This is a genomic window from Paenibacillus sp. Y660 (assembly GCF_057221575.1).
Genome location: NZ_JBXBBJ010000007.1, coordinates 57672 through 114940 on the forward strand (window position 1 = coordinate 57672; position 57269 = coordinate 114940).

Annotated in this window: 65 protein-coding genes and 3 pseudogenes (2 of these 68 cut by a window edge); 54 read left to right on the forward strand and 14 right to left on the reverse strand. The window is 43.6% G+C overall.

The annotated features are described in order from the left end of the window. From AC2TDN_RS10640 to AC2TDN_RS10660, 5 genes and pseudogenes are all read left to right on the forward strand, one after another. Window positions 1-1039 carry the 3' portion of a glycosyltransferase family protein gene (locus AC2TDN_RS10640; protein WP_484687945.1) on the forward strand. Its footprint begins 116 nt before the window's first position, so only the last 1039 of its 1155 coding nucleotides appear in the window; its start codon lies off the left edge, out of view; it ends in the stop codon at window positions 1037-1039. A 24-nt stretch (window positions 1040-1063) separates the two neighbouring features. After that, the gene (locus tag AC2TDN_RS10645) at window positions 1064-2194 is read left to right on the forward strand and encodes a DegT/DnrJ/EryC1/StrS family aminotransferase (RefSeq protein WP_484687946.1); all 1131 of its coding nucleotides are present in this window, start codon (window positions 1064-1066) and stop codon (window positions 2192-2194) included. A 34-nt stretch (window positions 2195-2228) separates the two neighbouring features. After that, window positions 2229-2777 (forward strand): GNAT family N-acetyltransferase, encoded by a 549-nt coding sequence (locus tag AC2TDN_RS10650; protein WP_482068084.1) that lies wholly within the window; start codon window positions 2229-2231, stop codon window positions 2775-2777. Window positions 2778-2862: 85 nt separating this feature from the next. Then, window positions 2863-3492, forward strand: a complete 630-nt coding sequence (locus AC2TDN_RS10655) for a DUF1796 family putative cysteine peptidase (protein ID WP_484687947.1) — start codon at window positions 2863-2865, stop codon at window positions 3490-3492. Between the two features lie 84 nt (window positions 3493-3576). Next, window positions 3577-3888 (forward strand): annotated as a pseudogene (locus AC2TDN_RS10660) (IS1182 family transposase); the annotation flags it as partial. Window positions 3889-4071: 183 nt separating this feature from the next. Here the strand turns inward: AC2TDN_RS10660 and AC2TDN_RS10665 are convergent. From AC2TDN_RS10665 to AC2TDN_RS10675, 3 genes are read right to left on the reverse strand one after another with little or no spacing between them, the layout of a single operon-like run. Next, window positions 4072-4716: a class I SAM-dependent methyltransferase gene (locus tag AC2TDN_RS10665; RefSeq protein ID WP_482068086.1), complete on the reverse strand. Its 645-nt coding sequence runs from the start codon at window positions 4714-4716 to the stop codon at window positions 4072-4074. 18 nt (window positions 4717-4734) lie between these two features. Further along, complete coding sequence (locus AC2TDN_RS10670; RefSeq protein WP_484687948.1) at window positions 4735-5940, reverse strand: glycosyltransferase family 4 protein; 1206 nt, start codon at window positions 5938-5940, stop codon at window positions 4735-4737. Then, on the reverse strand, window positions 5937-7619 hold the full coding sequence (locus AC2TDN_RS10675) for a glycosyltransferase family 4 protein (RefSeq protein WP_484687949.1): 1683 nt from the start codon (window positions 7617-7619) through the stop codon (window positions 5937-5939). Before AC2TDN_RS10675 ends, AC2TDN_RS10670 begins: the two co-directional genes overlap by 4 nt. Window positions 7620-7969: 350 nt before the next feature. Here AC2TDN_RS10675 and AC2TDN_RS10680 point away from each other — a divergent pair, with 350 nt between their 5' ends. The 9 genes and pseudogenes from AC2TDN_RS10680 to AC2TDN_RS10720 all read left to right on the forward strand — a co-directional run bounded on the left by AC2TDN_RS10680 (window position 7970) and on the right by AC2TDN_RS10720 (window position 17376). Beyond that, the gene (locus AC2TDN_RS10680; protein ID WP_484687950.1) at window positions 7970-8728 is read left to right on the forward strand and encodes a glycosyltransferase family 2 protein; all 759 of its coding nucleotides are present in this window, start codon (window positions 7970-7972) and stop codon (window positions 8726-8728) included. A 73-nt stretch (window positions 8729-8801) separates the two neighbouring features. Then, window positions 8802-9842: a glycosyltransferase family 2 protein gene (locus AC2TDN_RS10685; RefSeq protein WP_484687951.1), complete on the forward strand. Its 1041-nt coding sequence runs from the start codon at window positions 8802-8804 to the stop codon at window positions 9840-9842. Further along, the gene (locus AC2TDN_RS10690) at window positions 9835-10563 is read left to right on the forward strand and encodes a glycosyltransferase family 2 protein (RefSeq protein ID WP_484687952.1); all 729 of its coding nucleotides are present in this window, start codon (window positions 9835-9837) and stop codon (window positions 10561-10563) included. Before AC2TDN_RS10685 ends, AC2TDN_RS10690 begins: the two co-directional genes overlap by 8 nt. A gap of 151 nt (window positions 10564-10714) precedes the next feature. Beyond that, complete coding sequence (locus AC2TDN_RS10695; protein WP_484687953.1) at window positions 10715-14527, forward strand: phospholipid carrier-dependent glycosyltransferase; 3813 nt, start codon at window positions 10715-10717, stop codon at window positions 14525-14527. 15 nt (window positions 14528-14542) lie between these two features. Next, window positions 14543-15544, forward strand: a complete 1002-nt coding sequence (locus AC2TDN_RS10700; RefSeq protein WP_484687954.1) for a glycosyltransferase family 2 protein — start codon at window positions 14543-14545, stop codon at window positions 15542-15544. Further along, window positions 15537-15971: a GtrA family protein gene (locus AC2TDN_RS10705; RefSeq protein ID WP_482068094.1), complete on the forward strand. Its 435-nt coding sequence runs from the start codon at window positions 15537-15539 to the stop codon at window positions 15969-15971. The genes AC2TDN_RS10700 and AC2TDN_RS10705 overlap by 8 nt, the downstream gene beginning before the upstream one ends. A gap of 15 nt (window positions 15972-15986) precedes the next feature. Beyond that, the gene (locus AC2TDN_RS10710) at window positions 15987-16643 is read left to right on the forward strand and encodes a class D sortase (RefSeq protein WP_484687955.1); all 657 of its coding nucleotides are present in this window, start codon (window positions 15987-15989) and stop codon (window positions 16641-16643) included. 124 nt (window positions 16644-16767) lie between these two features. Further along, window positions 16768-16920, forward strand: a pseudogene (locus AC2TDN_RS10715) (LuxR C-terminal-related transcriptional regulator); the annotation flags it as partial. A gap of 105 nt (window positions 16921-17025) precedes the next feature. Further along, window positions 17026-17376 (forward strand): hypothetical protein, encoded by a 351-nt coding sequence (locus tag AC2TDN_RS10720; protein ID WP_484687956.1) that lies wholly within the window; start codon window positions 17026-17028, stop codon window positions 17374-17376. Between the two features lie 47 nt (window positions 17377-17423). Here the strand turns inward: AC2TDN_RS10720 and AC2TDN_RS10725 are convergent, their stop codons facing one another. Both AC2TDN_RS10725 and AC2TDN_RS10730 read right to left on the reverse strand, forming a co-directional pair. Next, complete coding sequence (locus tag AC2TDN_RS10725; protein WP_484687957.1) at window positions 17424-18890, reverse strand: DNA/RNA helicase domain-containing protein; 1467 nt, start codon at window positions 18888-18890, stop codon at window positions 17424-17426. Window positions 18891-19599: 709 nt separating this feature from the next. Continuing rightward, window positions 19600-19773 (reverse strand): hypothetical protein, encoded by a 174-nt coding sequence (locus AC2TDN_RS10730; protein ID WP_484687958.1) that lies wholly within the window; start codon window positions 19771-19773, stop codon window positions 19600-19602. Window positions 19774-20748: 975 nt separating this feature from the next. On the opposite strand from AC2TDN_RS10730, the gene AC2TDN_RS10735 reads away from it, so the two are divergent. The 34 genes from AC2TDN_RS10735 (at window position 20749) to AC2TDN_RS10900 (ending at window position 47827) form a co-directional block, all read left to right on the forward strand. Next, a complete protein-coding gene (locus AC2TDN_RS10735) occupies window positions 20749-22047 on the forward strand; it encodes a site-specific DNA-methyltransferase (RefSeq protein WP_484687959.1) in 1299 nt (432 codons plus the stop codon). Window positions 22048-22180: 133 nt separating this feature from the next. Further along, the gene (locus AC2TDN_RS10740; protein ID WP_484687960.1) at window positions 22181-22396 is read left to right on the forward strand and encodes a hypothetical protein; all 216 of its coding nucleotides are present in this window, start codon (window positions 22181-22183) and stop codon (window positions 22394-22396) included. Between the two features lie 35 nt (window positions 22397-22431). Further along, window positions 22432-23289, forward strand: a complete 858-nt coding sequence (gene terS, locus AC2TDN_RS10745; protein ID WP_484687961.1) for a phage terminase small subunit — start codon at window positions 22432-22434, stop codon at window positions 23287-23289. Then, window positions 23276-24529, forward strand: a complete 1254-nt coding sequence (locus AC2TDN_RS10750; RefSeq protein ID WP_484687962.1) for a PBSX family phage terminase large subunit — start codon at window positions 23276-23278, stop codon at window positions 24527-24529. The genes terS and AC2TDN_RS10750 overlap by 14 nt, the downstream gene beginning before the upstream one ends. A gap of 15 nt (window positions 24530-24544) precedes the next feature. Beyond that, window positions 24545-25999, forward strand: a complete 1455-nt coding sequence (locus AC2TDN_RS10755) for a phage portal protein (protein WP_484687963.1) — start codon at window positions 24545-24547, stop codon at window positions 25997-25999. Further along, complete coding sequence (locus tag AC2TDN_RS10760; protein WP_484687964.1) at window positions 25999-27534, forward strand: minor capsid protein; 1536 nt, start codon at window positions 25999-26001, stop codon at window positions 27532-27534. Before AC2TDN_RS10755 ends, AC2TDN_RS10760 begins: the two co-directional genes overlap by 1 nt. A 3-nt stretch (window positions 27535-27537) precedes the next feature. Next, window positions 27538-27822 (forward strand): hypothetical protein, encoded by a 285-nt coding sequence (locus AC2TDN_RS10765; protein WP_484687965.1) that lies wholly within the window; start codon window positions 27538-27540, stop codon window positions 27820-27822. 142 nt (window positions 27823-27964) lie between these two features. Further along, entirely contained in the window at window positions 27965-28615 is a 651-nt protein-coding gene (locus AC2TDN_RS10770) for a phage scaffolding protein (RefSeq protein WP_484687966.1), read from the forward strand. A gap of 24 nt (window positions 28616-28639) precedes the next feature. Continuing rightward, window positions 28640-29596 carry a major capsid protein gene (locus tag AC2TDN_RS10775; RefSeq protein WP_484687967.1) on the forward strand — a complete coding sequence of 319 codons (957 nt, stop codon included), beginning with the start codon at window positions 28640-28642 and terminating at the stop codon, window positions 29594-29596. A gap of 12 nt (window positions 29597-29608) precedes the next feature. After that, entirely contained in the window at window positions 29609-30070 is a 462-nt protein-coding gene (locus tag AC2TDN_RS10780) for a hypothetical protein (RefSeq protein WP_484687968.1), read from the forward strand. A 13-nt stretch (window positions 30071-30083) separates the two neighbouring features. Continuing rightward, window positions 30084-30434: a hypothetical protein gene (locus AC2TDN_RS10785; RefSeq protein WP_484687969.1), complete on the forward strand. Its 351-nt coding sequence runs from the start codon at window positions 30084-30086 to the stop codon at window positions 30432-30434. Further along, the gene (locus AC2TDN_RS10790; protein WP_484687970.1) at window positions 30421-30807 is read left to right on the forward strand and encodes a DNA-packaging protein; all 387 of its coding nucleotides are present in this window, start codon (window positions 30421-30423) and stop codon (window positions 30805-30807) included. Before AC2TDN_RS10785 ends, AC2TDN_RS10790 begins: the two co-directional genes overlap by 14 nt. Then, on the forward strand, window positions 30804-31166 hold the full coding sequence (locus AC2TDN_RS10795) for a DUF6093 family protein (protein WP_484687971.1): 363 nt from the start codon (window positions 30804-30806) through the stop codon (window positions 31164-31166). Before AC2TDN_RS10790 ends, AC2TDN_RS10795 begins: the two co-directional genes overlap by 4 nt. After that, window positions 31166-31414 carry a hypothetical protein gene (locus AC2TDN_RS10800; protein ID WP_484687972.1) on the forward strand — a complete coding sequence of 83 codons (249 nt, stop codon included), beginning with the start codon at window positions 31166-31168 and terminating at the stop codon, window positions 31412-31414. The genes AC2TDN_RS10795 and AC2TDN_RS10800 overlap by 1 nt, the downstream gene beginning before the upstream one ends. A gap of 11 nt (window positions 31415-31425) precedes the next feature. Then, window positions 31426-31896, forward strand: a complete 471-nt coding sequence (locus AC2TDN_RS10805; RefSeq protein ID WP_484687973.1) for an HK97 gp10 family phage protein — start codon at window positions 31426-31428, stop codon at window positions 31894-31896. A gap of 4 nt (window positions 31897-31900) precedes the next feature. Continuing rightward, the gene (locus tag AC2TDN_RS10810; RefSeq protein ID WP_484687974.1) at window positions 31901-32359 is read left to right on the forward strand and encodes a phage tail terminator family protein; all 459 of its coding nucleotides are present in this window, start codon (window positions 31901-31903) and stop codon (window positions 32357-32359) included. Beyond that, window positions 32346-32549, forward strand: coding sequence for a hypothetical protein (locus AC2TDN_RS10815; protein ID WP_484687975.1), 204 nt, complete (start codon window positions 32346-32348; stop codon window positions 32547-32549). The genes AC2TDN_RS10810 and AC2TDN_RS10815 overlap by 14 nt, the downstream gene beginning before the upstream one ends. Continuing rightward, complete coding sequence (locus AC2TDN_RS10820) at window positions 32550-33881, forward strand: phage tail sheath family protein (RefSeq protein WP_484687976.1); 1332 nt, start codon at window positions 32550-32552, stop codon at window positions 33879-33881. It abuts the gene before it with no gap. Continuing rightward, window positions 33881-34345 (forward strand): phage tail tube protein, encoded by a 465-nt coding sequence (locus tag AC2TDN_RS10825; protein ID WP_484687977.1) that lies wholly within the window; start codon window positions 33881-33883, stop codon window positions 34343-34345. The genes AC2TDN_RS10820 and AC2TDN_RS10825 overlap by 1 nt, the downstream gene beginning before the upstream one ends. 18 nt (window positions 34346-34363) lie before the next feature. After that, entirely contained in the window at window positions 34364-34771 is a 408-nt protein-coding gene (locus AC2TDN_RS10830) for a phage tail assembly chaperone (RefSeq protein WP_484687978.1), read from the forward strand. A gap of 221 nt (window positions 34772-34992) precedes the next feature. Beyond that, window positions 34993-35445, forward strand: coding sequence for a hypothetical protein (locus AC2TDN_RS10835; RefSeq protein WP_484687979.1), 453 nt, complete (start codon window positions 34993-34995; stop codon window positions 35443-35445). A gap of 112 nt (window positions 35446-35557) precedes the next feature. Next, the gene (locus AC2TDN_RS10840; protein ID WP_484687980.1) at window positions 35558-37915 is read left to right on the forward strand and encodes a phage tail family protein; all 2358 of its coding nucleotides are present in this window, start codon (window positions 35558-35560) and stop codon (window positions 37913-37915) included. Next, the gene (locus AC2TDN_RS10845; protein ID WP_484687981.1) at window positions 37912-38640 is read left to right on the forward strand and encodes a LysM peptidoglycan-binding domain-containing protein; all 729 of its coding nucleotides are present in this window, start codon (window positions 37912-37914) and stop codon (window positions 38638-38640) included. The genes AC2TDN_RS10840 and AC2TDN_RS10845 overlap by 4 nt, the downstream gene beginning before the upstream one ends. Then, complete coding sequence (locus AC2TDN_RS10850; RefSeq protein WP_484687982.1) at window positions 38633-39595, forward strand: XkdQ/YqbQ family protein; 963 nt, start codon at window positions 38633-38635, stop codon at window positions 39593-39595. The genes AC2TDN_RS10845 and AC2TDN_RS10850 overlap by 8 nt, the downstream gene beginning before the upstream one ends. After that, on the forward strand, window positions 39596-39895 hold the full coding sequence (locus tag AC2TDN_RS10855) for a DUF2577 domain-containing protein (protein ID WP_484687983.1): 300 nt from the start codon (window positions 39596-39598) through the stop codon (window positions 39893-39895). Continuing rightward, window positions 39892-40290 carry a DUF2634 domain-containing protein gene (locus tag AC2TDN_RS10860; protein ID WP_484687984.1) on the forward strand — a complete coding sequence of 133 codons (399 nt, stop codon included), beginning with the start codon at window positions 39892-39894 and terminating at the stop codon, window positions 40288-40290. Before AC2TDN_RS10855 ends, AC2TDN_RS10860 begins: the two co-directional genes overlap by 4 nt. Continuing rightward, window positions 40291-41355: a baseplate J/gp47 family protein gene (locus tag AC2TDN_RS10865; protein ID WP_484687985.1), complete on the forward strand. Its 1065-nt coding sequence runs from the start codon at window positions 40291-40293 to the stop codon at window positions 41353-41355. It abuts the gene before it with no gap. Then, window positions 41348-42385 carry a putative phage tail protein gene (locus AC2TDN_RS10870; protein ID WP_484687986.1) on the forward strand — a complete coding sequence of 346 codons (1038 nt, stop codon included), beginning with the start codon at window positions 41348-41350 and terminating at the stop codon, window positions 42383-42385. The genes AC2TDN_RS10865 and AC2TDN_RS10870 overlap by 8 nt, the downstream gene beginning before the upstream one ends. After that, window positions 42386-44245: a right-handed parallel beta-helix repeat-containing protein gene (locus AC2TDN_RS10875; RefSeq protein WP_484687987.1), complete on the forward strand. Its 1860-nt coding sequence runs from the start codon at window positions 42386-42388 to the stop codon at window positions 44243-44245. It abuts the gene before it with no gap. Window positions 44246-44343: 98 nt separating this feature from the next. After that, window positions 44344-46203, forward strand: a complete 1860-nt coding sequence (locus AC2TDN_RS10880; protein ID WP_484687988.1) for a hypothetical protein — start codon at window positions 44344-44346, stop codon at window positions 46201-46203. 10 nt (window positions 46204-46213) lie between these two features. Beyond that, a complete protein-coding gene (locus AC2TDN_RS10885) occupies window positions 46214-46564 on the forward strand; it encodes a hypothetical protein (RefSeq protein WP_484687989.1) in 351 nt (116 codons plus the stop codon). After that, entirely contained in the window at window positions 46561-46707 is a 147-nt protein-coding gene (locus AC2TDN_RS10890; RefSeq protein WP_484687990.1) for an XkdX family protein, read from the forward strand. Before AC2TDN_RS10885 ends, AC2TDN_RS10890 begins: the two co-directional genes overlap by 4 nt. Before the next feature lie 30 nt (window positions 46708-46737). Continuing rightward, entirely contained in the window at window positions 46738-47199 is a 462-nt protein-coding gene (locus AC2TDN_RS10895) for a phage holin family protein (RefSeq protein WP_484687991.1), read from the forward strand. Beyond that, window positions 47192-47827 carry a M23 family metallopeptidase gene (locus tag AC2TDN_RS10900; protein WP_484687992.1) on the forward strand — a complete coding sequence of 212 codons (636 nt, stop codon included), beginning with the start codon at window positions 47192-47194 and terminating at the stop codon, window positions 47825-47827. The genes AC2TDN_RS10895 and AC2TDN_RS10900 overlap by 8 nt, the downstream gene beginning before the upstream one ends. A 126-nt stretch (window positions 47828-47953) precedes the next feature. Here AC2TDN_RS10900 and AC2TDN_RS10905 read toward each other — a convergent pair whose 3' ends face one another. The 5 genes and pseudogenes from AC2TDN_RS10905 to AC2TDN_RS10925 all read right to left on the reverse strand — a co-directional run. After that, window positions 47954-48202: a DUF3653 domain-containing protein gene (locus AC2TDN_RS10905; protein WP_484687993.1), complete on the reverse strand. Its 249-nt coding sequence runs from the start codon at window positions 48200-48202 to the stop codon at window positions 47954-47956. Then, the gene (locus AC2TDN_RS10910; protein WP_484687994.1) at window positions 48195-48869 is read right to left on the reverse strand and encodes a hypothetical protein; all 675 of its coding nucleotides are present in this window, start codon (window positions 48867-48869) and stop codon (window positions 48195-48197) included. The genes AC2TDN_RS10905 and AC2TDN_RS10910 overlap by 8 nt, the downstream gene beginning before the upstream one ends. Before the next feature lie 41 nt (window positions 48870-48910). Then, window positions 48911-49297, reverse strand: coding sequence for a hypothetical protein (locus AC2TDN_RS10915; RefSeq protein WP_484687995.1), 387 nt, complete (start codon window positions 49295-49297; stop codon window positions 48911-48913). A 1219-nt stretch (window positions 49298-50516) separates the two neighbouring features. Then, entirely contained in the window at window positions 50517-50816 is a 300-nt protein-coding gene (locus AC2TDN_RS10920) for an excalibur calcium-binding domain-containing protein (protein WP_484688087.1), read from the reverse strand. Next, window positions 50802-51182 (reverse strand): annotated as a pseudogene (locus AC2TDN_RS10925) (NucA/NucB deoxyribonuclease domain-containing protein); the annotation flags it as partial. The pseudogene AC2TDN_RS10925 and the gene AC2TDN_RS10920, both read right to left, overlap by 15 nt. 419 nt (window positions 51183-51601) lie before the next feature. On the opposite strand from AC2TDN_RS10925, the gene AC2TDN_RS10930 reads away from it, so the two are divergent. Further along, window positions 51602-52582 carry a hypothetical protein gene (locus AC2TDN_RS10930; protein ID WP_484687996.1) on the forward strand — a complete coding sequence of 327 codons (981 nt, stop codon included), beginning with the start codon at window positions 51602-51604 and terminating at the stop codon, window positions 52580-52582. A 100-nt stretch (window positions 52583-52682) separates the two neighbouring features. Here AC2TDN_RS10930 and AC2TDN_RS10935 read toward each other — a convergent pair whose 3' ends face one another. From AC2TDN_RS10935 to AC2TDN_RS10950, 4 genes are all read right to left on the reverse strand, one after another. Further along, window positions 52683-53351, reverse strand: coding sequence for a hypothetical protein (locus AC2TDN_RS10935; protein ID WP_484687997.1), 669 nt, complete (start codon window positions 53349-53351; stop codon window positions 52683-52685). Between the two features lie 66 nt (window positions 53352-53417). Further along, the gene (locus tag AC2TDN_RS10940; protein WP_484687998.1) at window positions 53418-54053 is read right to left on the reverse strand and encodes a hypothetical protein; all 636 of its coding nucleotides are present in this window, start codon (window positions 54051-54053) and stop codon (window positions 53418-53420) included. Between the two features lie 216 nt (window positions 54054-54269). Then, a complete protein-coding gene (locus tag AC2TDN_RS10945; RefSeq protein ID WP_484687999.1) occupies window positions 54270-54662 on the reverse strand; it encodes a hypothetical protein in 393 nt (130 codons plus the stop codon). Beyond that, a complete protein-coding gene (locus AC2TDN_RS10950; protein WP_484688000.1) occupies window positions 54659-55360 on the reverse strand; it encodes a helix-turn-helix domain-containing protein in 702 nt (233 codons plus the stop codon). The genes AC2TDN_RS10945 and AC2TDN_RS10950 overlap by 4 nt, the downstream gene beginning before the upstream one ends. A 225-nt stretch (window positions 55361-55585) precedes the next feature. Here AC2TDN_RS10950 and AC2TDN_RS10955 point away from each other — a divergent pair, with 225 nt between their 5' ends. The 5 genes from AC2TDN_RS10955 to AC2TDN_RS10975 form a co-directional block, all read left to right on the forward strand. Beyond that, the gene (locus tag AC2TDN_RS10955) at window positions 55586-55819 is read left to right on the forward strand and encodes a helix-turn-helix domain-containing protein (RefSeq protein WP_484688001.1); all 234 of its coding nucleotides are present in this window, start codon (window positions 55586-55588) and stop codon (window positions 55817-55819) included. A 21-nt stretch (window positions 55820-55840) separates the two neighbouring features. After that, a complete protein-coding gene (locus AC2TDN_RS10960; protein WP_484688002.1) occupies window positions 55841-56482 on the forward strand; it encodes a Rha family transcriptional regulator in 642 nt (213 codons plus the stop codon). A 196-nt stretch (window positions 56483-56678) separates the two neighbouring features. Continuing rightward, window positions 56679-56843, forward strand: a complete 165-nt coding sequence (locus tag AC2TDN_RS10965) for a hypothetical protein (protein ID WP_484688003.1) — start codon at window positions 56679-56681, stop codon at window positions 56841-56843. A 20-nt stretch (window positions 56844-56863) separates the two neighbouring features. Continuing rightward, complete coding sequence (locus AC2TDN_RS10970; protein ID WP_484688004.1) at window positions 56864-57184, forward strand: hypothetical protein; 321 nt, start codon at window positions 56864-56866, stop codon at window positions 57182-57184. Beyond that, window positions 57181-57269, forward strand: the 5' portion of a protein-coding gene (locus tag AC2TDN_RS10975) for a hypothetical protein (protein ID WP_484688005.1). The gene runs 76 nt beyond the window's last position; 89 of the gene's 165 nt are visible here — the first part of the coding sequence; it begins with the start codon at window positions 57181-57183; its stop codon lies off the right edge, out of view. The genes AC2TDN_RS10970 and AC2TDN_RS10975 overlap by 4 nt, the downstream gene beginning before the upstream one ends.

Here is a 57269-nt window from a genome sequence, read left to right on the forward strand (position 1 = left end):
TATTGCCGGCAAACAGAACGCATTATGGCCAATTGCCCTTATTATCGCGCAAGTAAAGTCATTTCCGTCGCTTGAAATTATTTTGCTCCAGCCTTTTCGGTTAATGAAGCAGCTTGGCATTTATAACTTTCGGGTTGTAACAGAAGAAGAAGCAACGAGAGAGCATATCGCGGAGGCTGCAATCGTTGTGTTTATCCGCAACGTCGAGCCGAGAGCGTATAACTTGCTTGAAATGGCTCATGAAATGGGCAAGCCAACCGTCTATGTCATCGATGATAATTTTCTTGAGATCCCTTCAGTCGGCGCGATCTCAGACTATTATAAAGATCCTATTCGCCGGGAAACTTTCATTCGTTTCCTTACTTTCTCAAAGCTTATACAGGTCATTTCACCTTACTTTGCCGATTATATAAGGCTTCATTTCAATCCTCGTGTCGTTTGCTTCTCCGCAAGCGTCGATTTTAGATGGCTTGATGAATATGGACCAAAGCCTGTTCGCAATGATGGCGTCATCGTATTCGGCTATGAAGGGACGGTCAAGGAGGAGGACTTCAAGCCGGTCGTTCCTGCGATCATAAGAATATTGCAGGAGTATGGAGCAAGGGTGAGAATCGAATTTATGGGATTTATTCCATCTGGACTGCAAGGCTTGCCGGGCGTTTCTTTTCTTCCTTATGACCATAATTATCGCCAATTCATGCAGTCACTGTATAGCACGACATGGGACTTCGGTTTGGCGCCATTATCTAATTCCTTGTTCAACTTATGCAAAACGAACAATAAATTCCGAGAGTATGCAGGCTGTTTAATTCCTGGCATCTATACGAATACACCCGCCTACTCGAATTGTATCACCCATGAGGCAACGGGGCTATTGGTCCCTCAGACGACGGAAGGCTGGTATCTCGGCATGAAGCGGATGATCGATGATCAAGCGCTGCGCAATATGATTAAGGAGCATGCAGGAGCGTACAGCCGCAGTCAATTTTCGCTTGAGCAATCAGTGGCGAATTGGCGCCAGCATATTTTGCATGTATAGCTCACTTTGAGAGGAGAATGATTTTTGGATAAGCACATTCCTGTGTTACAACCAAGCATTGGTCAAGAAGAGATTGATGCTGTAGTAGAAGTTATGCGTTCCGGCTGGCTGGGACTCGGGCCCAAAACCGAGCAATTTGAAAAGGAATTTGCTGCCTATGCGGGAACCCGCTTCATGGTTGCGATGAATTCTGGGACCGCTGCGCTGCATCTCGCGCTTGAGGTGTTGAATATTGGCGCAGGCGACGAGGTTATCGTCCCGCCAATGACCTTCATATCAACGGTACATGCAGTGAGCTATGTGGGCGCTACACCGGTATTTGCCGATGTCGAGCCCGATACGATGAATATTTCCGTAGAGGACATCGCACGTAAAATAACGGATAAAACAAAGGCAATCATCGTCGTTCATTTGGCAGGACATCCAGTCGATTTGGATGCGATTCAAGCGTTGGCCGATTCGAAGGGCATTAAAGTGATTGAAGACGCAGCTCATGCTTGCGGCGCGGAGTACAAAGGGAAGAAGATCGGAGCTTCAGGCAACTTGACCTGTTTCAGCTATCACGCCGTCAAAAATTTGACCTGCGGCGAAGGCGGAGGCATTACGAGCAATCAGGATTGGGTTGTACGCAAGCTGAAGGAGCTGCGCTGGGTCGGCATATCGAAGGATACGTGGATGCGTTCCTCTGCCGAACGCGTTTATGCTTGGCAGTATTTTGTCGATAAGGTTGGCTACAAATATCATATGAGCGATATGCAGGCGGCCATTGGCATCGTGCAGTTGAAAAAGCTCGATCAATTGAACGGCCGCCGCCGTGAGGTAGCAGAGTATTACAGCGAGCAGTTTAAGGATGTAGAATGGCTGGAGCTGCCTAAGGAGAAAGCCTATGCCCGCAGCTCCTGGCATCTGTATCAAGTAAAGCTGCCAAACGAGGAATCCCGTGATCGCCTAATTGGGCATATGAAGGATCATAACATTGCGCCGGGCGTCCATTACTACCCATGTCATCTGCAGCCTAGCTATATCCATCTTAAGGCAGAGGTACCCGTGTCGAATGAGGTGTGGAAACGGATTTTGACGCTGCCGATTCATCCCAACCTGACAGATGAGGATTTGGAGCGAATTGTGGCCTGCGTGAAGAGCTTTCAGCCTTAACAGGCAAGCCAATATACGACACGGAGGGGAAAGCATGCTGGAGGGACAACGAATCAGTCTTCGCGCGCTAGAGGCGGAGGATTTGCCGCTGGTCGCAGCTTGGCGCAATCAACAGGAAATACGAAGAGCTTTTTTCAATAAGTCGCTGCTAGCTGCCTCGGGACAGCGGAAATGGTACGATCGGCTGCTCGATGACCGCAGCAAACAATTTTTTGTGAGCATAGAACGTGATTCCGGCAAACCGGTCGGCATGATCAGCTTAGTGGATATCGATTACGTGAATCAGAAGGCAGAAATCGGCACAACCATTGTCGGCGACCGCTCCATGTGGGGAAAAGGAATCGCGTCTGAAATGATAGGCGTCGCACTTTGCTACGCGTTCGAGGATTTGGGATTAAATCGCGTATATGCTTACGCGATCGATACGAATACAGGCTCGATTCGCGCCAAAGAGAAAAGCGGCTTCCTGGTGGAAGGAACGCTTCGGGAGCATCACTACAGCAATGGTGCGTATCATGATGTTGTCGTATTCGGGATAACACGAGAACAATGGAAAATGATCAATGAAAGTAATCCTCAGTAAGCAACCTTGTATGGGAACTCTCGAATAGAGAGTTCCTTGCTTGAGAATAATCAGGTATACGATCTATATTTGGGAGGTGGACAAGATGTTATCATTAAATCAAATTAAGAGACCGTATAATGCTATTTTCAGTTTAGGAAGAAATTGTAATCCGAGCAGCTATTTAATTCAAAATAACTTGCGTCCGTTCAGCGGTGTTTTAGATTGGATGATTTCATATTCATTGCCTGATGTATGCAACTTACTAAACCATCGTTTTGCTGGATTTATGAAGAAGTCAAACATGACGTTCGAAGGATACTACGACGACGGAAAGAAGCTCCTAATAAAAGACAATAAATATAATATCTACTCTGCGCATGATTTTTTGGTTTCTGAGAATACGCCGGCTGACTGGTATAGTTATCCTCAATTTAGAAACAAGATGGATCGAAGAATTGCTAGATTTTTGGACTATACGGATCATGTTCACTGGATTCTCTTTATTAGAATAGGAGGAACTGTAGAGGAAGCAGCTGAGCTTGAGCAGACACTATCACGATTAGTAAAGCATCACTTTTATGTGCTTCTTGTTAATGACAATCCTCAGTTGGGAATTATGGAATGTTCTTGGCCATCAGAACGAATATGCTCTTTACAGGTTCCGTTGTACATTGATGAAACGATTAAATCGAATTATTGGCATGAGATTCTTAAAGGGGTTACGATCGTTTAAAAGTCAAAGGTTGGGGAGCTTACTTACAGCTCCCTCTCAGACTTCCGCACGATCAACCGGTTTCGTTCCGAGCGAATGAAAGCCTTAGAGAAAGTGAAAGCCGCACTTGGAAAGCTGCCGGGAAACATCATCGCAGATGCTGGATATGGCGGAGAAGAGAACTATGCTTACCTAGAGAATGAAGAGCTTGAGGCATTGGTCAAATACAGCACGTACCATAAGGAAAAATCGAAGAAGTGGCAGACGGACATTAGTAAGCTTGACAATTGGCATTACGATGAGGAAGAAGATAAATGGACATGCGCGAGTGGACAGAAAATGCGCTACAAGCAGCAGGTGCGAGAAAAGCTGCGCAGCGAGGAAGGTTATGTGCTGTCAGTGAGACGAATGATTGAACATTGCCCATAATCTCATGAAGCAAACAACGATAGACCAGATTAGAAAAATAGCGGTACAGGAATAGCTCCTTGTACCACTATTTTTTCATGTTTTCAAATATTTCAATTCAAAGCGAGCTATCTCTCCAACGAGCTTACTACTTTTTAGACAGCCCCTTAATCATCTAATCATCTTTATCCCCTATTTTATGTCTTGTTGACGTCTAATAGTAATATAAGGCGGTTCTTCTAAAGGGTTTAACCTAATCATATCAATTTCCTTTGAGGAGGTTGGTTGCTTTATGACAACCAAATGGTACATGATCTGATCAACTATATTTAGCCTGCTTTGTCTCAGTTCTTTTTTTTGATCATCGCTTAGTCCCACAAATTCAGGGAAATAAAAAAATTCAAGCCGGAGCAATCTAAAATCAATTTCTAATTTGCTGTTATCGCTCTCGCCTAACGGCCAATACGGAGAATTGGGAAAATAATAATCATTTGGTGACAGTGGGGTATATGAATCTTTTGTGAAAAAACGTGGAGTGTGCTCATTAAACATTTGCTTGTGGTAAGGATTCGCCATATTAAGTGAAGTATGCGCATACGGTGCTACAATGCATACGGTAGCAAAATGCTTGCAAACTCTATAGATTTCCTTCATGACTTTCATTAAATCATCTACATGCTCCAAGAAATGGGAGGACACAATGTAATCGACAGTATTATCTCCCAAGGGTATACCTTTGTTTATATCGCAAACAATATCAACCTGCGGCGTACGGATGGAATCGAGGCCTATGCAGCCAGGGAGTTTGTTATATCCACACCCTATATCAAGCTTCATTTTTTTTCCTGCCTTTCATTAATTGGATAAAGATCGCATAATGCCGTGTATTAATTGACTGTAAGAATATCTATTTCTAAGGAGGTAAGGAGTTAGTTGCTCTTCCTGTTCTTTTAAAGAATTCATTAAATTATTGAATTTATGAAGAGAAACTTTTCCATCAAAATGTTCTTTTGCTATTGAATGAGCCTGTATGCCGAGATTACGTGATTCTTCTCGATGAAGGATGAACCATTTCATTTTTTCAGCGAAACTAGCCGGCGATTCTGAGTCTGCAAACGTACCAAAACCACATTCTTCCAATGTTTGTAGATGACCAGGAATATTTGAGACTACTATTGGTCTTGCATAAGCCATTGCTTCGATTAAAGTCATGCCAAAAGATTCGATAAGAGATGCATTCACTAAAACATGAGTATGCTTGAATATTTCGTCTGTTTGATCCATTCTTGGTCTAAGAAAAACGTGATTTTGTAAGTTCTTTTGTTCAATTAATGATTGTAAGTGACCCTTAAGTGGGCCTTGTCCGTACAAATTTAATATAAAGGGTAGGCCTTGATCCATTAATATTTTAGCTGCAACAATTAAACAAGGAATACCTTTATGAGTCTCCCATGCATTTAAACAGGAAAATGTAGTAATCCCATCTGGATAAGCTAACGGTTGGTTGGGAACATGAGTGAAATTAGGAATGACTTTAATTTCTTTTCGAAGGTTTTGGTAGTGATCTTTGCTCCAGGTCGAACAGCAAACGACTTCAGTAGCATCCCTAACCAATAATTCGTCGCAAGCTGATTTAAAGTTTACTCCGCCGTTTGGAAGAAGCATATGGTCTAATATGCCATGAATCCAAGTGATACTAGGCAAGTTCAATTTGTAGGCTGTAAGAATTCCCGCTATAGAGGTAAGGGTGTTGATTAATACGAGTTGAATGCCCAGTATACGAAAAAGTGTAGTCATCTCATTCATACTATTAGTAGTTAGCCTGAAATAATCGGATAGTTGTACACTATTATCTTCAAATAGAAGGTAAAGGGGCAGTAAATGCTGTAATGGGTAGTATCTAACACCTGTTCCTAGTAATTTTGATGCCATTGGGCCGCTTCCATGGGCAATAACAGTTACTTCATGTCCATGCTTCTGATGAAGGCCTATAGCCAAGTTAGTCAACATGACTTCGGCACCACGTAAATGTGGTGAATGCGATACTAGAGCTATTTTCATCGTATTCTCCTATCCACTCTAGTTATTTGGCAAATAACTCGAAAGAAAGCGTCATAATTAACGGTTGTATCAAACTGACTGGTTATAAGTTTATAAGATCGGTCGTACATGTTCTTTCTTTTTACCGGATTATGAGCTAATTCAGCAATGGCATCATACCATAATTTCATATTTTCTTCTGGTGCTACTGGAATTAATAGACCGTGAACACCATGTTGTATGAGATCAGTATAAGGAGAAGCTTGAGAGTAAATCCCAACAGCGCCTGCAGCCGTAATTTCTAAAAACTTATTTGGACATTTACTTTGCGAAGTTATTGTGTTGTCTAGCGGCGCGATTAAGATGTCAGGACTATACGATGAAATGGTACGTGCGTATTGTAAATAATTGGAGAAAGGTAAAAGGAAGAGCCTTCCAGATCCTTGTAAATAAGCGAGCTGGTGAGGAATTTGCATGCCCATAATTATAATATCCCATTCACTGTTTTGATGAATAAACATTCGCATCGCTTCAAAAGCGACATCTGAATTATGACGATGAGAACCAACATAGCCAATAAGTTTTCGGGCTTTTGATTTATTCTTTGATTGATGAGGGGTGAACTGTTCTAGGGCAACGTTTTGATTTAGTCGAATTATTTTTTTTGCATAAGGTCTGATATAGTTTTCTAAAATAGGCGAATATACTACGGTTGCAGTGCAACGTTGGAGGCATTGTAAAAACACTTCAAATTCAGGTTTTCCTGGTGAAAACATACCTTCATAGATTGGCCAATCTTTTGCAACAGTGAACCAGTTATCGTCGATCATATATAGTGTTGGAATACCGAGTCTTTCACATGTAAGAAGAATATTCAGTACATTCGGATGTTTTCCTCTTGAAATGATGACTAGATCAGCATCATGTAAGTCTTCAAAAACGGCAGCTTCATCTAATAGTGGTTTCCAAGAAAAATCCTTTTGTCCCTTCAGTGTTTCAAAATAGTTATAAAAACATAATTGATTATGATGAGGCTCCCAGTAACCCCCCGTAACTACAACTTTTAATTTGTTATGATCAGAATATCGTCTCTCTCTCTTAGCAACTATTGCCCGATGAATGAAGTTAAATGAATAAGGAAATGTTCGTATAAAAGGGTAAGCATCCCATGTCCATTTGTTCTGTGCAATTTGATGGTTTGAATGAAGGATCCAATGGTATTTGGTTAGTCGTATAAACAAATCCCATTCAGGATAACGTTGAAATATACTTTCTGTGTCAAAACCTCCAATGCTTTTTATTGCTTTCTTTTTAATAATTGCCCCGCATAGTTTAATTAAGTTTAAATATTGCAGCAGCCCATAATTAATCCTCTGCTTGAAATGTAAATCCTGAGACCCATTTGACTCAGTGAAATAACCATCTAATTCTGAGAGATTCTCCATTGAACGGCTCAAGTTGAGGAGCTCATTAACATTCAGAATGACCCCGGGCCATGCAAATGTAATGTTGTTCCCCAAGGCTTGTTCTATGCCTAGATTAAATAATATCCCGGGATGCCCGGTTTCATCATCTGTTTCTAAAATTTTAATGCGAGGGTCAAGTTTTTTTACTTGTATATATGGCGTTGATCTCCATATAGGTCCGTCACAACATAGAATTACTTCCAAATCAGAAGGTATTGAATTGATGGATTCCATCGTACGAATAAGATCTAATTCGACGAACTTGTAATCTCCTATTGCGAGTACAATGATGGTGCACGTTTTATGAGTAGACCCCAATGAAAATATCAGTCCTTTCTATTAGAAGTTCTTTCTAGCTAAGCGAAGTTGGATTTTTTGGCTACAAAATCCACCTTAGTACATGATATGTGTGAATTGTTGTTTACGTTTGTACGTTTGTCGTTTTGGGTGAGATATTTGAATGTAACCTAACAACGGAATACGCCTTTTTTCTTCCCACTCAACTTAAGCCCTATCCACGCTCCTAATAGATGAATAGATTATATGATCAAGTAAATTTCAGAATAATCAGGAGTTGTTTACGTATGAAAAGAGTTTTTTCTTCTAACGACCCTTCTCCTAAAGTATCTATCATTATTCCTGTCATGAATGAGAGAAGAACATTGGCCCGCGTCATTCGCGAGGCTAATAGAGTCGATGCTCAATCGGAAGTAATTGTAGTCGTTAACGGATCTACCGACGGTTCTAAGCATATTGCGGAACGATCAGGAGCACGAGTTATTTATTATGAGCAGCCGCTTGGTCATGATGTTGGCCGGGCAATCGGAGCCAATCAGGCAAATGGGGATATTCTTCTGTTTTTAGATGCCGACATTATCATACCTGCGCATAAGCTGCGAACATTTGTAAGAGCCGTTAGTCAGGGGGTCGATATTGCGCTTAACAGCTACTTGGGACCGACTCTGAAGTCAGATGTTCATAGCGTTATCCTTGCTAAGCATGCGCTGAATGCAATGGCGAATAAGACAGAGCTGCGAGGCGTTTCCTTGACGACCATCCCTCATGCGATGAACAGAAAGGCGCTGGAGGTTATTGGTGCGGATTCCCTTGCTGTACCGCCTCTTGCACATTTAAAAGCATTATTTTATGGATTAAACGTAAAGCCGGTGCAATTTATTAACGTAGGATCCAATCCGATAAAGAGAAAACGAAGAGGCCGTCAGGATCCATTGAAGGACCTTATTGTCGGTGACCATTTAGAGGCGATTGGCTGGCTAACCGAGCATGCGAATGAAAGAGGGAATTTAACTGACTATATGAGGCAAAGGGAGAACGCGAGGTGACAAGGTGATCAAGCAGGATGGCAGAAAGAGATTACTACCAAGAGTCAAACCTAGTAATAAGCATAAAAGAAGAATGAACAAACGAGGAAAGCTGCGGGCATCCGCACCGCGTATACCGCGCGAGGCTGGGAGAATGGCAAGCTGGGGGAGAGAGGCCGGGCAGAAGGACGCAACTGCCAATCCATTAATTGGACAGGGCGATTCGAGCAAGCTCATCAATCGTTTGTGGGCAGCACGAATGCGCACACGAGCATGGAGTCCTATGGCATGGACGCGATATCATGCAGCAGCGAAAGGTTATTTGCAAGGCATCTGTCAGAAAAATGGACTTCCATATCTCAATAGAGTGCTTATGCCGACCGATAAATCCGTTGCTGTCATTATGACGGTCATGAATGAAGAGGATACGATTCCGATTCTGTTGATGGAGCTGAACCGGCTAGTTATTGACGAGCTGATCATTGTCGTAAACGGCTCGAAGGATCAGTCATTCATGAAGGCGCGGCAGCTCTCGAAGGCGACCATATTATATTATCCTGAGCCTTTAGGCCACGATGTAGGAAGAAGCATAGGAGCAAAGGTGGCGAAATCCGACATTCTTGTGTTTATTGACGGCGATATTCCGCTAAAGGCGGAGCAGCTGATCCCTTTTGTCTACGCGGTTGAAAAAGGCATGGATGTGGCGCTGAATAACGTAAATCCATATCTTCCGATATTCAGCAGGAGAGATGCGGTATCGCATGTGAAGGAATTTCTTAATCGCTCGCTAAGGCGGCCGGATTTGAAGGCCAATTCTTTAACAACGGTGCCTCATGCGCTTTCCAGACGGGCAGTAGATCGTATCGGTTATGCGCATTTAGCGGTTCCGCCTAAAGCACACGCAAGGGCTATATTGGAACAGCTTCAAGTGGGAGCGCCGTTTAGCGTAAATGTTATTGCAGCTAATCGTCGCCGCGCTCATAACGCCAGTATCAATAATCCAGTAGCAGAAATGATTATCGGCGATCACGTCGAAGCATTGCGTCTATCCATGTCTTTAAAAACCAAGCGGTTGTCTTTCCCGGACCCGTATCGCATGCGCAGCAGGCTGCAGGGGGGAAGAGGCTATGAGTAAGACCAGTATCATTATTCCCAACTATAATGGCAGCTCAGTCCTTAAGGAATGTGTGGCTTCCATTCGCAGACATACGACCTCGCCATACGAAATTATCGTCGTTGATAACGGCTCGCACGATGAATCTACGAGGCTTTGCATCGCCGAAAGGACTCGGTTAGTATCGCTGCCGCATAATACGGGTTTTCCAGCTGCATGTAATTGGGGGCTTAGCATGGCAACCGGCGATACATTAATGCTGCTGAATAATGATACGATCGTTACGGCAGGCTGGCTGGACAACATGCTTCGCTGCTTGAACTGCCGGGAGGATATCGGAATGGTAGGGCCGATGACCAACTATGCAAGCGGTCAACAGCAAATCGTAGAGCCATTTACCAATATTGACGACATGGCGCAGAGGATGAATATACCGGATTCGAGAAAATGGAAGGAAGTCAATCGATTAATCGGCTTCTGCTTATTATTTAAGCGAAAAATAGTTGATGAGGTCGGTATGCTGGATGAGCGTTTTTCACCGGGACATTTTGAAGATGATGACTATTGCTACCGAACGCGTCTAGCAGGCTATAAGCTGATGATTGCCGGCGATATATTTATATACCATCATGGGAGCGCAAGCTTCCAAAAAGAGGGGATGGAGCAGGTTAAGCAGCTGATTGCCGTGAATCGTCAGCAATTTATTGATAAGTGGGGAATAAGCCCGGAGCAGTTTATGTGAGAGGACGCATCGATTCTGTAGAGGACCATGACTTAGGCGTGGTCCTTTTCTATTTTATTATGATTGACCCTTGATCTATAATCCTTTAAAGTGATAGTGTATTTTGCTATAATTATGCATCTTTAATTGATATGAGGTGGAAATCGGAACGATGATGAACAAGTTTATTCGCGCTACTATAACCATCCTTCTCCTTACCCTTCTATGGCCTGCTGTTGTTGGTCATGCTGCGACTAATCTATTAAAAAATGCTAGCTTTGAAGATGCAGCGGACGGAGCTCCGGCAGACTGGAACCATGATGCTTATTTGAAAGAGGACCATATTACTACATATTCAATCTCTGGTACACAGGCGCATACAGGAACGTATTCCGCTGTGCTTGAGAATATGGAAGCCAATCATTCGCGCTGGACGCAAGTCATAAATGTCAAACCAAAAACGATTTACAAGCTGTCTGGCTATGTGAAGACAGAGCAAGTTGGCCCAGAAGCAATAGGCGCGCATTTTTTCGTTGACGGCGTTGCTGTTACATACCCGGAAGTAAAGGATACAAACGGAAAATGGGTGTATGTTCATTTTTACGCGAAGACAGGCAAGGATCAGAAGAGCATTACGTTTGCCGCGAGTCTTGGCGGTTATGGGGGCATCAATACAGGCAAAGCCTATTTCGATGATGTTAGTGTAGAGAAGGTATCGAAGGCTCCTGCCGGCGCGGAAGTATTCAGCCTGGTTCCGACGGAAACAAGCCAGAATACGGAAGCAACTGGTGCAGGCGCATCGATATTTCCTTTAATTTTGTTCGCTGCGTTGTTTACCTTGTTTTTCGCGCTCGTTTACAGGAAGCTGCTTCGCGAACGAAGCTGGCTGGATGAGAAGACGCATCTGCATCCTATTATTTTCGCATTTGTTCTTATTGTGGCGCTTGCTCTGCGACTCTGGATTGCCATTGCAAGCAAGGGCTATGCCAACGATATCGCCTTATTTATGGCTTGGGCCGATCATGCGGTAAAGCAGGGTCTCTCCGGTTTTTACCATACCGATATGTTTGTAGATTACCCTCCGGGCTATATTTATATTCTGTATGTGCTAGGCGCCATCAAAAATATGCTTGCGCTTGACGCATCCTCTAATGCCGCATTGCTGTTATTTAAATTGCCGGCGATTCTAGCTGATCTAGGAGCTGCTTATTTTATTTTTAAAGCAGCGCATAAGAAATCGGGCTATTCAGTGGCGCTTGCTCTTGCGCTGCTCTATGTATTCAATCCAGCAGTTATTGTGGATTCAGCCGCATGGGGGCAAGTGGATTCCATATTTGCGCTTGCGCTAGTGTTGACCATTTACGGAATCGCGGAAAATAAAATCGAACGCGCTTCCGTTTTGTTCGCCATAGCGGCGCTTATCAAGCCGCAAGCATTCATTTTTATGCCGGTGCTGCTCGTCTGGTTCGTTTATCGCAAAGCCTGGAGGAAAATCCCGGTTAGTGCTTTCTACGGCTTTACAACGTTTATATTGTTTGCTTTGCCATTCTTTTGGGGCAATGGCGGGCTGTCAGGTCTTATTAATCTATATCGGGGTACGTTAGCCTCTTACCCGTATGCGACTCTAAACGCTTTTAACCTTTATGCGCTAAGCAATGATAACTGGAAGCCGATTACCGATACATGGCTGCTGTTTTCGTTCCAAGCCTGGGGCGCGATCTTTATTTTGGCGGCAGTTGCGTTAGCGGTTTATTTCTCTTTCAAGAAGCAGGACGGCGAATCGTCGAAGCGAGCTTTTTTTGTCGGCATGGTGCTGATTGTCGTTGTGTTTATGGGCGTAACCAAAATGCATGAGCGTTATCTGTTTCCCGTTCTATTGCTTTCAATCTTTGCATTTATACAATCGCTCGACCGAAGAATGCTGCTGGCTTATTTAGGCTTTAGCCTCACAAGCTACATCAATATTGCTTATGTGCTTGATTACAGCAAAGTGACCACAAATGTACCGTTTAACGGCATCGTTTTAATGTGCTCGCTAGCAAATATAGGTCTTTTGCTATACTTGCTTTATATCGGATATGATAAATATGTACGCGGCAGAGTGAAGCTCGTAAATCCACTATTGGAGGAAGAGCTGAGGCAGGCGGACGACAACGCGTTATCGGCTTATAAGACGGAAGCCGCTTCGAGTGTGAAACAAGAAACAAACCGGCTGGAGCGCAAGGACTGGGTTTGGATGGGAGCGATTACGCTCATATACGCCATCGTCGCTCTCTGCCAGCTAGGCGAGATGAAGGGTCCGACAACTCCATGGCAGCCTGCGGAGACAGGCGAAAGCTTTATCGTTGATTTGGGCGGAGTGAAGCAGCTTGACCGCATCAACAGCTTTGGCGGTGTCGGAACCGGTAAATTCAAATACGAATTCAGTCAAAATGGGACGGACTTTGATAATGTGATGGAAATAGACAGCAGCCATGTCGCTGTCTTTACTTGGACGAGTCAGCCAGCAGCGCTGCAAGCGCGTTATATTCGGCTGACCTCTGTTCAAACCGGATTTTCCATGCATGAGATCGCGATCTATGAGCAAAGCAACAAAATACCTTTGACGATCGTTGGCATTAATGACGAGCAAGCGAAGAATGCCAAAAGAGGCAGCGTAGCGCAGCTGTTCGATGAGCAGCACCTTGCGAAGTTTGATGCGACCTTTATGAATGGATCGTATTTCGATGAGATTTATCACGCGCGCACAGCCTATGAGCATATGGAGCATATCGTCGCTTATGAGAACACGCATCCGCCGCTTGGCAAAATCATCATCGCCATTGGCATTAAGCTGTTTGGCCTTAATCCATTCGGCTGGCGCATAATGGGCGTGCTGTTCGGCATTGCGATGCTGCCTTTAATGTATGTGTTCGCAAGAAGGCTGTTTAAAAGCAGCGTTTACGCTGGACTCGCCGCAGCATTGTTTGCTGCCGATTTCATGCACTTTACGCAAACGAGAATTGCGACAATCGACGTCTATGGCGTGTTTTTCATTATGCTGATGTTTTATTTCATGCACAAATATAATTCGTTAAATTTTTATCGGGTCAAGCTTAGCGTCACGCTTCTTCCGCTATTTTTGGCAGGCCTGTTTTTTGGCATCGGCGTTGCTTCCAAGTGGATCGTGCTCTATGGCGGCGCCGGTCTCGCGATCATGTTAGCCATTTCCTTATTTGAGCGCTGCAAAGAATATGCGGCCGCAAAGCGCGTGCTGCGAAAAGGCGGCACTCCAACGGATTCAGCATTAAGCATAAACAAGCTGAAGCATATCGTGAACGTATTCCCGCGCTATACGATTATTACGCTCGCTGTATGTCTCGTCTTCTATATCGTTATTCCTCTTGCGATCTACGCTTTATCCTATATTCCGGTGCTGACCGTTATGGATGAAGGGTATACGGTGAAGAGTCTTATTGATTATCAGAAGCATATGTTTAGCTATCACAGCAATCTCGTTTCGACGCATCCATTCTCCTCCTCCTGGTGGGAATGGCCATTCATGAAGCGGCCGGTATGGTACTATTCAGGCGACAACATGGCTGCTGGCATGAAGTCAACGATCGCAGCGATGGGCAATCCACTCATTTGGTGGGCAGGTATTTTTGCGATGGCAGCGACGATCTGGCTCAGCATCAAACGCAGAGACCAAGCGATGTATACGATTTGGATCGCTTTCCTGGCGCAATACGTCCCGTGGATGCTCGTTCCGAGGCTTACGTTCCTCTATCACTATTTTGCAATGGTTCCGTTTATTATTCTGAGCATGGTGTATATGTTTAAAGTAATCGAAGAGAAGCAGCCGAGCTTCAAGTTGGTGCGGAACGTCTTCTTGGCTGCATCCATTTTATTATTTTTTGTTTTTTATCCCGCTCTTTCCGGTATGACCGTGCCAAGCTGGTATGTAGAGCATGTGCTGCGCTGGTTCCCAAGTTGGTTATTTTAAGAAAGGGGCATTCGGATGAACAAATCGGGTGTAAAATACAGCATTATCGTTCCTATGTTTAACGAAGAAGAGGTTATCGAGCATACGTATGAGCGGCTGAAGCTTGTGATGGATTCTGCAGACGAACCGTATGAGCTTATTTTCGTCAATGACGGCAGCAAAGATCGTACGGTTGAATTGGTTTCGATGATTGGCGACTTTGATCCAAATGTCCGTCTCATTAACTTCTCTCGCAACTTCGGGCATCAGATTGCCATTTCGGCAGGCATGGACTATGCGAAAGGAGATGCGATCGTCGTTATTGATGCGGATTTGCAGGACCCGCCAGAAGTTATTCTCGATATGATCGCAAAATGGAAGGAAGGCTTTGAGGTCGTTTACGGCAAACGACTTAAACGCAAGGGAGAGACTGTCTTCAAGAAGCTGACTGCGAAACTTTTTTACCGGACGCTGCGCAGTTTGACGAATGTCGATATTCCCGTTGATACGGGAGACTTTCGGTTGATTGACCGCCAAGTATGCGACGTGCTTCGTAGTTTGAAGGAAAAAAACCGGTTTGTACGGGGGCTGGTCAGCTGGATCGGCTTCCGGCAGACGATGGTCGAATATGAGCGGGAGGAACGGTATGCGGGTGAAACCAAGTATCCGCTTAAGAAAATGATCGCGTTTGCAATTGACGGCATTACCTCGTTCTCCTACAAGCCGCTGAAGATTGCTACCTATATTGGATTTACCTTATCGTTTACGAGTTTTCTGTATTTGCTGGTCGTTATTTTCCAGAGGCTGTTCACGGGCAGCACCATCGCGGGCTGGGCTTCTATCGTTGCAGTTAATCTATTATTTAACGGCATCATTCTTATGCTCCTTGGCATCATTGGCGAATATATCGGACGGATTTATGACGAATCCAAAAATCGGCCGCTCTATATCGTGCGTGAGGTCAAAGGCTTTGCGGATGAGGAAGAAAGCAAAGCTGCGGAAGCAAGGCAAACGGATCGGATGAAAGAGTATGTTTAACGAGGCACGAAAAAAGCTCATCATCCAATTTATAACCTTTAACATCGTTGGCTTGCTAAATACGGCTGTCGACTTCTTGATGTACACCGTCTTGGTTTGGTTTGGCACTTATTATTTGCTTGCTCAGGTTATCGCTTACGGCGCGGGGATGATTAACAGCTTTGTGCTTAACAGCCGATATACGTTTAATAAAGGCGGGAGCGCAGCGGGCGGGACGAAGAAGCTGAGCTTAAGCGTCAGATTTATCGTTTGGAATGGCATTTTACTTGGCATCACGCTGCTTCTTCTTGCAGCCTTAACGCAGTGGTGGGAATGGAATGAGCTTGCTGCAAAGGTAATCGTAACGGCGGTTACGATTATGCTTAATTTTTATGGAAGTAAAAAATGGGTTTTCACATCGAAGGGGACACAGGCCGAGAGCAGCTAGCGGAAGGTGGGGAAAATGAAAAAAATATGGTCCTATTCATTAATCATCGTTGGCATTCTCATACTACTCTATCCAAAAGCAAATGAATGGTATGACAATCGGCAGCAAAATAAGCTGATGGAGGAATGGGAAGAAGCAAGCTTCGATGTAATACCCCAGGAGCAGGCGCAGGAGCAGTATGCGCAACTGACGGATCTTTTTAACGAGGAATCGACAACTTCGACGGCCCAGCCTGCAAGCACACCCACAGAGGCACCTGCAGCGACTCCGACCGTACAGAAAATCGCATCCATCGCAACGCTCAAAATAGACAAAATTAAACTTAAGCTGCCTGTCGTAGAGGGAGCAACTCAGAAAAACTTGAAATCAGCCACTGCGCATTTGAAGGAAACGACAGCAATAGGCAAGGTCGGCAATGCGGCTATCGCCGGTCATCGGATGCGTTCAAAGGGCAGGTTGTTTAATCGACTTGGAGAGATTGAGGTCGGAGACAAAATTGTATTGGAGACGAAGGAACAAACCTATACCTATACGGTATATAAAGTATCGATCGTAGAGCCAACCGACGTGTCCGTTCTGAATTACAATAACAAAGATAAGCTGCTCACCTTAATCACCTGCGACCCTATCGTGAACCCCACTCACCGCTTAATCATTCACGCAAAATTGTAACGGCAGCAGAGCCCATTTTCGCTACGCAACAGCACCAATGGTATCGCCCCTTCATAGTATAAGTTGACTGTATCCCTTAACCTTGTTAAACCATAAAAACCCGCGCAAGGAGGGGTGACAAACATTGAAGGGTAGCGACCATAAGAGCAAGTTTTTATTGACGCATCGTGAACGCGAGGTATTCGAGCTGTTGGTACAGGACAAGACAACAAGAGATATTGCACAGCAACTATTCATCAGCGAGAAGACCGTCCGCAACCATATTTCTAATGTAATATAATTTGAAGCACACAAGGAAATGTTGTCGTGCTTCTTTTTTATTTGTTAGAAAATATGCTGTATTGTAGGGCTTTTTTGCCCTCTTACAGAAGGGCGGAGAAAAATGACCATGAACGAATTTAATTATGAGGAATTGCTGCTGATGACTAACAAGGAGTTTGCAGACGACATATGTGTTCGTCTTGATGACCAAAAGATGATTCGCGAGGTAATGATCTATCGTCAATATTCAGAAGACAACGGCGCGGTCGATCTGGAGACTATTGGGATGGATGAAGACGCGCCTAGATTTATTGTGGAGTACATGGCGGGGTGGAATGGTGTCCCGCATGCGATGTGGAGGCATGAATTCGAACCTTTAGACGGCAAGCGTTACAGTAGCGTGATAAACGCAGATCAAGTGGCGCGATATAACCAAATGGTGGAGTTGACAAAAAAGAGCAGCGAGGGTTAATTGAACTGCTCTTTTTTTAAAAAATCGATCAATTTTGAGCCTATTTTCTATCTAATCTGATGCATAAACTTCAAACATTCGTTCAGTACTTGCTCATTATTGATTATTACAAGACACAATTTCTTTCGAGTTCTTGTGACTATTTGAAAGAGCATCTTAGCGGCATGGTAGTATGTACCTCCGTTGTAAACAAGTTTTTTTTGATCATAACTAAAAAATTGATCAATAATTGCAATCACAAAATCAAACTCTTGTCCAATCACCTCATGAGCAGTATCTTCGTTTTGTATTAGATATTTGTCTAATGGTTCTTGATAAAATCGTGATGGGGTTAGGTTTATGGCTTTCCATCCTCGTTTAGTTTGAGAAATAATATAATCTTGTGCATCTTCATTTTTTAGAAAGTACTCAATATGTACATTTGTATATACCTGCGATGGGTTTCTTTTGGATAAGTCGAATAAATTCGTAATAAATGATGCAAGTTCCTTATTGGTTCTGATTTTATCAGTAAGCTTATGTATTTCTGTTGCTGAAGACAAAATCAACTTTGGAGCATCACTCATCTCTTCAGTACGATGTAGATATTGTTGAGGATCAAACGAAAAAATATAAGTCGCTTTACTTTGTGAATTCAATTGAATCAAATGATTCAGCTGAGGAATTCTGATTCTCTGGGCTTCATCAATAATAACAACATCGTAATCTTCAAGTTTTATATACTGTAAATTCTTTATTGGCCATATGTCCCATCCAATTTCCATTAGTTTACTGTGTCCATCGTTAAGAATTCCACAATGGATTAATAAAACATTATATGAGTCACTGACATATGATCTTGCAAGATCATATGTTAATAGAGTTTTTCCAGTTCCTGCGGACCCTTGGATTGAAACAATTCTTGGACGGGTAGAGTTTGATAAAATTCTACTTTTTATTTCTTCTTGATGATCTGTAAGAAAGTACTCTCCACTTAAAAAAGATTCAGTTGAATTAAAAGGAGACACTAAATAGTTTGTAGGGTCAAACAGATCATGTAAGTTATCGATTCTTACAACTGATTGTTTTCTTAAGATTGTACTTACCCAATTGCTACTGACCTCCTGAAGATCATCGTTTGAGTCAAGATATAGATACTTACCTTCAGAAGAGATGAAAGTAATATTAAATACTTCTTTTCCAAGAAAACTTAGATAGTATCTGTTCTGTATTAATTGTTTTTGAATCCTGTTCCCTGTATTTTGACGTTTCAGTTCAATATTAATAATATAGTTTTCACCAAACCTTAAGAGATCGAATTGCTTACTAATTTGATTAATTTTAAAACCAACAAAGATATCATTTAAGTATTCGATTCTTTCTGATACATTGAGGATACTCGTGGTTAGGGATTTAATATCCTCTAGCTCACCATCGTTTACTTCTATTGAATAGTTTTTAAGATATAGGTCAAAAACTTCACTCGACAAACTTTCATATGCGTCTACTAAAGATGATAAGTTAATTGGCTCCATTAGATACCTCCTGGTAATATTGTCTTAATTTTACACTATAGTCATATGAAAACGGAAGTAAAAATGAAACTTTAGAACTATATTTTTTGAATAACCTATTTTTTGTCATGCGTCCGCCACCAATAGATAAGAGAGCAAACAAGAGTATCACCCGACACACTCACATACCCATTCCGGCAGTAGGCAGGCTTCGAGCCATAAGGAATCCTAAAATCCGCAAGGGTACCGCAGCGGGCATGCTGCTCTATTTGTTTCTTAAGGTCCTACGTACATCAAATGTAGTTTGTGCAAATGTTGACGGAGGTGATCGGTTATCTCTTCACCTGACGCCCATAATTGCCACGAGAACAAATGTTTGGTGTTCTGCCTCGTAACAGGACACTAAAATACAAAGTCTCTTAAAATGGCATTGTGAGCGTCTGGTGATGTGCGTTCTTTTTCGCTATATCAACCAGCGTGGATTAAGCGACGACTCAGCCAGCTCCGCAGGATCGTTTGGCTGCCGAGATCATGACGAGGAGGATACCTTCGTCATGGTGACACAGCCTGCGGAGTGTTTTAGTAAATGATGCAAAAGAAAGTGCGAGGTTGTAGGTTCGAGTCCGGCAAGGAGTATATTTTTCTTAAGCAATCGAGCATATGGTTTTTGTTATATCATAAAAATACCGCTCGCAATATTTGGGATTGCGAGCGGTAGAGTATTGTTGTGTTAAAAGTTATTACTATAAATGGAATTGATCGCTTCATCCATGCTAGTCAAAACAGTATTGAAGCATTGTGCTATTTCTTCAGGTTTGGCCGCATTAATTCCGTCTTTAACACCTCTTGCTGTGATCCAAGCAATAACGATTTCAGTAGCGAGTTCTTCTTTGGATTTAGACATTTGTATCACCCTTTCGAATTATTTTTTTGATATTCTAATTTTACTAGGAAACATATTCCAACATCAAGTAATATAAACCGAGTTTAAACGACATTAAACGCCAGCGTTTGCACATTCGTTAATGCTCTTTGTATCGATTTTATTATGATTCGAGAATCAGAGGTTTTCAATCTCAATATAATGAGTTTGGATTAATCATTCCTGAAAAGGGTGATATCACAGAAGCACTTAAAGAGTTATTAGTTTCTGAATACTCATAATTCATTAAGCGCCTTCGGGCGCTTTTTCTTTGCGAAAAAAAGTACATCCGAGAGATTAAGAGAGTACGAACGTGTGTTAGGTGTTTTTCTTAAAGAAAACGACTATACTGGCGTTTGACTCCAAAATGTTCCATCGATATAATGACCTTGTTCTTCCTCTCAAGTTACAAAGTTCCTATGCTTTTAATATAATCGCCGTTCTACGGCGTACATTGCATTTAATGCGGAGCGAAGCGTGCCGCATTGATCTGTATCGCATGTTATAATTCAACCAAAGAGCGTTGAATGGAGGTTTGGTTGAATGATTGAATGGAAAGAGTACGACCCGAGTAATCCGCCGCCTAAAGGCGTATACCTCACATTGGACAGTATGAAACGAATAATCACAGCACGTCCTAATGGCACCTGGTGGGAACATGAACGTTTCGATTCTCCAATCCACCGCGTGACACATTACGCACAAATAAATTACCCTGATAGTAGTCGCCCTTAAATGGAGCGGCTTTTTTTATTAAGTAGGGCAGGTAATAGAAGAAAGTCAAAATCTTTAGAACAAGCTATATTACATACATGCTTATATTGGTAAATACTACAAGTCGTCTTTAATTGAGGTGGCTTTTTTTATTGTCATATAGGACCAACGAATATAGAAATTGCATTTGTATCAAAAATTTTGATGTTGTGAATACCAACTCAGCTCAACGAGGTGATAAGTTTGGAAATTAGAATAATACCTATCGATCAGATAAAAAAAGCAGCATACAATCCACGTGTTGATCTCAAATCGGGTGATTTGGAGTACGAAAAGCTTAAGCGATCCATTGATTCATTCGGTTACATTGACCCGATTATTTGGAATGAACGCACAGGCAATATGGTAGGTGGGCACCAACGATTTAAAATTATGGTCAATGAAAAAAATCATACTGAATTAGCTGTTTCAGTGGTGAATCTGGATGATCAACAGGAGAAGCTGCTGAATATTGCCCTGAACAAAGTGTCCGGTAGATGGGATGACGAGGCTCTGGCGCGGCTGATTGTCGAATTGAAAATTGATGAAGAAGATTTGTCGCTGTCGGGATTTGATATCGAGGAAATTGAACAACTCATAGAAAATTTCCAAAAGGATACGGAAATCGATGCACCAGTTACAGAAGACAATTTCGACGTACAGCGTGCACTAGATGATATTCAGGAACCGGAGACGAAGCGTGGTGATGTGTGGCAGCTTGGTCCGCATCTTTTAGTATGCGGAGATGCTACGGATGCAAAAGACGTAGCGTTGTTGATGGAAGGAAAACAAGCATGTTTGATCGTGACGGACCCGCCTTACAACGTGGCGGTGGAGAGTGATTCAGAGCGATTAGCTGCTGACGGACGTAGCTCTATAATGAATGATGACATGCCTGCAGAGGAATTTGCGGGCTTTCTTCATGCCGTTTTCGGGCGGTATGCTGCCATTATGTCTCCAACTGCTGCGATCTACGTCTTTCATCCTTCTTCCTACCAGCGGGAGTTTGAGGATGCCATGAACACGGCCGGCATCGTGGTCCGTTCGCAATGCGTATGGGTAAAGAATGCGGCATCGTTCGGCTGGTCACAGTATCGATGGAAGCATGAGCCAGTGTTCTATTGTCATCTGAAAGGCAAAGCTCCTGCTTGGTATGGGGATCGAAGGCAAACGACAGTATGGCGAGCTGGGCTGCCAGAAGAAATTCCAGAACCGTCTTCGGTTTGGGAAGTGTCCAGAGGAGACGTAACCAAGTACGTCCATCCAACGCAGAAGCCGCTGGAGTTGCTGGCTATCCCGATTGGGAACAGCAGCAAGCGAGGGGATGTGGTAGTCGATTTTTTCGGAGGATCCGGCAGTACTCTGATGACATGCGATCAGCTTGGCCGGACTTGTTACACTTTGGAGCTTGATCCTGTCTTCTGCGACGTCATCAAGCAACGGTATCATTCGGCCACTGGCAATGAGCCGGTACTTATCCGCCGTATAGACCCAACGGCATAATAAAAGGAGGACGCTGTAACGTCCTCCCCCTACAACCGGGTCCCCCCGGCTGAGATAGCGGAGACCACGCGCGTGGATTTCCGTAAACCGCTATCTCGTTTTCCATAATAAAGGAAAGCCGAGGGAATCCACAATGGGAACAAGCCACGAACGCGATGATTTATTGAAATATGAGCTTATGGTGATGGAAGGGATCATAGAATCAAAGTCTAAATATCGTAAGATCATCCAAGCTGGCATAGCTCGCTGGGTGAAAGACTTTCAAGATGGTTTGATTGAAATAAAGACAGTTGATGATCTGAAAAAGCTGATTGAAATTGATATAGAGTTACAAAAAGACGATCTCTAGTGGTTTGAATTCACATCGGGGGGTGGTGGTATGTAATGGCTAAAGAACGTAGCCCGAATCAAGATATTGCTAAGAAGATGTGGATTGATAGTGGTGGTGAGATGAAGCTAAAGGATATCGCCGCCACTTTAGGAATTGGCGACACTCAAATCCGAAAATGGAAATCACAGGGGAAATGGGCAGATGATCTGAATAGTAACGTTACCAATAAACCTAATAGTAACGTTACCAAACGACTAGGCGCTCCTAAAGGTAACAGAAACGCTGTCGGAAATAAAGGCGGAGCTCCAATAGGAAACAACCGAGCACTGGGTAACAAAGGCGGCCACGGCGGTCCACCAGGTAATAAGAAGGCTGTAACAACTGGTGAGCATGAGGCCATTTGGCTGGATACGCTAGAAGAAGATGAGCAGCGGTTGATAACATATGTGGACACCGACCCCGAGTTGCAAACTGATGAGGCTATCATGCTTCTATCGATTCGTGAAAGGCGGATGCTCAATCGCATTAAACTGCTTACAGATGGGCTATCTGAGAAGGAAAGGCGCGTCCTATATGAGTTGAAAACTATAAAAGATGCAAATACGGTCCACGATGAGAAAACGGGAATGACAAAAACTATTCCTTTTTCACGAATTGAAATGGTTGAAAGTCAAATAGAGGAGAAGGAATTCCGCAAACTGGACGACATCCTTGCTTTGGAAGAGGCGTTGACTCGTGTGCAGGATAAAAAACTAAAGGCTATTGATTTAAAACATAAAATATCTGGAGCTGAACAAAAACTTCGAGTAGAGAAGCTCAAAGCCGAAGTGAGAGCCCTTGGAGAGACCGGAGATATATCGCCAGTGCAAATCATTGATGACATCGGAGGCGAGGCTGATGCGCCAGATTAGGCTCTCTGATATCGTAACAGAGATGTTCAAAGACTTCTGGCGGGCTTCTAACTCGCAACGGTTCTTGAGGCATGTCTTAAAGGGTGGACGGGGCTCTGCGAAGTCGACGCACGTGGCGCTCAAAATCATCAAGGATATGATGAAATACAAGGTGACAGCGTTGTGCGTGCGTAAGGTAGCGAATACGCTCAGTGAGTCGGTGTTCGAGCAGCTTAAGGATGCCATAGAGATTCTTGGCGTGGAAGATAAGTGGCGCGTCAAGACGAGTCCGCTGCAGCTCATTTACCTGCCATGGGGGAATAAAATTATATTCCGGGGAGCTGACGATCCAAAGAAAATCAAATCGATCAAAGTCAGTAAGTTTCCGATAGCGATCCTCTGGATAGAAGAATTCGCTGAATTTAAAACAGAAGATGATGTTACGACCATTGAAAACTCTGTGCTACGCGCCGAGCTGAAGGATGGTCTTTTTTATGCCTTTTATTACACATACAATCCGCCAAAGCGTAAGCAAAATTGGACGAACAAGAAATACGACACGAAGGTGGATTTACCGGTCAATACGTTTGTGCATCATTCAACGTATCTTGGCAATCCCCACATATCCAAGAAATTTGCGGAAGAGGCGGAAGAGGTCAAGCGTAAGAATCTACCAAAGTACGAATGGGAGTATCTCGGCAAGGCGATCGGCAGTGGTATTGTTCCGTTCGATAACTTGACGTTTCGGAAAATTACGGATGATGAGATCAAATCGTTCGACAACATCCGGCAGGGCATTGACTGGGGATACGGTACGGACCCCTTATCATTCTTACGCATGCACTACGATAAGACACGCCGGCGTCTGTACATCTTTGACGAGATATATGGTGTCAAGCTCTCCAATCGTAAGGTAGCTGAAATGATCAAGGCCAAGGACTACCACAACGACATGACCATAGCTGATAGCGCTGAACCGAAATCAGTCGATGAGATGAAGGGTTACGGCCTCCGTATTAAGGGAGCGAAGAAAGGCCCGGGATCCGTCGAATATGGCGAGAAGTGGCTGGATGATTTGGAAGAGATCATAATCGACCCTTCACGATGCCCGCACACGGCAAAGGAATACGAGGATATTGACTATAAGGTCGATAAGGACGGCAATGCGCGAGCTGAGCTTGACGATTCAAATAATCACAGCATCGATGCAACGAGGTATGCCTGCGAAGGCGACATGAAGAAACCAGGCGTTTCATTCTAGGGAAGGAGGAAGCCTGTGAATAACGAGATCAAAGAAATAATCGAAGGCAATGCGCCAATGTCTCTCGATCAAATCATCAAGCTCGAGGTAGATGAGTGGATGACATCAGAAGCCAGGCGATGGATGCTGATCGGTGAACGTTACTATCGGGGGAGCACAGATATTTTATACCGCAAGCGTGAGTTTGTAGGGCCGGACGGAAAAAAATTCGTTGATGAAAATTTAGCGAATAACCGGAATGTCCACAACTTCAGTCGTAAACTTGCGGATCAGAAAGTCGGTTATCTGCTCGGCAAACCTTTGAGCGTCCAAGCTAAAAACAAATCCTATGAAAATGCACTGACCGATGTGTTTGATAAATCGATGCTAAGGACAATCAAGAACATTGGCAAAGAAGCAGTGAACAAAGGCATTGGCTGGCTGCATGTCTATTATGACGAGAGCGGCGCTCTGAGCATTAAAAAGATGCGGAGTGAAGAAATACTTCCGATCTGGATGGACGAGGCTCATACCAAGCTACAGGCTGTCATACGCCGGTATGAAGTGATCGTCTACGAGGCGACAACCAAAAAGACAGTCGTGCGTGTTGAGTGGTGGGACATAAACGGCGTGAAGCGATACACCTATGATGGCGGTCTACTGCCCGATCACGAGTCGGGGGCTGAGGGTTCTCATTTTGTGGTTATGGATGGCGAGAAAGAGCAACCGCTCAACTGGGAGCGCGTCCCGTTCATCCCATTCAAATACAACGATGAAGAGCAACCCCTCATCCAGCTTATTAAAACCCTAGTTGATGATTACGACAAACAAGGTTCAAACAACTCCAATAACCTGGAGGATTTGCCCGAGAGCATATATGTCATCAAGAATTATGATGGAACCGATCTTGGGGAATTCCGGAAGAACCTTGCCGGGTACCGCGCTGTAAAGGTTACGGATGACGGCGGCGTCGATACGATTAACCTGCAAATCAATACAGAAGCCTATAAAACGCATCAAGACATGACGCGGAAAAATATTTATGAGTTTGGGCGTGGTGTTGATTCGCAATCCGATCAAATCGGAGACAGCCCAAGCGGCGTGGCCCTGCGCTTCTTATATGCGGATTTGGATATGGACGCCAGTATTATCGAGACAGAGTTCCAAGCGAGCTTAGAGCAGCTCCTGTGGTTTGTGGACACTCATCTGCATAACACTACAGGCGTGGACTATTCAAGCGAATCGGTTGATTTCATCTTTAACCGGGATATGGCTGCTAATGAGGCTGAAATCATTGAGAGTCTTTTAAATAGCACCGGTATCCTATCAAAAGAAACGATAGTCGCGCAGCACCCATACGTCACTGATTTAAACGAGGAGCTCAAGCGAATTGAGGACGAGGAGCAAAAAGCGTTGGCGAGCGCGGACAACTTCCCAGGACTACGGAATGAAGATGGTACAGGCGGTGCAGCGGGCGGAGGTGGGGCTTAATGGAATCCGCATCCTATTGGAGTAAGCGCACGGAGCAGATCGCCAACGGCGTGCATGAGGATGCGGATGCCTACGCTGCGAGATTACGGAGCGAGTACCGCAAAGCGCAAATAAGCATTCAGCGCGATCTTGATGCTTTCTATACGCGGTTTGCCAAGAACAACGAAATCACGTTTTCTGAAGCGCAGAAGGTCCTCACAAGAGGGGAGCTCAGAGATTTCAAGTTGACGCTGCAGGGGTTTCAGGCGCTTGCTGTGAACAATCCTGATGGGCGCTGGACGAAGAAGTTGGACAATGCTTATTTCAAACAGCGAGTGACGCGGCTGGAAGCACTCCTGCTACAAATTGAAAACTCATTGAGGGTACTGAGCGCCGCTGAAACAGAAGGGCTTAAAGCGACTCTGAACAGCGCCTACGTGAACACCTATTACCAGACGCAGTTTATGATCAATCAGGGCATAGGAGTTGCGGTATCGTTGGTGAAGATCGACACGGAATTGGTAGAGAGCATTATCGCTCGTCCTTGGCTCGCCTCCAACTATAGTAAACGGATATGGGGCAACACGGATAAGCTTGTTCAACGGCTACAGACCGACATTGCACAGGCGATCATCCGGGGCGACAGCAATACGAGGCTGGCAAAGCGACTTGAAGAGGACATGGGCGTAAGCTTCCGGCAAGCGGAACGCCTGATTCGGACTGAATCTAGCTTTATCCAGAACGAAGCGAGCTTTGATAGCTACAAGCAAAGCGGAGTCGTAGGTAAGTATCAATATCTAGCGACGCTGGACAGCCGTACAAGCACCGCATGCCGTGGGATGGATAATAAGGTCTTTGATCTAGCCGACAAGCAGATCGGCGTTACCTGGCCGCCGCTGCATGCCAACTGCCGCTCCACGACCGTTCCATACTTCGATGATGATTTCGATCCAGGCGAGCGGATCGCCAAGGATGCGGACGGAAAAACCATTTTTGTTCCATCAGATATGACCTATGACGAGTGGTATAAAAAGCATATAGTCGATGAAATTGGCCTGGACAAGGCTGACCAAAAACAAAAAATGATTAGAAATGAATCCAGCGACCGGAAGTTGCATGAGAAGCATAGAACTCTACTAGGAAAAGATGTTCCGAAAGACTTTAAGTCTTATCAAGAGATGAAGTATAATAATCCTGAGACTTGGGCTTCAACCAAGCGACAATACGATACTTTTGATAAAATCAACAACGGCCAGTACACGGATGAATATAAAAACAAGCTTCGAGATACTTATCGCTATTTTAAGAAAGATGGCAACGAGTTTACTGTACATGCATTAAACAGAACAATAGGCCAGAAGCAAAGTGCAGGGAAAGTAAGCTTCAGCAACGAAAATATTCGCGACATGCTCAAGAAACCAGCTGGTTTCTTGCAGCCAAACGGTCACAAGGTAAGATTCGAAAATGACATCGCGGTAATCCAAGCAGCTGATACGAATGAGATCGTGAGTATCGTTACAAGAAATAAACCTAAAGCAGATTGGACGGAGGTGTAATTGGTGGCGGCAGCAAAATTACTAGCAATGATGAATGATCTTTTAACAGGCACCATAGGCGCGGAGCTATTTTCTTTTAACTTCCCTGTGGTGTTACTCAACGAATCAGATGAGTTAGAAAAGGAAAACAAACCCTTATCCAACTTGTTAAATGAGGATATGCCGGAATATTGCTCATATTTCGAGCCGGATGAACAAGCTCGATCACAATCCGATGAATATCTGGATGAAGCAGAATTTAAAGAGAAGGTAGCCGCAGTTTATGAGCAGGCTTTCAAACTTACTTAAAAGCACTCTCAACCATTATGGTTAAGGTGCTTTTTTTATTATGAGTCGCTAAATAAGCGGCTTTTTATTTTGTCCTGCCACACGACCTTAAACTGGGTAAATCGACCGGACACACCCGGGATAACAAGTGAGGATGATATAAATGGATTGGTTGAAAGATTTGTTAAAGGCGCAAGGCTTGACGGATGAGCAGATTACGGCAATTGTGGGAGGTGTGGAGACGAATTACAAGGGCTACGTCCCCGAACATCGCTTTAAAGAGGTCAACGATGCCAAGAAGGTGGCAGAGGATAGCTTGAAGGATCGCGACAAGCAACTCGAGGAGCTGAAGAAGACTGTTGGCGCCAGCGATGAGCTTAAAAAGCAAATCGAGACGCTGCAGGGTGAGAACAAAGCTGCCAAGGATAAATACGATGCTGATGTGAAGGAACTCCGTTTGAATACCGCCTTGAAGCTCGCGTTGACCGGCCAGACCCACGACCCCGACCTAGTAGCCGGGCTACTGGACAAAACGAAAATCGAACTGGACGACAACGGCAATGTAAAGGCCGGACTCGAAGATCAAGTTAAAGCCCTGCAAACGAGCAAGGCTTTTTTGTTTGTTCAAGAAGACAAAGGCGGCGGACAGTTTCAATTCAAAGGAGCGAAGCCTCCTGAAGGTGGCGGCGGTGCTGGTGGCGGCGGCGGTCAAGTCAACCCGTTCAAAAAGGAGACGTTCAATCTCACCGAACAAGGCAAGATGATTCGGGATAATCCTGAGCTCGCCAAACAAATGATGGCAGCAGCAAAATAAAAACAAGAAAGAAGAGTGATATAAATGCCAGCAACAAGAATTACGAACGTTATCGTTCCCGAAGCATTTAACCCTTATTTGATTAAACGCACTATGGAGCTTTCCGCGCTGGTTCAAGCCGGAATCATCGTTCCAGATTCCCAGCTTGATGATCTCGCGGCAACAGGCGGCACAATCCTTAACATGCCTTTTTGGAATGATCTTACGGGCGAATCGGAAATTTTGAGCGACACTAATCCGCTTGGCGTTAACCACATCACCACAAACAAGGATATGGCCCGCTTGCATGCTCGAGGTAAAGCATGGGGAGCAAATGACCTTGCTAAGGCATTGTCTGGTGACGATCCGTTACGAGCGATTGCTGATTTGGTGGCCGCTTGGTGGAACCGCGACCGCCAGAAGATGCTTTTCTCCACGCTGAAGGGTGTGTTCTCGGCAGCGAGCATGTCCGGTAACCTCAGCGACATCTCGGCTTTGTCCGGCAACGCTGCTGTAATCAGTGCCGCTACGACTGTTGATGCGCAACAAAAGCTTGGAGATGCTGCAGATGGACTTACGGCTTTCTCGATGCACTCGGCAGTATACTCCAAACTGCTGAAAGATCAATTGATTGAGTTTCAGGTAAACCCGACTACAGGAGCTAAATTTGCGACCTATCTCGGAAAAGGTGTTGTAGTCGATGACGGCCATCCAAACGCCGCTGGCGTCTATACAACTTACCTGTACGGACCAGGAGCAATCGGACTCGGTAACGGTGCAGCGCCAGTTCCTACTGAGACGGATCGAGACAGCTTGCAAGGTGACGACATTTTAGTCAATCGTCAGCACTTTATCTTGCATCCACGTGGTGTGAAATGGACAGAGGACAATGTCGCGGGTGTATCGCCTACCAATGCTGAATTGGAAACTGCGAGCAATTGGACTCGCGTATACGAGAACAAAAACATCCGTATTGTTCAGTTCAAGCACAAACTTGCATAGGAGGCTGCCTGTATGAATTTAAAAGAATTGCTAGGGCGTACGACTCCGGTAGGTAAAACTCACGGGATTATCGAGTATCTGGAGACTCAGCAAAAAGGATTGTCTGGAGATATGGTTCTCGCCGTATCTCCAGCGACACTAGGATCGAGCGCCGCAGCAGTGAATGCGGCTATCGGAAGTGCCGCAGGTAAATTTGTTCGCACCGTTACGCTTCGACTGGAAACAGCCACTGGCGAGCTCCACTCGTGGTTCAACGGCACATTTGCAATTGCTGCGGCGAGAACCGGGACTGGCAATATAGCAATCGCTGGCGGCGCCACGAACGCTACATTTGTCGATGGAATCGCAACGATTACCCTTGAATACACAGGGGCATGGGCGGCTACGAACACACAAACCCTGACGGTAACTGGTGGAACAAAATTAGGGTATACGATTGCTAATAAAACAAGCATCGATACCCTTGTGGCATAGGAGGTCATGACCAATGAGTCTGACAGGTTTTAATAGGTCCCGGCGAGCGGCTGCTGAAGCTGCTCGTTTGGCCGTTGAAGAAGCAAAGCGTGAGAATGAAGAAGAAAGTCGGCTGGAAATCCTTCGCGAAAAGGCGTTAGCCCTCGGCATTCCTAATGCTGAGCGGAAAGGTGAGAAACGACTTCTGGAGGAAATCTCAGAGGTTGAAGAGGCGGCACGTATTGCTGCCGAAGAAGCAGAGAAGCTACAGGCGCTTAAAGATGCCGCTGCAGTTCTCGGCATTGACGATTTAGATGGAAAGGATGCCGAAACCCTTCAAAAGGAAATCGACGAGAAGGGCGGCGGCAACAATGGCGATAGCTGATCCGATTGAAGTGCTTGATACGGTGAAATTACGATTTAGTTTGCCAAATGAACTGGATGCGCTGGTAAACTCCTATATTCGGGAGATTGGCCGGCGCATTTGCCATTATTGCAATATCGAAAACATCCCGGATACCCTGACGGATGTTTGGGCCTCGATGGTCATGGATGTGCTGCGCATCGAACAACCGAATGTTCCAGGGATCGCCGAAAATGTTAGCGGTGAATTGAACATCAAGATTGGCGATACATCAGTAACGCCCGCCGCGCGCTCCGGCGAGACGACGGCCATGAATAAATCATCGATTGACGAGCTTGTCGTTAACTATAAGGCCGACCTCCGGCGTTACCGAAAGATTGGGTGGACTCCATGATCAATTATCAGCGCCACAGAGCAGCCTTAGAGCGGTTGTATGAGGATAAATGCACAATTAGTCGCTATGCGGCCGAAAAGGATCCAACGACTAAAGAGACGGTTCAAAAGCTTTCTGAGATATACGCAGATCAACCATGCCGAATCTCTCAAAAGGCAGCAGCTACAAACGGTCAGACGGAGGCGCAGAACGATATTCGCTATGAAACGAAGCTATTTATCTCTCCTGACATCGAAATCAAGCAAGGGGACGAGATCGTCGTCATGCGCGGGACTGTCATCCATAAGTATCAGGCCGGCGAGCCGTTTCCGTACCCGACACATCAAGAAATCAGTATACAGCGAAAGGATCGAGCGTAATGACCGAAAAACCAAACAATGTTATTCGATTGTTCCCCGGTCCTGTTAACGGCTTGATTAACTGGATGGAAAAAAATATCGATGATATTGATCAGTATGTCTCCACATTTGTGATGAAGGATGGTACGACCATGACGGTCTACGATACCTATAGTTACCTCGAAGCGCTTGGAATTGCCGGGATCTCACTGGACACAATTAACACAAATGCTCGTGAAGGTGATTTTGTACCCAAGGAACGAAAATGAGCGCGGGCGGGATGTTCGATATTAGCGCGCTTCAAAAGCTGGTTAAGGATCTGCAGCAGGATATCGATTCAGGTGTCGTTGATCGTTTCATTCGCGAAGTAATCAGCGAGCTTGGCATGCGGACACTGGCGAGAATCAAGCAGCGAACTCCGGTAGGTAACGGGCAGCTCCGTAACTCTTTTCAGATTGGCAGCGTGGATAAAACGACAGCGGGTTATGAGATTGAAATCTTCTCTAACCTTGAATATGCAAGCTTTGTCGAGAACGGCTTCCGTGCTCACTGGGTTCCTGGTCATTGGGTGGGGAATACCTTCGTTTATGAACCAGGCGCCAAGGAAGGCATGCAAGTCGGCAAAAAGGGCGGATGGGTGCAGGGGCGATTCATGGTGAAAATATCCGTGAAAGAAATCGAAGAAATGCTTCCTGATTTTCTAGCCCGCAAGCAGGCACAATTTATCGAGAAACTTATGAACGGGCGGTGATGCCGTGGTGCCAGTTACAGTTAACAGCATAAGAGACGGTGTCATCGCTGCTCTCGACTCTCATTTCCCGGACGTACCAGTTATGGGTGAAGAGATCAAACAAGGCTTAGACGAAGGCATGGACGTCGAGGAGCCTTGTTTTTTTATTAAACTGCTCACCATGAAACAAACGGGGCTTCTGGGTCCGCGCAGTCGGCGGTCGCATACATTCGATATCCATTATTTCGCAGACGACAATAAGAATCGCAGCATGCACGAAATGGCCGAGCAGTTATATGAGCATCTGGAATGGATCGAAGTTGACGGTGTTAAATATCGAGGTACTAGCATGAGTCACGAAATCGTTAACGAGGTGTTACACTTCAATGTCGATTATCGTTTCCATGTTGTGAGGACTCAGGAGCCGGATCCAAACATGCAGACGATGAAACAGGAGGTAGAAGTAAAATATGGTGAAGAATGAACAAACGGTTGACCCGAACGAAGTCGTTGAAGGTCCCAGTAGCTTCCCTAAACGGCGCTGGCTGATATCAGGTCGATTTACACCTCAAGAGCAAGATGCGCTATCTGCGGCGCTTGCAGAGGACAAGGACTACACGTTTGAAGAAGCTAAAGCTGCTTTGAACAAATTTCTCAAAACGGAGGTGTTGTAATTGGCTGGAGGAACATGGGTTACACAGAACAAAGTAAGACCAGGCGTATTTATTAATTTAACTTCAGAACCGCAATCATTAGGTTCGCTCGGGGATCGCGGCGTAGTCACGATGCCGCTTGCATTAACGTGGGGTGAACCAAAGAAGGTTCTCACGATTAATGCCGGAGATGATGTTTCAAAAGTGCTCGGATATCAAATTTCCGATTCACAAATGCTGTTAATCAGGGAGGCACTGAAACGAGCGAAGACCTTGCTACTGTATCGCCTCAACACGGGAACAAAGGCAGCAGTAACGGTCGGTACGCTGGTAGCTACAGCTAAGTGGGGCGGTGTACGCGGGAATAGCTTAAGCATCGTAATCGAAACAAACATCGATAATGCAGCTATGAAGGACGTCAAGACGTTGCTTAATGGAGATGTAGTCGATACACAGGTTGTAACGAATGTTGCCGACCTAGTGTCGAATGATTATGTTGTATTCTCCGGCAGCGCCACATTGACGAATACAGCGGGAGCGCCGCTTGTATCCGGTACTGATGGATCGGTGACAAATCAAGACTACGTTGATTATCTGGCTGCTGTTGAAGTATTTGACTTCAATACGTTGGCGATCCCTAGTACTGACTCTGCTGTAAAAGCTCTTGCACTTGCTTTCGTTAAACGGTTGCGTGAAAGCGAAGGGAAAAAGATTCAGGTTGTACTTGATAATTATCCTGTAGCTAACTACGAAGGAGTAATAAGCGTCAAAAACGGTGTGATTCTTGAGGACGGCACGGTACTCACGGCGGCGCAAGCAACAGCTTGGGTAGCTGGAGCAACAGCTGGTGCTAACGTTAACCAGTCGCTCACCTACGAAGCCTATGACGGCGCTATCGACGTAGCAACGCGCTATACGAACGCGCAGATTATCACCGCGCTGAAAGCTGGGGAATTCGTTTTTACTCCGAACAATGGTAGAGCAGTTGTTGAACAGGACATCAATACGCTTATTACCTACACACCGACTCACGGAAAGCATTTCTCGAAGAACCGAGTTATCCGTGTATTGGATGGCATTGCGATCGATTTCTTAAGAACGTTCAGCACTTTCTATATCGGCAAGGTAAGCAATAACGACACTGGCCGGAATTTGTTGAAAGGCGAATGTATCAAATACCTTGAGCGCATGCAGGCGATAGAAGCAATTCAAAACTTCAGTTCGCAGACAGATATTACGGTCGGAGCTGGAGAAGAGTCCGACGCGGTGCTCATCGCTGCTTATATTCAACCGGTAGACAGTATTGAAAAAATCTATGTAGCCGTAACGGTTAGGCAGGGGGTTGTTGGTTAATGACATTCATGAATCCGGTCGATACGATTTCGGGTAAACAGGCGAAAGCATTCGCTACGATAGCAGGCCGCGTCGAGGAGCTTTTCTATGCAAAATCGCTAGAGTCTACTATCGAGAAAAATAAATCCGATGTTCCTGTGCTTGGTAAGACAAATACGGGTAAGAAAGCAGCGGGGTGGTCAGGATCCGGTACATTAACGGTTTATTACATGACCACTGTATTTCGTGATCTCATGCTGACTTATGTTAAGACCGGCCGAGATTTCTATTTCGATATTCAAGTCGAAAATGAAGACCCGTCTTCCTCGGTCGGCACACAGACCATTATTCTGAAAAACTGTAACCTCGATAGCATTATTGCTGCCAAGTTTGATATTACAAGTGACGATTCGCTCGATGAGGAACTAGCTTTCACGTTTGACGATTACGACATCTTAGGCCGTTTCAATGCGCCTGCACAATAAAAAGGAGGATTTTTCGATATGAGCTTACAAGATTTCCTGAATCAAAACCCGGTGGATGGCGTTACTGATGAGGTTGCAATTTCCGATCGCTTTAAAGACAAAGACGGTAATCTCTATAAATTCAAAATTAAAGCAATGAGCGGCGAAGATTTCAGCTCCATCCAAAAGCGGGCGACCTCGATCGGCAAGCGTAATAAGATCGACTTTGATTCGAAGAGATTTAATGCTGCCGTCATTATCGAGAACACGCTTGAGCCTGATTTTAAAGATGCAGAAAGCATCAAGAAAGTCGGCGTGACAACTCCGGAACAATACCTTAACAAGGTTCTGCTAGCAGGCGAACAAGCGGAGTTATCCACTCAAATCCAACGCTTAAGTGGTTTTGATAAGGATATGAACGAACTGGTTGAAGAGGCAAAAAACTAATAGAGGAGGGCGATCCTGAGGCTAACTATGCTTATTACGCCCTCCATAAATTGCGCATATTGCCAAATCAGTTTATGGCTCTCTCGCGTGAAGAGAGGGCCTTTGTGATGGCAGCAATTGATATAAGAGCCAAAGCAGATAAAACGGCAAATAAATAACTGTCTCTTCTTGGCGTAATTTGGTAGAATGTAGGTAAATTACACTAAGAAGGGGCTGTTGTATTGAGAATTTTAATAGCAATCACAGTAATTGTACTAATTTTAATAGGTTGTTCGTCTACCGAAACTACTGGTAAATCAGAAAACGTTGCAACGAATGTGCCTAAAGAAGAATCCAGCAAATCCAATCCTTTAGTGGATAATGAGTACAAAACAGAATATAAATACGATGTAATCAAATACACTCCTGGAAGTCGTCACTATTACGTGCAACAGTTGGAAGGAGAGGTCACTCTCGAATCTGCTGATAGCATCGTAAAAGAACTGTACTCGAAAGAGGCATATGCTGATAACGGTGGCACGATTGGCAATGTCATTATCTACGATAACAAAGTGAAACTAACAAAAGGCGAAAGTCCTGCTTTTGAAATCGAAGAAAAAGCAGAGTATGATTCGCGCAGTACGGTAATTAATTTCGATGGTGAAAAACATCCTTTCGAACCCGCTTATAAATAATCAAAATTTGAAACGCCCATTGAGGGCGTTTTTTTATTTGTCTAGGGAGGAGGTAATTAAAATAGCGACAGTGAGCTCAACCTTGGGCATATATGATAGGTTTACCCAGCCTTTGCAACGAATGGTCAATAAGTTAAGCGCCGCTACAATCGCAGCAGAACGACTGAAGCGAGTTGTTGAGGCTCCGATGTACATGTCGCTTAATACAGCGAGGGTAGAGAGTGGGTTGACTGCGCTGCGGGCACGTATAGCTAGCAGCGGCGGCACCTCAGCAATGGAAGTTGTGCTAAATGTTGGTGACATATCTCAGAAAATCGCACAGATACAGCAACGCATTCGATCAGGACTTACGTCCGCAGCTATAGATGTGACAATCGACGGCGGCAGCGCTGTGGCCCAGGCTTATTCATTACGCTCAAGGTTAGAACGAATACTTGCATTGCCTATCCGCGTAACGATGGATACGTCATCGGTATTATCCGACGTCAGTACGCTAAGAACACGAATTCTGGCGCAGATCGGGAATATCGAGGCCCATATTCGGGTTACGTTGCCAACAACATTAACGGATATGCTGACAGATTTACGCAGGCTTGTATTGCTTCTCACGAGAGCGATAAGGAGACTAAGACAGTCACTTAACCCGCCGCCTATTCCTCCGGTTCCGCCACCGCCACCTATACCACCTTTACCTCCAAGTGGAGGCGCAGGCGGATCGGGCGGCCTGCTGAGCAACCTCAAAGGAATAGCTGCTGCATATATATCTATTGCAGGAGCGCAAAAACTTGTTAGCGCAACGATAGGCGGAGCGATGCAGCAGCAAAAAATGATGGATATGTTTATTGCCCGTACGGGTGACGCAGAAGTCGGTACTGCGATGTTTGATAAATTTAAAGCAGAAGCCCTAGCTGCTGGTCAGGATGTTAACGAAGCTTTGAAAGGTACTCTTTCATTCTTCTCGACAACACAAAATTCGGATCAATTAAGTCAACTAAACAACCTGGCATCTCGTATGGCCGCCTTCGACAGTGCTGGTAATGGGATTGAGGGTGCTGCATTTGCTTTGAAGGAAGCTATGTCAGGAGATATCGTTTCACTGGCCGAACGCTTCAATATGTCTAAGTCAGATATCCGAGGATTTAAAATTGATGAACTCGGTAAGGCTGGGGATATGGACGGGTTTATTAAAGCTTTTGACATGTTGCTCGAGAAACAAAAGATGGGACAAGCGGCTTTCGATACGATGATGGCTAGCCCAGCGAAGCAAGCTGAAACGCTCGGAAATAACATTAAGTCAATGATGGCTGACGCGGGCGGCGCGGCTGTAGAAGCATTGCTACCATTGATCTCCATGCTTAACCAAGCTTTTCAGGATGGAAAGTTCCAGCCGTTTTTTAATGGGTTGAGCACAGGACTTGCGTGGGTTACGGGTCATGTCGTTAATCTCGTTAACAACGCATTCTGGTTGTATGGCGTGATAATTGATAATTGGTCAACAATTGGGCCTATTATCTGGGGAATCGTTTGGGCTCTCGGGGCTTGGACAACAGGCTTGGCGCTTGCAGCTATAAGACAACAATATCTAGCCCTCACGACAGGAACAAGCACGGCAGCAATCTTCCTTCAAACGCTCGCTACCTCTGGTCTAAGAGCAGCGTGGGTAGGTTTAAACGCGACAATGAAAGCGAACGTGTTTATTCTCATCGCATCGTTGATTATTGGATTGATCGCATGGCTTATAAACCTATGGAAAACGAATGATGCTTTTGCTGCTGGATTCATGAGGGTTTGGAATTCGATCCTTAATTTCTTCGACAGAGTACCGGCATACTTTTGGCAATTGGTAGAATGGATCATGCAGGCTTTCGTTTGGTGGGCTGGATCGATCGGGAAAATATATGACACGGTTATTAATGGAATCCTAGACGGCATCAATAAAGTGCTTGAGCTCATAAATTCCTTAACCGGTTCATCGTATGAAATTCAAGCAAAGTTTAATTTTGAAGACATTGCTGAGAAAGCATTAGAGTTTGCAGGTGTTAAAAAGGATGCTGCTTATGCAAGGGCAGCGTCAAATGCAGCGGAGCGCGAGCAGGGCGTTGTTAAAATGCTTGACGATCGCGCTAGATCGCGGGCGGAGAAGGAAGCTGCTAAAGGAACAAAAACCAATAGTAGCGCATCTCTTGAAAAATGGAACGCAGGAGCATCGAAGCCGATAGGTGACATCGACAAGGTTGGCGAGGTAGGCAAGATCAAAGACACGGTCGATATATCCAGTGAGGACCTGAAGACGATGCGGGAGCTTGCGGAAATGAAGAACATTCAAAATTTCGTTTCTCTTACGCCGAGTTTTAACTATACGCATACTGGCGATGTTCGTAATGATTCAGATATTCGTAAAATTATAACCGAGGTAAAAGTTTACATGGAAGAGGAAATGTCATCTTCTGCTAAGGGGATATACGAATGATAAAATACGAAATATGGCTCAGTTTCAATAACAAAGAGGACGAGTTTCAATTGCCAGTGAATCCCGGGAAGATAGAGATATCAGACGGGACTAACAGCAAAACGTATGATGTTATAGGGCTAGGTGAAATTAGCGTCCTCCATGGCAAGAAATTATCTGAGGTAACGTTTAGTGGTTTCTTTCCCTCTCTGTCAGCCCGTACGTATAAGGTTGGAGCTGTGACGATCGATCCTTTCGTAATAGCAGATAAACAACTGGAGCCAAAAGCATATGTCGAATACATCGAAAAATGGATGGGGACTAAGCGCCCTATCCGTTTTATTTTTAATGGGGGCAGCTTTGGGATTAATATGGCTGCTTCGATTGAAGCATTTGATTGGAGCGAGGTTGCTGGTAGCGGAGGAGATATCGAATACTCAATTACATTAAGACAGTACATTTTCTTCGGCCCCAAAAAAATGAAAATAAGTCCTGCTACTGCAACTGACATAGCGACAATGGTTGATAACAGCAAGGAAAGAGCAAATGAAAAACAATCTCCCAAGACGTATACGATTCGTGCCGGAGACACTCTTTGGAAAGTAGCGAAATCGCAGCTCGGGAACGGTTCTCGTTGGAAGGAGATTCAAACGCTGAACAAGATCCCCGATGCGAAATTGAAAAGTTTATCGATTGGTATGGTGGTAAAGTTACCAGCAACGAAAGGGGCTGCTTCAAATGCTTGAGATGCAGCTCGATAATAAGGATGGGAACGTTTGGAATATAGCAAATATCGTAACAAGAATCACCTGGTCAACCTATCGCATTGGTAAAGCTTCTAAATTGGTGTTCAAATATCTTAATTCCGATGGGTCCAATTTCAAAGTCAAGAATGGAGACATTGTCCGATGCATAGCCGATGGGGTCAAAATCTTTTACGGATATGTATTCAGTTGCGATGGTGGATCCAATGTGGAACGAACAATAACTTGTTATGACCAAACGAGATATTTGATGAATAAGGACACCTACGTCATGGTTAACGTGACTGCTACTGATGTTATTAAAAGAATCGCATCGGACTTCAAACTTAAGACGGGTAAGCTAGAGAACACAGGGTATATCATACCAAAGCTGCTCGTGGATGGTCAGAGTCTGATGGATATTATTTGGAAGAGTCTGACCTTAACGCTTAAAAACTCTGGTCTGAATTACATTTTATACGATGATTTTGGGGAGCTCGTCATTAAAGATATTGAATCGATGATCGTGGATTTCTATATTGGAAATGGCAGTTTATTGACTGCGTATGATTTCAAACAGTCCATTGACTCCGATACGTATAACGTAATCAAGCTCTATAAAGATAATAAAGAAACAGGAAAACGTGAAAACTACGTTGCCCAAGACAGCAATAACATTTCTAGATGGGGTCAACTGCAGCTTTATCAAAGTGTTGATGAAAGTATGAACGATGCGCAAATAAATCAGCTTCTCAATACCCTATCATTGATTAAAAATCGGGAAACAAAATCTATGAATGTGGATGCGATCGGAGATTTCCGTTTGCGTGCAGGTAGTTACGTTTCGCTGGTTATTCCAGAGCATGGGATTAATCAGCCTTTTTTAATTGATGAATGCTCGCATGATTATGACGGATCTGGCGAACATACAATGAGTCTCGAACTGAAGGTGATATAAATGACTTTAGTGGACACTATTAAAAGAGCTGCCCTAGATGCATTGGATGCAAGTCGTCCGGTGCATTTTTTGTTTGGCGAGATTGTTACCGTCGATCCACTTAGTGTAAGGGTGGATCAACGTTTAACATTAACTTCTGATTTTTTGATTACGACCTCCGCCACCGAAGAACTTAAACTTGTTATTGGCATGACGGAATATATAATCCGTCCAGGGCTAACGCCGGGCGACAAGGTCCTCATGGCGCGGGTACAAGGCGGTCAACAGTTCATAGTGATTGATAGGGTGGTGGACTCATGATTCCAACAGGTGCAGAGCTCGCAAATACGCCCGTAGAGTTCGAGCAACAACCGTCCATGACTTACAGGCTGGATTTGGAGAACGGGCGCGTGCTGGGCAATGTGGACGGCTTAGAAGCGGTTAAGCAAGCAGTGTACAAGATATTACAGTCAGCTCGCTATCAACATGACATTTACTCTTTTGACTATGGACATGAATTAACGCCGCTATTAGGCCGCAGTCCGCTGTATGTGCAGTCCGAGATAACGCGCTTAATAACCGAGGGGCTAACGCAAGACGACCGTATACAGGCCGTTGAGAACGTTAGAATAAGCACCTCGGATGACAGTATGAAAGTAAACTTTACTGTGGTCAGCTCATTTGGCAATTTTGATGCGGTGCAGGAGGTGAACTAATTGTACGAAAGCTATACGTACGAGTTTATATTAGGTCGAATGCTGGACCGTGTATCCAATAATATTGATAAAAGGGAAGGCAGCATTATATATGACGCATGCGCCCCTGCAGCTGCCGAACTTGCTCAAATGTACATTGAGTTGGATCTGAATACTAATCTCTCCTTTGCTGACACTGCGACGGGCGAATACCTATCAAGGAAGACGATGGAGTTTGGGATTAATCGCGACTTATCAACCTATGCAGTCAGGCGTGGGGAATTTCGCGATAGTAACAATGCTTTAATCGATGTGCCGATTAACAGCAGGTTCGGCATCGATGTTTTGACTTATGTGGTGACGAGCAAGATTTCATTGGGTGTTTTTACATTGACTTGTGAAACCAAGGGGATAATCGGAAACCAGCGATTTGGAACATTGTTACCAATCAACTATGTTCCCGGGCTTGTAAGAGCTGAATTAACGGATGTACTTGTTCCTGGTGAGGAAGAAGAGAGCGATGATATTTTAAGAACGCGATACTATTCCCGAATTCAAAGTCCGGGTTTAAGCGGAAATATAGCTGATTATAAAAAGTGGGCAATGTCTATCGAGGGAGTAGGCAATGTACAAATTCATCCTTTGTTCAACGGTCCTGGAACGGTCAAAGTCGTAATAGTTAACAGCGAAGGACTACCGGCGAGCGCGCTGCTTGTAAGTAATGTGCAGGAATTCATTAACCCTTTATCCGGAACTACAGGCGAAGGCGTAGCGCCTATTGGTGCACTTGTGACAGTCGCGTCCGCCACAGGCGTTGCAATATCCGTGAGCGCAACGGTAGTGTTATCCGGATCAGCGACGATTGCTCAAGTGAATGCTTCATTTTTGGCTACATTGAAAACTTACTTAAAGAGCATCGCATTCGCTACTGATCCTGCGCCTAAATATGTAAGGATCGGATCTCTGTTATTAGACACTCCGGGGGTGTTGGACTTCTCTGAATTACTGGTTAATGGAGGAGTGACTAATATCGCGATTACACCGGGACAAGTGGCGATCGCGGGGGTGGTGACCTTGAATGGATGATGTCACAAGCCCCATGGGCCTGAAACTACTCGATCATCTCCCGGATTACTATGAGGAAATACAGGACTTTCGTGTGATCTCTCAGACGGACGGGGAAGAATTGGACGGATTGGGCGCTTTTATAGTCGACGCTCTAGAGCAACGTTTTATTGATACAGCAACATGGAGTTCAGCTCGTTGGGAAAAGATGTTGAATATTCCTACGGATGCCTTGAAACCTTACGATCAGCGCCGCAGCGTAATTAAGTCTAAGCTGCGCGGTGTTGGCACTGTAACGCCTTCTTTGATTAAGAGTATAGCGGAAGCATATTCGAATGGTGACGTAGAGGTTACGGAGTATAACCGTAATTACTTCCGCCGCAATTTCGAAACTTGGACGATGCACGCGAACGCAGTTGTAATCGGTGACTACGAACTGCGGTTAACTGCGACTGCTGCGGACCAAATAAGTACGTTCGATAGAGCACTTGTGCCTGGTGAACAATATACGTTTTTCATCGAATGCAACGAAGGCACTGTCTGGATTGATTCGTATAACAGCGGCGGGATTAAAACGTCACTCGATGGCTTAACATGGGGCTCCGTAGAGACGTACACGTGGGATGAAATCGAACCGCTAACGTTCAACGAATTGTCCGCGAGTCTTAGTGGAGTTGGTGGAGCTAAATCGTTCGTCGTGCCCGCTGATAGCGCATATGTACGTATTTCCTACGTCAGCTTAGAGAACGCAGCTTCCGGAGTTTATACGTTTAAAAACTCGATGCTAATACGCGGAGCAGCGACAGCGTTACCGCGCAAATTCGAACCGTACAAACCGAATTGGGTAGGCATCATCTTCGTAAGCTCGCGCGGAGTACCTGCGAATATTACCGACGTTCAAACGGCTATACGCGAGATCATTCCGGCACACATTGCGATTGATTATACGTTTTTGTATACATTAATCAGCGAATTAGCGGGATCAACGTTCGGCGGAATAGAAGTAGCGGCACTGACATTTGGCGAATTAGAAACGTGGGAGGTTGCGTAATTGTCGACGAATAAAACACCGAATTTACTGCTTAACGACTGGGCGGGACCCGACCGTGTTATACGCGAAGAGATAAACGAGAATTTCCGTAAGGTTGACGAGGTAGTAGGTGGTCATACTGCGCAGTTGGCGTATATTGCTTCACGGGAAGTGCTCATCGAAAGATATCCGAGATTGGGAAGCGAAACGGATGACACCGCACGAATTCAACGAGCGATAGATGATGCTCCAGAATATTCAACGTTAGCCTTTGATCCATCGGTTACTTATTCTTTCACCAATATCGTTTCGACCAAATCGTTAGACTTGAATTTCAATGGCGCAATCGTAACGGTAGATCCGACAGGCGCGGGGCTAAGCGGAACCCCCGCAATCTGGTTTAAAGGCGCATTGGGTACGCAGTATAACCTCACATCAACCGTAAACGAAAAAGATATTTCCATTACATTGCCTGCAGGAGTCGGAGCTAACTTTTCGAAAAACGATTACATTATTCTAGGTGATAGCAAAGTAATTGCTTCTTGGAATGGAGAAGGTTTTCCTTACACTGGCCGTTATGAAATCAACTTAATTACGAATGTAAGCGGAGATACCATTTCACTGGCGAGACCTGCTGAATGGACGTACGACACTACCCCTTTTGTTCGAAAAATAACAACTTTATTGAAACAACCCAGTGTGCGAAATGGCACGATTACAGAAGTTGACCCTGGCGGCACCTCACCCGGAGCGGATGCAGGAGCAAATCACCTGATTCAATATCAGTATTGTTTGATGCCACAAGTGGAGCGCTGTGTGTTTGATAAATGGCAGCTCCATGCAATCAATTTCCATAGATGCATCGAGCCTTTAGCTGAGCGCATTGAAGCTAATTACCCGTACAGACCTGCTCAGGGTGGACACGGATATGTCGTTAAGTTTGATAACTGCTTAGGCGGCAGAGCCCAACATAGCGTAGCAAGATATGCTCGTCACCTTGTTGACTGGGCTAGGTCTTATGATGGTATTTCCGAAGGGAACTTAAGCTACCATCCATATGGCGTATCGTATTACATGCATGGACTCGGATCTAAGCGGGCGAAAAGTATTAATGATAAGGTCATTAGTACAACCAGTGCCTCTGAAGGTTGGGCAATGGGTAATCCTTCATTTAGCGGAGACTATGGGTTCACTATTGAGAACCCTGTATTCCGTGGAGAGTCGTTAGCAATTGGGATGAAGACCTACAGTGAAGATATGGTTGTTATTAATCCAGATATTAAGACTAATAACAAATATGCTATTGCCGTATCTCGTGGAGCCAAAAACTTTACCCTAGAAGGTGGAGTTATTGAAAACTATAAACTTGCGCCGGGTACGAACTTCTATGCTGTTCTTGTTAGAGCAAATGCAAACGATGATGATCCAGCAATCGCTAATCCAGTTAATGCCACTGTACGCAGGACAAAGATTAGAGGCAATGCTATCGTATACCTTGACGCGGGAGGAACTATCATTGCTGACGATCTTGATATAGACGTAACAATCACGCCTAATGGTGGATTAGCTGGAGCATTGAGACTCTCCGTAAATGTCGCGGCAGCAGACGTCTATGTCCGCAGAAACACTATCAGAGGATCATTCGATAGAGGTGTATATATATCTACTGCGCCAACTCGTTTTTATCGTGTTGAAGAAAACGATGTAACTGGACAAGGAACCACAGGCTACCAGATCAGGGCTGCAAGTAACCTCAGATTTCAAAACAACACAACAATTGATAACGCCGCAACAAGCATCGCATTCTCTGGCGATATTGCAGCTGCAAAAACTGCTGGAGCGATTGTCAAAAATAACAGACCAAGTACGTATGATGCATAAATTGTTGATCATTCGGATCACACTACGCAACAAAACGCTAAGCCTTCGGATTCTCTCCGTTGGCTTTTTCGCATTTTAAACGTAAAGGAGCTTACGCAATGATAACGTTACCCAGCGGCATCAAAAAATACGAAGCGACCGATGACGCAACGGTCGACAACTTTAACGTTAACGCGGATTTGCTTGACGCGAAAATAACGAAGCTCGACGGGATCGCAGCAGGCGCTACTGCTTATACTCACCCAGCTAATCATCCACCTTCCATTATTGCTCAAGATGCGAGTAATCGCTTTGTAACGGATGCGGAAAAAGTTAATTGGAATTCGGCATTTTTGACGGCAAAGACTCAAGTACTAACCCCTGCCACAAACTTAAACACTGTAGTAAATACTGGTCGATACTACGCTGACACGCCGACAAACGCGCCTGTTACGGGTGCGTACTTTTATTTAGAGGTAGTCAACAGCAGCGCCACAACGAGCGCTTATTGCACACAAACGGCCTATGCTTTAGGCGATAACCGCGTATGGACTCGCCGGAATAATAACGGCACTTGGCTGGCTTGGACTCAAGTTAGTAAGGAGATGATAAATACATCCGGCAACGCTGACTCTCTAATAGTAGACGGTTGGTATCACATTGGAAGCGGCACAAATGTACCTATAGCGGGGGCGAATTTCTTTATACAGGTTTCAAGGTATCCACTAGGAGCGTATACGGTTCAAATAGCGTATTCTCCAGAGGACAACAGAATTTGGACGAGAAGACAAGTTAGCAGCGTATGGCTACCTTGGAGACAAGTCAGTAACGAGACGCAGATGCCCGCAGCTGGGACTAACCTTGATACTCTTATATACAACGGTAAATACAATATAAATAACGGCGTTAATTTACCCACAGACTTCCCGAGCGACTGGTGCTATTTAGACGTTATGAAATATACACAATCAGATGTCTATTGTACTCAGACCATAAGTGATTTTTATTCCAATAAAACATGGAATCGTCGCCTTGTTGGCGGAGTATGGACGCCTTGGTTAGTAAATGCTCCTGATTTTGCGGATTTTAGAAATCGTGTTAATGTAACAGCCGCAGGAACTGCTATAAGCGAGTCCAATTTCGTTAATGGGGCGGTAGTAGGAAGATACCTTTACATGTTAGGCTATACAGCTGACGGATGGGATAAACCGCTTTGGAGATGGGATATACAAACAAACACCGTAACTCAATTAGCGACCGCTCCAAATACTTCGGCTTCTGGCGTCCGTTTGAGTAGCAACTCAAATCAAATTTCCTCGGATGGAACCTATATATACGTAGCGGGCAGGAAAGGAGTAGATTTTGATACTGGCTATCTTTATAGATACCATATTGCCACAAATACGTGGTCATTATTAGCATCTATTCCGTACGCCCTTAGTTGGGCGGGTGGCGCTATTTCACATTGTCACGTTATAGGTAACTACATTGTTTGGGGCAGTAACTACGGAGGAACTATCAATTGGTGTGCATATTTCCGAGTCGATAAAAATACTGGTGCTATTGTTACTGTGGACGGCCTGACAGGTGCGGGAGGTTCGGGCATGGAGCCAGAGGAATCGTTCACTTGGAATAACACCTTTTTTATGTCTGTGTCGGATGGCTACGGTCATTGCTGGGTCGATATAAGCAACATGACTACGAATTTCGGTTCAAACGCCAACCAGGGGCCACAAAAACTTACCGCCACTTTTGAAACAGCTAAGGGAGCTAGGTATAATTTCTTTAGCAAACTTTATGGACCATCCTTTATGTTGTATAACGCGGGGTACAAGTCTGCAGGACTTCTCAATAAAGGCGTCGAGTATCCTTTGCTCGAAATGACTGCGGCACATTATTGCCAATACTTCCCTGACTACGGTAAGATAGTAGATTTTTTTGGACCAACTAAATACATACCCGATTTACTAGGGTTGTGAGGAGGAAGCTATGAGATACGAAGTTTACGAAGTTGATGACGGTTGGGGTTTTAGAATCTTTAACTCCAATGACGACAAGATTCTCGATCAGCCGTTTGACTCGCAATCGGAAGGTCTACAGCCGTATACAGAAGAAGGGGCTACAACTGCGGCTGAATCATTTTTGTCTTCTTTTGTAGAAGCTCCAATTCCTGAGTACTTGCCGGCAAAGACTCCAGAACAACTGGAGATCGAAACGCTCGAAGCAGAGAACGCCGAGTTATGGTATGACACGATGCTTAAGGATGCAAGGATATCTGAGCACGACACGGATATTGCGGATATATGGTACACGATCATGACCGGAGGTGCTAGTGCATGAGTGCATGGTTTGATAGGATAAAGAGATTTTATGATCGCAATCTATGGAGCTTGGAGCAAGTAAAAGATGGCGTTCGGACGAACACAATCACAGCGGCAGAGTACCAATTGATAACAGGTGAAGAATATGAGGCTTCCGCTTAAGCGGGGCCTTTTAATTTGGGGAGGCTAACGATGAATCAATTAAAGGAGTATTTCGCAAACATTGTCACGGCAGCTTTTGGCTCTAATGGCAAAGAATCAGTGGTCGGAGTTTTCGCCGCTGTTGTTGGCGTAATAGGCACGTTACTAGGTGGGTGGGATAAAGGGATGATGCTGCTTATTGGCCTTATGGCTGTTGATTATATAACAGGGCTGCTAGGCGCTATCAAAACAAAAACGGTTAATAGTGACACTATGTACTGGGGCGGCATTCGAAAGATTGTTGTCTTATTTGTTATCGCTCTTGCCTATGGAATTGACGGCTGGATGCACCCTGACGCGCCTATATTCCGAACGATAGCGATTTGCTTTTATGTTGGTCGCGAGGGCTTATCTGTTATCGAGAACCTGGGTACGTTGAATGTTTTTGTACCTCAAAAGATTAGGGACGTATTGCAGCAGCTAAACGATAAGGGGGAGGGTAAGAATGGCTAATTGGACTTATGATGATTCGTACCGCTTGACAAGCCCATTCGGTATGCGAATGCATCCTGTACTTCACGTTAACAAGTTTCACCGCGGCGTCGATTTGGTGGTCACTCCCGGCAATGGTCCACTACACGCTTTTGTAGCCGGCACAGTCATGTATGCAAAGCAAGGCGTACCTGGTATTGGAATACCAGCAGAGATGGGTATTGTCGTAGCAATCAAAGACGATAAGGGTTTTCTGCACTTATACGCCCATCTCAGCGCCGCTGTTGTTAAGGCAGGACAAACGGTAGAACGCGGGCAGATGATTGGCAGGCAGGGCACCACGGGCGCGAGCACGGGCAATCATTTGCACTACGAGATTCGTAAAGCAGCATCTCCTAGCTTTGGCTGGACGTCTACAGAGGTTGGAGTCGTTGAGCCTACAAAATATCTGCAAGAATATTACAAAGCAGCAGCGCCGGTTGTGCCTGTTAAGGAAGAGGTGAAACCGAAGATGAAAGCGGAAGATGCAAACAAGATCATTGGATATCTTAAAGCAGCTTATGGAACAACTGAAAATAAAGAAGCTCGAGCGGAGTTTAAACGCCTGGCGAATGAGCTGCGGGCAGCAAGTGGGCAGCCAAAACAATAAAATACTTGTCTGAGTTGGAACGATATGGTATATTCTTATCAAATCCGAAAGCATCGGTCGCCGTGGGAAAGCATCCCATAGCAAAATAAAGCCCCTGACCTTTATTGGTCTGGGGCTTTTTTTAGTTTACGGCATCAAATGTTTTATAGTCTCGTATTTCCAAAAACCTTTACCGTCAAAGTCTGGTAGAGTCCCGCGTTTTAAACGATCCCCTATAGCGCCTCTCGTCACACCTAATAACCTCGCTAAATCTGACTGCGTATATTTGTTCGGCTCTATATCAAAAGGTCTGTATGCGCGCCCTGTAGGGCTCAATAGTGTGTCACCCTCGACTCGCCATCCTTGCCAAGAGTCTGTACCCGTCCAATTATTCATCTGTCGATCCCTCCAAGTATGGCTTGTGATAGATTCCCTCGGCCTTTTGCCGGGCTGCCGCTGCTTCCTTTTTTGATTCAAAAACCCCAAGATAATGCCGCTTGCCCTTAACAGTAATATTAGCCATATATTTGATACGTCCTTTTTTACCTCTATACTCGGATACGCCTTTTGTTCCTGTTTTATTATTGGTCTGTATTTTTTGCCGGAGCAGCGGAACAAAGACGCCATCAACCATCATATTCTCGTTGTTATAATCGGTCAACGATTTAGCTTGTTCAACATTCGCACAGCCACAGGAGCTTGTGTTTCTACTTATTAATTCTCGCGCAGGAACAGATGTCACATTTTCACATTGGCACTGGCAGACCCACATTGCACTGCCATGATCCAACTTGTCACCGTCCCTGTGCAGTGCCTTCAGTCTCCCGAACACTTGATCCGTCAAGTCTTTGGCTTTAGGCTTTAAGATCATCTCTAGGCCTAAACAACCACAGGAGCGCGTATGCCCATCATACAGTTTGTATAGGTTTACTACCGTCTCATTTTTGCAATCACATCTGCAAAGGACGTGCCTTCGTCCGCCTTTCTTTTCTACTTCTCGTATGACCTCAAGTCTGTCGAATTTCTGACCAGGGAAAACTGTTTTCTTCGGATTCCTACCCATTCTATCCCTCCTGCGGGGTGGGGGCAAAAGCCCCCTGATCGTTATTCAATAATTCCTTGCACCCATGCGCCGCGAATCCGAATTTCGTTATCATCTAAGTGGTGATCCTTGTTCAAACTCCTGCCCGCGATCAAAATCGTTTGTCCGCCAAAATCACCGTAACCAATTAAATTAAACTCAGCAATAGTAGTTGCGATTCGATCTGCTAATTCTTCTGCAGAGTCGCAATCTATATCAATCCCAACGCCGCAAGTGCCGCCAGCGAGTTCGCCAGTCGTAAAATAAGTGGAGCAGTCATTTTCAAAGTCCCACTCATAGCTCTCGCGGCACTCATCATCAACTCTGTAATTTTCGTCTTTTCTAGTAGCTCGGATAGCTAGGAACCATTTATTCTCAAAAACTTCTTTTGCTATTTCCAAGTATTTCATTTCAACCGCCCCTTTAGCTATCGTCCCTTGCTCCGATATAAATATACCACCACTGTACAATATTGTATAGGGGAACGAATGCGAACGTGTTGTAAAATAAAAGCCCCTGACCATTATGGTTAGGAGCAATATGTTTACTCTTTGATTGGTGTATCTTTGTTAATACAAACAGGACCCTTTGTAAGAGTGGTAACATGGACCTCGTTTGAGGTAATATAATGCATCGTATTACACGAATCCCGTATCACTAAATAATTTTCTTTCTGAAATATTCTTGTTCCTTCAATCTGGCCTATATCTTTGTTAAAAGTATATACTACAGATACATAATCCATATTGAATTGTGATAAACTCTTTCCGAAATTTCCCCATTGATAGAATAGATGTGTTGTTGATACAAAGAAAATGCCGAAAAACACTATAATTGCTAAGACGATGGGAAACAAGTTGATTAGAGAACCCTCGGGAATTCTTCTGTACCATTTAAAAATTGGGTACAAAAATAATATGAAAATTATAATAGTAAAATGTGCAATTGTTAGTGAATATAGTACCTCACTATAAAAATAATCATAATTCAAAATGGTGGTTTTTATCAATAATGTATCGTTATTAATGATTGATTTTAGGTAGTTTTCAAACATAACAGGTTCTTTTGATTGATAAAGCATTATGTATGGAACATAAGGCGAGAATTGAATTAAGAAGTAAGATCCATATGCCCAGGCTAAAAGAGTGATGCAAAAAAAATAGTATTGCCAATACTACTCTCTTAAATCTACGCAAACCTTTTTCGATTAGTCTCAAATTAATAATTTTATGTATTTTTATTATCAAATAAAAAAAGAAAATGGGGAATAATGAACATATAAATAGAAATGAAAAAATAAAAGAATAAAAAAGAACTAAAGAAAACGGAAAATCGATTGGGTTTTGAAATGCAGTTATAATAGATAGAACTTCATTTTTCCCTTTGCTTTGAACAATAATAAATCCGATACAGTAGGCTATATTGAAACCAATAAAACCACTTAGGAAACCAATTATTAGCTTTAAAGGTAGAGGAAGCTTTAGGTATCGTAATATCCAACTTGAAAATGGAATGAATTCTTGTTTTTCCTCAATAAATTCGATTAAACTCTTATTCAAAGATCTAAACATGAGAATTAAGCTAGTTAGGATATTATTTAAATTGATTTGATAACCTGTATCCGAATTATTATTCACAGGCCACACCATCTCCGTCACGATCTAGTTTTCTACTGTATCCAGGATCACCCTCATAAATTGGATCGGCACCTGCAGCTCTTACAGCAGAACAGTTAGCATAGTAAACAGTTTCCTCTACTACAACTGGGGCTTCTGTTGGTTTTGCAGTAGGAGCTTTAGTAGCTACTGGTTTTGCTGTTGCAGCAGGCTTCTTAGTGGCTACTGGCTTTTCAGTAGCGACGACAACTTCAGTTGCATTTGGTACCGCAGCTTCAACTACTGCGTCTGATTTTCCTACGACAAACAACACTCTAGTACCATCCTTCAAGTCCTCGAGTTGATTACCTACCCATGAGCCGGCACCGCGATTGTCAGAAGGCGTTACGTATGCAATGTCAGCGTCTTTGCCGCCTTCCACGCACATAGCCATTGGCCATTCATCTCTATCAACCCCCTTTTTTGTATCAATGCCTTTTAAGGATTCTGCACGGTTATCTTCAGCACCGTTTCGATCTATCGTACATACAGCTGACTTACCACTTTCAATGGCATTTAAAATGTGTGCTGCAGTTTCAGGAAAACGATCTGATGGAAACTCCAAAGTAATGTCAGCAACCTCAGCAGTAGTACCGGTAGTAGCTGTAGCAGTTGTAGCTTCAGGTGTTGCTTTAACTATCGCACTCGTTGTAGCAGCTGTAGCAGTAGGTGAAGATGCTATTACTTCAGGAGATGGTTTCTCTGAAGTTTCAGGCGTTGGTGTGATAGCAGTAGAGGATTGATCTGGAAGTTCTAATTCTTGCTGAACAGTTGCAGCACAACCCCCGAATGAAATAACTATGACCCCAACACAGGATAAGCAGATCCATTTGAATTTCTTCACATTCTGTTTAGTGAACTTTTTAACAATCCAACCGGCCCCACCAGCAATAAACCCAATAATAGATAAGAGACCTAATACGACAAATAAACCAAACAAACTCTTTCCCCCTCGAACAAAATATAGTATGATTCTACTACATTTTCTTTTTGATGGGTATATTTTCCTAAGAAATTTTAAGCTTGTCAAAGCTAGTATATTATTAAACGAGGTGAACCATGGAAAATCCAAATGAGTTTCTTAATAAAGTTGAAGACAAAAATAAATGGCTCAGGTATGTGGCTTTTACTCTAGTTGCAATTGGATTATTACTTCCCTTAGCGATACTAGTAGTTAATAATATGTATAGAAAAAACTTATTTTCTGAGGGAGTAGTTTTATTCTTTCAAGATATTTATGAACTCGGAGTAATCGGAGATTTAATCGGTGGATCGGCCGCCCCATTATTGAACTTAGCAGCTTTTATAATTTTATTAGTTTCGCTAAATTATCAGCGAGCAGAACTGAGACAATCAAGAGAAGAACTGAGACAATCAAAAGAAGAATTTATAAATTCTATTCAAGAATTAAGAGCTACGAGGCAAATTGCTATTGATCAAGGTAAACTTATAATTCAACAGAGGTTTGAAACTACTTTTTTTAATTTGTTTAATATATTTCTAGGTATTTCTGAAAAAACTAAAAACTCACCAAAAATAATAGATTACAAATTTGATATATTTACATATTTATTCGAAAGTTTAAATGCTCAATTTGAATCAGTGTTATCAAGAGTTGATCGACATGAAGAAAATGGTAAAGAAAAAAGTGAATTAGATAATTTTGATTGTCTTTCTGATTTAATAAATGAACATTATCAAGAACACAATGACGTATTAGATCCTTATATGGATAGTCTTAATAATCTAATTAAATTAATATTAACATTGAATGATAGGGAGGAGGTCAGGTTCTACAGGCAAATTTTATTTACTCAGTTATCAAAGTATGAATTATCTTTTTTATATTATTATCCTAAATTCGCTAATAAATATTTTCTAGAAGCATCTCTAAACCAAGTAAAATTTAATGATATTGTTTTCGATCGAGATACGCCGTTAGTAAATGATAATCATTTTAATTTTTTTAGTGATTTAAGATTTCTTGATTACAAGCTCGACAGAGAAGGTAACGAGATAAAACTTCCGCCAATCCTTTAAACTAAACCAAATTGATATTTCTAGCGACTTTTTAAAGGGAAAAATAGATATAATAAAAAACCGACTGCGTCATGTTCTGCAGTCGGTTATAATTGAAAAATTATTTTATATTTTCTGATGTAAGTAATGCTTTTTCAAAATCATCGTAATAAAGTAACTCTTCCTCAATAAATTTCTTATATTTTATCTCGTAATCTTGCCCATCTTTTAACTGAGAGTTATCTATAAAATTCAAAACAATTAATGTGCTATTCATTGTAATGAAATACTCATCAAATAAAGGTCTGTTTATGGATTTATATTCTTCTATGATGTTATCGTTATCTTTATTATTGATTGCATTTATTGATAAAAATGATGTCTCTGTGATCTCTGGCATGTAAATATAATTTACTTTAACCAGTAATTCCGATTTATTTGATTTATAAAAGGATTCATAACGAGTAGGAGTTGTGATATCTCCATTAATTGCATCAGATATCATATCATCTAAATTATTTTTTGGGAAAGAAATTGTTTTGCTTACTACAGCTTCTGGAGTAATATCAGTAAACGCGTTTGATTTGAAGGATTCTCTGAATTTCATAAAAGAATCTTTAAATTCAATGTGGCTTAACGTAGATATACTATCTTCAGTATTCTGATCTACTTCAGATGTTAATTGATTCTCCGTTTGTTCGATACTTACTTTCTCTGCATCACTACTACACCCAGCTAAAACCAAAACAATAAGAAACATTACTACTTTTAGTTGAAAATTCAGATTCATAAGTATTCACCTTTTCGTGTTGAAATGGGCCAACAATTGTTGGCCCGTTTCATTTAGATTAGTTTATTATTGATACCAAGCCTCGGAATGAATGGCAAGTGCTTTTGGATAAATTTTAACATTGATAGGTACAGTGTAGTAGTATTTTTTTAAATCCTGAGTGCTTTGTGTATAATATCGAAGCGCTCCACCTGAAGATTGTCCTTTATAATATAAATTTATGTAACCCGTCTTATACGCTGGGATACTGAGAGTGCCAACATATCCTACAGCTTCGTTAGTTTGGCGAATTTCTTTAAATTCTGCTCCAAGTTCAATACCTACTTTACCTATAATACCAGCTTTTACACTTGCAGAAAAGCTGACACTGCCACCCCATTCGGAGCCCTGAGTCGTGGACGAAGTTATAGAAGCTTGCATTGGAAAGGCTCCGCCGTTTCTGGTATTGTCGTGTGAGAAATTCGAGATTAACTTAAATTTATTGACTACACTTGAATAGCTTGAGACATAAGAATCATAATAAGGCCCTAACAAAACATCTTGTGTATGCATCATTTCAGATTCTGGAATACCGTTCACTGTAGATTCTGTTGCAGGTGCAGTTACTTCTGTTGTTATTGTCTTTTTTGCTGCCGCTGCACTTACAGGAAATGCCAAAACAGCAGCAAGTGTTAAGAGAATGATAGATTTTGAAAATTTCATTATATGATACACTCCTTCAATTTTTTTACGTATTCGGCGCCGAATACAAAAGTGACTATACCATTAAAAGGAAAAAAAACACAACGAAAAAATGATTGGTATTTTCCGAAGTCTGTTTTGCGTGCCGTGAGAAATTTATGAATAGTTTTCATTATTTACTTAAAAAAGATCATAAAAATAGACCTCAGTGCTTGAGACTGGAGTCATCTATTAAAACTATTTCCAAGTGAAAGAAGACATTATGTTCATCTGTAATACCTCTTCAATATCACAAATTTGAATAACCAGCTGCTGAATATCACCAACTAAGAACTGAGGGGCGAACTTTTCGCCTCTCAGTTTATTTATTCTTGTCTTTACAGTAGGTAGATGTATGCCGAAATGATTTGGCCGCTCGGGGCTTACAACTAATTCAGTTGATGCGATTGACAGGCTAATAATGTGATCATCGAAATCTTCAGACATATAACGATGAAAGGGGAGGTTAACCGGCACATAGATATAATCTTGAGTCCAGTCAACTCCCCCTTGTTTAAACTTCAAGATCATCCACACAGGCACGAGCTCTGCCTCTATATAATCAAAGTAAACTGATAATTTAGCCTTCACACATCAAACTCAACTTTCTTAACTTGACCTTGTATACGTACTTCATAAATCGGCAAGATACGTGGAGGTATATCCCTATTAGCTGCCTGGAGAACAACAGTGTCCCCTTCGTAGTAAACTCGTTTTAAAGTTCCCTCATCGCCGTTAACTATAACTACTCCGATTTTTCCGTGCTCGCAATGGCTTTGGCTTTTAACCAGAACGCGCATACCTTCGTGGATTCCTTCATCAATCATAGAGTCGCCTTTTACTATTAGATAAAAATAATCACCGTCTTTAACAGTCTCCTTGGAGACAACTTCATAACCGATGATTCGTTGTTCTGCAAGAGAGTCGTACCCTGCGCGAATATCTCCGAATATTGGTATCTGAATCATTTCTACTGATGGGGCTGAGGAAGGCACAAGTGAACTCTTTGTTAACCTGATTGTTGGTTTGGAATGATGTTCGTCAATTAAATTATCATAATTAGTTGCTATTATAGTACTTCGTCCTAGAAGATAATCAGTTGTAACATTGAAAATATCTGCTAATTGACTTGCCATATCTGAACTTAAATTACGTTCTCCTCTTTCAATATCATAATAATATTGAGGAGTTATTCCTAAATCCCTCGCAATTTTTGTTCCGCTAATCTTTCTGCCTGTTATATCTCTATAGTTAAGTCTGATTTCTCTCAATCGATGAGTTGTATTCATACATTAATCCTCCTGATTTGTAAGCTAATAGCTTGCTTAAATAATACCACTTACAAATTATTGTAACAACAAGCAAATAGCTTAAAAAATGAGCAAATATCAGATAAATGAAGCAAATAGTTTACTTTATACACTAAATGCTTAATTATGAAGCTATATGCTTAATTTTGCTCGTTGTTATTGTTAAGCTATTTGTTTAATATTTATTTCAGGAGGTGAACAAATATGAGTAGTTTCTCGCAAATAGTGAAGAAAGTTGCAGCAGTAAAAGGAATGAAAAATTCTGAGCTAGCAAGACTGACTGGCTATAGCGCTCAACATATAAGTGATCTTTTATCGGGAGAAAGACGGTGGAATGAGGATACGATTAAAAAAGTATGTGTGGTACTTAGTTTGAAAATTAAATATGAACTCGAACAGAATGAAATAGAAGATGAAGATAAAGAAATTATCTTTTAAAACAAATGGAGGTATTTGAAAATGAACATTCTTGTACGAATTGAAAACGGTCAACCGGTTACCGACAGCTTGCTCGTTGCCGAAACGTTTGGCAAAGAGCATGATAAAGTGCTTCGTGACATACGTGATATGGATTGTAGCAAGGAATTCTCACTCGCCAACTTTGGAGAGTCAACTTACATCAACGAACGGGGTCGCATATACCCGAAATTTTTGATCACCGAATCCGGTTTCTCATTTCTAGTCATGGGCTACACAGGAAGAGAGGCTGCGCGCTTCAAAGAAATGTATATCGGTGAATTTAACCGGATGCGCCAGCAGCTCTCTGACCCTTACGCCAATCTAAGTCCTGAAGTCCGAGCGATCTTCGCTGTTGATACAAAGGTCCAGCAACTCGAGAGTCGTATCGATGAGATTGACGAGAAGGTCGAGACGCAGATCACATTAACGCAAGGGGAGCAACGGCGCATACAGAAGGCAGTGGGGGCTCGCGTTTACGACTTCACCCAGGACGCAAGCGAACGCAGTTCAATGTTTCGCGAATTGTATCGTGAGATCAAAGACCGCTGGGCAGTGCCGAGCTATCGCGATGTGCTTCGGAAGGATTTGCTGGACGTGATTAAATATATTGATGCTTGGTTCCCTAGGAAGGTGATCAACTGATGACAGCCAGTGAAAGAGCTCGCCAAATAATTGCTGAAGCGAAGGCAAGAACAAAAACGTTTCGTGAAGTCATGTCAGCAGTCCGAGCTGAGTGTGTGGCAATGCCACCTAATACCGGAGCCAATGAAATACATGGGCAAGCGTTGAGCTTCCTATTTTCTGAAATGTATGACGCTCCACACGGAGGTGCTCCAGCATGTACTTCATCTTCAGAGTAGGCTCCTCTTGGCCGGGAGAATACGACGAATACCTTGTCCCGAAAGACACGACTCGCCCTTCGCAGCACCGTTCAGCCACAAGGTATGTTAACCGCCGTCTACCGCTAGGTAACCGCACACGCGGCGATGTTGGGCTTATCTAATCGAAAGGAGATTGATTCTAATGCAACAAGGAAACCTGAGTTTCAAGCCAATGCTTCAAGCGATCGGACTCACGTCCGGCCCCGTCTATGCAACAGGCTTGATGAAAGGCCATGAAGCTGCCCGTATGGTAGCCGATTGTAAGGCACAAGAGACGATTCGCGCAGCTCATGAAATTGTAATCGCTGAAGCGGAGCCCGCCGGTAGTGTGGCTCATGTGGTGGACAGGCTTGCTACATTCTATCATTCGGATCACGTCAAGGTGTGTCAGCCGGAAATATTAGGAACACCTTTTGAAGAATGGCGAGACAGGCAGCTTGCTGCCAAGGGGATAACGCTATGATCGGCGAGCGCGATATCGAAACACTTTGCGATGCGGATTTTCGCTCCGTTGTCGTGTCGGACACCTTTCTAGTGAATTACCTTAA

Bases quoted from the DNA above. Each gene is read 5' to 3' on its own strand.
- AC2TDN_RS10650 (WP_482068084.1), top strand. From the start codon at position 2,229: ATGCTGGAGGGACAACGAATCAGTCTTCGCGCGCTAGAGGCGGAGGAT.
- AC2TDN_RS10870 (WP_484687986.1), top strand. From the start codon at position 41,348: ATGGATGATGTCACAAGCCCCATGGGCCTGAAACTACTCGATCATCTC.
- AC2TDN_RS10905 (WP_484687993.1), bottom strand. From the start codon at position 48,202: ATGAATAATTGGACGGGTACAGACTCTTGGCAAGGATGGCGAGTCGAG.
- AC2TDN_RS10685 (WP_484687951.1), top strand. From the start codon at position 8,802: ATGAACAAACGAGGAAAGCTGCGGGCATCCGCACCGCGTATACCGCGC.
- AC2TDN_RS10930 (WP_484687996.1), top strand. From the start codon at position 51,602: ATGGAAAATCCAAATGAGTTTCTTAATAAAGTTGAAGACAAAAATAAA.
- AC2TDN_RS10695 (WP_484687953.1), top strand. From the start codon at position 10,715: ATGATGAACAAGTTTATTCGCGCTACTATAACCATCCTTCTCCTTACC.
- AC2TDN_RS10895 (WP_484687991.1), top strand. From the start codon at position 46,738: ATGAATCAATTAAAGGAGTATTTCGCAAACATTGTCACGGCAGCTTTT.
- AC2TDN_RS10750 (WP_484687962.1), top strand. From the start codon at position 23,276: ATGCGCCAGATTAGGCTCTCTGATATCGTAACAGAGATGTTCAAAGAC.
- AC2TDN_RS10970 (WP_484688004.1), top strand. From the start codon at position 56,864: ATGCAACAAGGAAACCTGAGTTTCAAGCCAATGCTTCAAGCGATCGGA.
- AC2TDN_RS10815 (WP_484687975.1), top strand. From the start codon at position 32,346: ATGGTGAAGAATGAACAAACGGTTGACCCGAACGAAGTCGTTGAAGGT.
- AC2TDN_RS10785 (WP_484687969.1), top strand. From the start codon at position 30,084: ATGAGTCTGACAGGTTTTAATAGGTCCCGGCGAGCGGCTGCTGAAGCT.
- AC2TDN_RS10940 (WP_484687998.1), bottom strand. From the start codon at position 54,053: ATGAAATTTTCAAAATCTATCATTCTCTTAACACTTGCTGCTGTTTTG.
- AC2TDN_RS10855 (WP_484687983.1), top strand. From the start codon at position 39,596: ATGACTTTAGTGGACACTATTAAAAGAGCTGCCCTAGATGCATTGGAT.
- AC2TDN_RS10790 (WP_484687970.1), top strand. From the start codon at position 30,421: ATGGCGATAGCTGATCCGATTGAAGTGCTTGATACGGTGAAATTACGA.
- AC2TDN_RS10730 (WP_484687958.1), bottom strand. From the start codon at position 19,773: ATGTCTAAATCCAAAGAAGAACTCGCTACTGAAATCGTTATTGCTTGG.
- AC2TDN_RS10740 (WP_484687960.1), top strand. From the start codon at position 22,181: ATGGGAACAAGCCACGAACGCGATGATTTATTGAAATATGAGCTTATG.
- AC2TDN_RS10910 (WP_484687994.1), bottom strand. From the start codon at position 48,869: ATGGGTAGGAATCCGAAGAAAACAGTTTTCCCTGGTCAGAAATTCGAC.
- AC2TDN_RS10775 (WP_484687967.1), top strand. From the start codon at position 28,640: ATGCCAGCAACAAGAATTACGAACGTTATCGTTCCCGAAGCATTTAAC.
- AC2TDN_RS10825 (WP_484687977.1), top strand. From the start codon at position 33,881: ATGACATTCATGAATCCGGTCGATACGATTTCGGGTAAACAGGCGAAA.
- terS (WP_484687961.1), top strand. From the start codon at position 22,432: ATGGCTAAAGAACGTAGCCCGAATCAAGATATTGCTAAGAAGATGTGG.
- AC2TDN_RS10850 (WP_484687982.1), top strand. From the start codon at position 38,633: ATGCTTGAGATGCAGCTCGATAATAAGGATGGGAACGTTTGGAATATA.
- AC2TDN_RS10760 (WP_484687964.1), top strand. From the start codon at position 25,999: ATGGAATCCGCATCCTATTGGAGTAAGCGCACGGAGCAGATCGCCAAC.
- AC2TDN_RS10795 (WP_484687971.1), top strand. From the start codon at position 30,804: ATGATCAATTATCAGCGCCACAGAGCAGCCTTAGAGCGGTTGTATGAG.
- AC2TDN_RS10670 (WP_484687948.1), bottom strand. From the start codon at position 5,940: ATGAAAATAGCTCTAGTATCGCATTCACCACATTTACGTGGTGCCGAA.
- AC2TDN_RS10965 (WP_484688003.1), top strand. From the start codon at position 56,679: ATGTACTTCATCTTCAGAGTAGGCTCCTCTTGGCCGGGAGAATACGAC.
- AC2TDN_RS10885 (WP_484687989.1), top strand. From the start codon at position 46,214: ATGAGATACGAAGTTTACGAAGTTGATGACGGTTGGGGTTTTAGAATC.
- AC2TDN_RS10800 (WP_484687972.1), top strand. From the start codon at position 31,166: ATGACCGAAAAACCAAACAATGTTATTCGATTGTTCCCCGGTCCTGTT.
- AC2TDN_RS10890 (WP_484687990.1), top strand. From the start codon at position 46,561: ATGAGTGCATGGTTTGATAGGATAAAGAGATTTTATGATCGCAATCTA.
- AC2TDN_RS10805 (WP_484687973.1), top strand. From the start codon at position 31,426: ATGTTCGATATTAGCGCGCTTCAAAAGCTGGTTAAGGATCTGCAGCAG.
- AC2TDN_RS10720 (WP_484687956.1), top strand. From the start codon at position 17,026: ATGACCATGAACGAATTTAATTATGAGGAATTGCTGCTGATGACTAAC.
- AC2TDN_RS10700 (WP_484687954.1), top strand. From the start codon at position 14,543: ATGAACAAATCGGGTGTAAAATACAGCATTATCGTTCCTATGTTTAAC.
- AC2TDN_RS10680 (WP_484687950.1), top strand. From the start codon at position 7,970: ATGAAAAGAGTTTTTTCTTCTAACGACCCTTCTCCTAAAGTATCTATC.
- AC2TDN_RS10770 (WP_484687966.1), top strand. From the start codon at position 27,965: ATGGATTGGTTGAAAGATTTGTTAAAGGCGCAAGGCTTGACGGATGAG.
- AC2TDN_RS10900 (WP_484687992.1), top strand. From the start codon at position 47,192: ATGGCTAATTGGACTTATGATGATTCGTACCGCTTGACAAGCCCATTC.
- AC2TDN_RS10705 (WP_482068094.1), top strand. From the start codon at position 15,537: ATGTTTAACGAGGCACGAAAAAAGCTCATCATCCAATTTATAACCTTT.
- AC2TDN_RS10780 (WP_484687968.1), top strand. From the start codon at position 29,609: ATGAATTTAAAAGAATTGCTAGGGCGTACGACTCCGGTAGGTAAAACT.
- AC2TDN_RS10960 (WP_484688002.1), top strand. From the start codon at position 55,841: ATGAACATTCTTGTACGAATTGAAAACGGTCAACCGGTTACCGACAGC.
- AC2TDN_RS10860 (WP_484687984.1), top strand. From the start codon at position 39,892: ATGATTCCAACAGGTGCAGAGCTCGCAAATACGCCCGTAGAGTTCGAG.
- AC2TDN_RS10675 (WP_484687949.1), bottom strand. From the start codon at position 7,619: ATGGAATCCATCAATTCAATACCTTCTGATTTGGAAGTAATTCTATGT.
- AC2TDN_RS10880 (WP_484687988.1), top strand. From the start codon at position 44,344: ATGATAACGTTACCCAGCGGCATCAAAAAATACGAAGCGACCGATGAC.
- AC2TDN_RS10935 (WP_484687997.1), bottom strand. From the start codon at position 53,351: ATGAATCTGAATTTTCAACTAAAAGTAGTAATGTTTCTTATTGTTTTG.
- AC2TDN_RS10915 (WP_484687995.1), bottom strand. From the start codon at position 49,297: ATGAAATACTTGGAAATAGCAAAAGAAGTTTTTGAGAATAAATGGTTC.
- AC2TDN_RS10725 (WP_484687957.1), bottom strand. From the start codon at position 18,890: ATGGAGCCAATTAACTTATCATCTTTAGTAGACGCATATGAAAGTTTG.
- AC2TDN_RS10950 (WP_484688000.1), bottom strand. From the start codon at position 55,360: ATGAATACAACTCATCGATTGAGAGAAATCAGACTTAACTATAGAGAT.
- AC2TDN_RS10690 (WP_484687952.1), top strand. From the start codon at position 9,835: ATGAGTAAGACCAGTATCATTATTCCCAACTATAATGGCAGCTCAGTC.
- AC2TDN_RS10710 (WP_484687955.1), top strand. From the start codon at position 15,987: ATGAAAAAAATATGGTCCTATTCATTAATCATCGTTGGCATTCTCATA.
- AC2TDN_RS10655 (WP_484687947.1), top strand. From the start codon at position 2,863: ATGTTATCATTAAATCAAATTAAGAGACCGTATAATGCTATTTTCAGT.
- AC2TDN_RS10830 (WP_484687978.1), top strand. From the start codon at position 34,364: ATGAGCTTACAAGATTTCCTGAATCAAAACCCGGTGGATGGCGTTACT.
- AC2TDN_RS10665 (WP_482068086.1), bottom strand. From the start codon at position 4,716: ATGAAGCTTGATATAGGGTGTGGATATAACAAACTCCCTGGCTGCATA.
- AC2TDN_RS10845 (WP_484687981.1), top strand. From the start codon at position 37,912: ATGATAAAATACGAAATATGGCTCAGTTTCAATAACAAAGAGGACGAG.
- AC2TDN_RS10955 (WP_484688001.1), top strand. From the start codon at position 55,586: ATGAGTAGTTTCTCGCAAATAGTGAAGAAAGTTGCAGCAGTAAAAGGA.